Consider the following 55408-nt stretch of genomic DNA (forward strand, 5'->3'; position numbering starts at 1 on the left):
TCTTTTGGTGGCAACAAGCTGCTTAACGGTACTCACGGTACTAAGTCATTCCAAATTGGTGCAGACAATGGTGAGGCAGTAATGCTTCAACTGAAAGACATGCGCTCTGATAACGACCAGATGGGCGGAAGCAGCTACCAATCTTTAGAAGCTAAAGGTAAAGATTGGAATGTAAAAGCGGGCGCAAATGACCTAAAAATGTCTCTGAAAGATAGTTTTGGTGACCTTCAAGAAATCAACATTTCAGCAAAAGCAGGTGATGATATCGAAGAGCTAGCAACTTACATTAATGGTCAACAAGACCTAGTAAAAGCTTCAGTAGATGAAGACGGAAAAATGCAAGTCTTCGCTGGCAACAACAAAGTTGATGGCGCTATCTCATTCTCTGGTGGTCTATCTGGTGAGTTAGGCATGCAGCCAGGTAAGCAAGTAACGGTTGATACTATCGACGTAACGTCTGTTGGTGGCGCTCAAGAATCTGTAGCTGTTATCGATGCGGCACTTAAATATGTAGATAGCCACCGTTCTGAGCTTGGTGCATTCCAAAACCGTTTCGACCACGCAATTAACAACTTAGATAACATCAACGAGAACGTTAATGCATCTAAGAGCCGTATCAAAGATACCGATTTCGCGAAAGAAACGACTAATATGACTAAGTCTCAGATTCTTTCTCAAGCTTCAAGCTCGATTCTAGCTCAAGCGAAACAAGCTCCAAACTCAGCACTTAGCCTACTAGGCTAATCGGTTGAAAGGCCACGTTGACTTTAAGCGTTGTTGATCACAAGCGTCAACGTTAGGCTTCCACAAATTAGCTCGTGGTGAGAGATGAGCGCTAAACAGACCCAGCTTCGGCTGGGTTTTTTATTGCCTGTTATTTAGCGAAGGTATATTTGGAAAAGTGCAGTGCTGGTAAGCAGACGCAAAAGAGAGATTCCCTATCACGCTCGTTCCTCACTGTAGGGAATGACGGGATCGGGAAATGATACTTCCATCATCTATTGCATTGAAGCAGCCTTTCGTCATTCCAGAATCGAGCAGAGCGAGGTATCAGAAATCTGCTTTTGGTCGAGGCTTGATTCGGATTAGACGTCAGGCTCTTGTTGTGGTCGAAAGATAATAAACGAGATAGCGCTAACTGCCTTTCATATAGGTGAATAATCAGGAATAAGTAATGCGGTCAACATTCGTCATCTCAAAATCGAGCTGAGCGAGATATCAGAGATCTGTTGTCTACCTGAAGTCATACCGCATGATCTAACATGCAGGTTCAGCGCCTAGGAAGGCGTTTAACTTGGCTTAATAACAAAGTAGGGCGGTTATTGGTAATTAAGGATTGGTATTGCTGTGGCTTATTGAGGGGCTGTTTACAATGAGGTGAAGAGCGGCAGTCAGAAGCGTCGGTTAAGGAACTCGAACAAATATAGCAGGCACAAAAAACGCCACCCTTAGGTAGCGTTTTAATTAAAGCAGATAAGTAATCAGGATTACTTAGTTACTTTAAGAACTGGAGTTTCGCCAACAGTTACAGAACCAGAAAGCTTGTTCAGCTCCTTGATTTCGTCCATGTTAGAGATAACAACTGGAGTAAGCGTAGATTTTGCTTTCTCTTCTAGAAGCGCAAGGTCGAAAGTGATGATTGTGTCACCAGCTTTAACAGATTGACCTTCTTCAGCTACACGAGTGAAGCCTTCGCCTTTAAGTTCAACAGTATCGATACCGAAGTGAACGAAAAGCTCAATACCGTCGTCAGACTCGATAGAGAATGCGTGGTTTGTTTCGAAGATTTTACCGATAGTACCGTTAACTGGAGCTACCATTTTATCGCCAGCTGGTTTGATAGCAATGCCATCACCAACGATTTTTTCAGCGAAAACTACATCTGGCACGTCTTCGATGTTTACGATTTCACCAGAAAGAGGTGCGATGATTTCGATTGCACCAGCATCAGCGCTGTCATCAGATACAAGCTTTTTCAGTTTGTCAAACAGACCCATTGTGTCATGCTCCTAACGTTTAGTTTTATTCTGTAGAATATACTATACCAATCTAACAAATTAGACGACTATTTTTAGCCGTCTAACTTCATTAAGCTCTTGGTGATTACTGAGTTTTCTCAGCGATGAACTTTTCTACACAAGCTTCAATTTCTGCAGCTGTAGGTAGAGATAGTGCTTCGTCAGCCATAGCTTTAACTTCAGCGAAGTTAGAGTTACGGATTACTTTCTTAACTTTAGGGATAGAGATACCGCTCATAGAGAACTCATCTAGACCCATACCAAGAAGAAGTAGAGTTGCACGCTCATCACCTGCTAGTTCGCCACACATACCTGTCCATTTACCTTCTTTGTGAGAAGCATCGATTACTTGCTTGATAACAAGAAGAACCGCTGGAGATAGTGGGTTGTATAGGTGAGAAATCATTTCGTTACCACGGTCTACCGCAAGAGTATATTGCGTTAGGTCGTTAGTACCGATAGAGAAGAAAGATACTTCTTTCGCTAGGTGGTGTGCGATTGCAGCTGCTGCTGGAGTCTCAACCATTACGCCGATTTCGATTTCTTCATCGAAAGCTAGGCCTTCAGCGCGAAGTTCAACTTTGTACTCTTCGATTGCTTTTTTCAGTTCACGGATCTCTTCAACAGAAATGATCATTGGGAACATGATGCGTAGTTTACCGTGTGCAGATGCACGTAGGATACCACGTAGTTGGTCACGTAGAATTTCACGACGATCCAAGCTGATACGTACTGCACGCCAGCCTAGGAAAGGGTTCATTTCTTGTGGAAGGTCCATGTATGGTAGGTCTTTATCGCCACCGATATCCATAGTACGGATAATCACTGACTCGCCTTCCATTGCTTCCGCTACTTCTTTGTAAGCAACGTATTGCTCTTCTTCAGTAGGAAGTGCAGTACGGTCCATGAATAGGAATTCAGTACGGTACAGACCAACGCCTTCACCGCCGTTACGCAGAATACCGTCACAGTCTTTTACTGTACCGATGTTGCCGCAAACTTCTACACGGTGACCGTCTAGAGTTTCAGCATGTAAGTCTTTTAGTTTTGCTAGTTCAACTGCTTCTGCTTCGAAATCAGATTTGATTTTCTTAGCTTCTGCTAATTCAGCGTCAGAAGGGTTGATGATGATCTTGTTGTTCATCGCGTCTAGCACAAGCATGTCGCCGTTTTTAACTTGCTTAGTGATATCGTTAGTACCAACGATAGCTGGAAGCTCAAGTGAACGTGCCATGATTGAAGTATGAGATGTACGACCGCCGATGTCACAAGCAAAACCAAGAACGTAGTCTAGGTTGATTTGTGCCGTTTCAGATGGCGTTAAATCGTAAGCAACTAGGATAACTTCTTCATTGATATCTGCTAGAGATACAATGTTGATGCCTAGTGCATTTTTAACGAAGCGAGTACCGATATCACGGATATCAGTCGCACGTTCTTTTAGGTACTCATCATCAAGCGACTCAAGTGCAACAGCTTGCTCTTCGATCACTGTGTAGATCGCGTTGTCTGCGTGCATTTTGTCTTTCTTGATGAGTGCTAAAATCTCTTCTTCTAGCTCTTCATCTTCAAGCAGCATGATGTGGCCTTCAAAGATTGCTTCTTTTTCTTCGCCAAAAGTTTCAAGTGCTTTTTGCTTTACAACTTCAAGTTGTTGAGAAGATTTGTTACGAGCGTCAAAAAAACGCTGAACTTCTGCTTCAACTTGATCGTCTGAGATAGATTGAGTGTTTAGGACAATTTCATCTTCTTGAAGTAGTAGTGCTTTACCGAAAGCAATACCAGGAGATGCTAGGATGCCTGAAATCATAGCCTTACCTTAGTTGTTCAACTGTAAACGGGAGAATGTGTGACTTTAAGTCGTCGACTAATGTCGCGCTTATTGCTATCTATTTCGAATTGCTATCTATTTCGAACAAAGCCACTTTGCTGTGCAAAATGGCTTTGAAAGAAGGAGACCGTATTAGTGTAGTTGATCCATAAGAGCAACTAGGTGGTCTACAGCTTGCTGAGCTTGAGGGCCTTCAGCTGAAATAGTAACGTTAGTACCTTTTACTAGGCCTAAAGTTTGTAGTTTGAACAGGCTTTTCGCGCTAGCGCTTTTGCCGTTAGAAGTCACTGTGATGTCAGCGTCGAAAGATTTTGCTTCTTTAACAAACTGTGCAGCTGGACGAGTGTGAAGACCGTTTTCTGCTGTGATTTCTACTTGCTTCTCGTACATTTTATATACCCCAATTAATTTATTTTTTGTAAGTTTGTAACCAGATTTAGCTTAACTGCTTTAGCTCAAATGCGCTAGAGGCTAGTACGCCATGTTCGTGTTAGAACTTAGACTGGTTATAAATTTTTATCCAGCCATGGTCGTCTTTTGTTGAGTACTCATGACTTTCAGAATTTGTTTATTGCTTCTTTTATTTTGAAGCGAAAAATAAAACAGACCCGATATTACCAAAGGTGAGGCAGGGATCAACAAAAAAGCCCCTAAATGGGGCTTTTTTGGACGAAAAATTGATTTGACCACATATTATTGTTGGTTCTCTTTTTCCGTAAAGATACCAGCAAATAGGGCCGTACTAAGGTAACGTTCGCCCGAGCTTGGCAGTACAGTAACGATAGTTTTCCCTGCAAATTCAGGTAGTTCCGAAATTCTGTTTGCTGCTACTACTGCTGCACCAGATGAGATGCCCGCTAGGATACCTTCTTCTTTCATTAGGCGTTGAGCCATCTCAATTGCTTCTTCAGAAGTTACTGACTCTACACGGTCAATAATGTCTAAATCTAGGTTGCCAGGAATGAAACCTGCGCCAATACCTTGGATTTTGTGTGGTGCTGGTTTGATTTCTTCACCTGCAAGTGCCTGCGCAATCACTGGAGATTCTGCTGGTTCAACGGCTACAGAAGTGATGGCTTTGCCTTTTTCACCTTTAATGTAACGACTTGTTCCAGTGATAGTGCCACCTGTACCTACACCGGCTACAAACACGTCGATCTCACCATCTGTTGCTTCCCAAATTTCAGGGCCAGTTGTCTGCTCGTGAATTTGTGGGTTCGCTGGGTTGTTGAATTGTTGCAGTAGTAGATACTTGTCTGGGTCTGAAGCAACAATCTCTTCAGCTTTAGCAATCGCGCCGTTCATACCTTTTGGTGCTTCAGTTAGCACTAGGTTTGCGCCAAGAGCTTTAAGCAGCTTACGACGTTCTAGGCTCATTGATTCAGGCATTGTTAGTGTTAGCTTGTAACCGCGCGCTGCAGCAACAAATGCAAGAGCAACACCTGTATTACCACTGGTAGGCTCAACAAGCTCTATACCTGGCTTAAGCGTACCTGCTTTTTCTGCTTCCCAGATCATGTTTGAACCAATACGACACTTAACGCTGAAGCTTGGGTTACGAGCTTCGATCTTAGCTAGGACGTTACCTTTGCTTACTTTGTTTAGGCGGACTAGAGGTGTGTTACCAATCGTTAGGGTGTTGTCTTCGTAGATCTTGCTCATGCGATATTCCTTCATTTAATGACAGAACTAAACGTAGTATATCTACCAATTTACCGTCTAGTGTCTTTCGATGTTTGTTTAGCTTGAATTTAGATTAAACAAGTTGAAAAAAAGGTAAAAGGATTAAAAAGTTATATCATATAGAGATGTCGCAGGATTCACGCCTATCTTTATTGAAATCAGAACTTCAAAAAGATAGGCGTTGTTAGAGCTGGCTGTAAAACGATAGCTATAGACGAGAGCGTAGAGCTTGGTCTTTAAACTCTGCAACCCACATTGCAGTAGCGCCGCAGACGGCAACTGGCATCACAATCAGGTTTAAAACTGGAATGGTAGTAAACACGGAAACAAGTGCGCCGAAGCTGTAGCTCTTACCTTGCTTTTGTTTCAAATTATTTCTCATGTCATCGAACTTGATTTTATGGTTGTCGAACGGGTAGTCAGCGTACTGAATAGCTAACATCCATGCAGTGAAAATGAACCATAAAAACGGTGCAACAGTTTGTCCTAGCGCTGGAATTAACAAAAGTAGGAACAAACCGATCGCTTTTGGCAGGATATAGACAAGCTTGCGCCATTCTCTTGCTAAAATACGAGGAGTGTCTTTAAGTACATCCAGTAAACCATCATCATTGACTTTTTTACCACTCAGCAGTTCTTCGACTTTTTCCGCGAGTAATCCGTTGAAAGGTGCGGCAATAAAGTTAGCGAGTGTACTGAAGAAATACGAAAACGTGGCCAAAACGGTTAACACAAGTAGTGGCCATAGGATATATGACAACCACGACAAGAAACTTGGCAATGCACCAATCCAGCCTTCAATCCAAGTGTTTAAGTTGGAGAAAATATAAAATAAAGCACCGCCCACGAGTAACACGTTAGCGATAAGAGGAAGCAGTACAAACTTACGGATACTCGGCGATAAGGCAATTTTTATTCCGAAAATAAAATAGCCAAAGCCAGAGCGAGGAACAGATTCAATAGTCATATTTAAATTGGGTCACATGTGAATTTGGTTAAATAGCAAACATCTCTAGTGTACTCGACCGAAATTAAGAAAAAAAGCGTGGTGAAAATCACACCAAGTAATGAACTAATTGTATTAAGTGGTTCTAAAACAGTGGCTACTTTTGATAGAGTAGTGAGATTAGCCAAATTAACCTAACTTAGTGACAGCGTGTTTATAGCTAGTTGACTAAGAAAGCTGAGAGCGAAAAATGCAGGAATTGCGATTTGTACTCATTATTGTTGGCGCATTAGCTATCGCCGCATTATTGTTCCATGGTCTATGGACGAGTAAGAAAGAAGGGAAAGCAAAGTTTGGAGATAAGCCGCTTGGTAAGCTTGATAACGACAGCTTAGATGAAGCTGAAACGATCCCAAACCGTTCATTCGCTCCTGAGGATGATTTTGAGATAATCCGAAAAGAGCGTAAAGAACCGGATTTTGCTGTCTCACCGTCTGCAACTGAGCCGCTGATTGACTCAGACCCATTGTCAGCGCCGCAGCAAAAAGAAGCTCACGAAGACGAAATAGAATTGAATGATCTTCCTTCTTTCAGTGTTGAAGACCCGATCGAAGTTAAAGATGAGCTTGAACAGGTTGAGGAAGAGAAGGTTGTTGAACCTGAAGTTCCTAACTTTGAATTGACTGACGAGCAAAAACAAAATCACGCAGGCTTTAAAGAGCAGTACGGTTCGTTTGAAGAAGCCTCTGATGCGGTCGCTGATCCACTGCTTTCTAACGAAGGCTTAACGCCAAGCGAACCATTTATTGGGAAAGAAGTGGTTGCTGCACAAAGTGTTACTTCGGTTGAAGAAACTAAGTTAGATAAAGATGCTAACTTAGCAGAAGAAGCTCAGTTTGGTGACGAAGTTAATTTAGCTGACGAAAGTAAGTTAGATGAAAAAGCTCATTCAAATGAAGATCTTGGCCTTGAGGTCATTGTTCTTAATGTTCACTGTGCTGGGGAGATCCCATTTGTGGGTACTGAACTTTTCCGTAGCATGGAGAACAACGGCCTAGCTTATGGTGAAATGTCTATTTATCACTGCTTTGCACAAGCGAGCGATGAGCCAAAAGTTATTTTCAGCGTAGCAAATATGATGCAGCCAGGAACACTAGAACATGACGATCCTGCTGACTTTACCACCAAAGGTATTTCGTTCTTTATGACGCTGCCTTGTTATGGTCAAGCTGATCAAAACTTCAATGTGATGCTGAGTGCTGCACAGAAAATTGCCGACGATATGGGCGGAAACGTATTGGATGAGTCACGTAATTTAATGACGCCAAACCGTTTGTCTGACTACCGCAAGCAAATCCGAGACTTTATGACGGCAGCTAACGCCTAGCCGTATTGTTTAGCCTTGTAAATAATCTATATTTATAGAAAAGGGCTCCTAAGGGAGCCCTTTTTGATATTTCAATCACGACAGAGAATGATATGAAAGAATCGATTCAAGTTACCTTAGAGCAGTTAAGAGAAACTCTGCACTATCATGCCGTTCGTTATTACGTAGAAGATAGCCCTGAGATCCCTGATGTCGAGTACGATCGATTGATGCAACAACTGCTAAAGATCGAAGATGAGAACCCAGAACTTGTGACGGTAGATTCGCCGAGTCAGCGTGTCGGCGGTCAGCCTCTAGACGGCTTCACTCAAGTGACACATGAGATCCCGATGCTTTCTTTAGATAATGCTTTCTCTGATGACGATTTAGATGCGTTCAATAAGCGCATGTCTGATAGAGCGCCAACGGCGAACTTAGAGACTTTTTGTTGTGAGCCTAAACTTGATGGTTTAGCGGTGAGCCTACTCTATGTAAACGGCACCTTAGTACAGGCAGCGACGCGTGGTGATGGTGCGACTGGCGAAAATATTACCGAAAACGTGCGTACCATCAGCTCGATTCCGCTTAAGTTACAAGGTGAAGGCTGGCCAGAACGTATTGAAGTACGTGGCGAAGTGTTTATGCCAAAAGCGGGCTTCGACAAATTGAATGAGATGGCATTGAAGAAGGGTGAGAAGGTCTTTGTGAATCCACGTAATGCCGCCGCAGGTAGCTTACGTCAGCTTGATTCTCGTATTACAGCAAAACGCCCCTTGGCTTTCTACGCATACAGTGTCGGTGTTGTACAAGGCGCTGAGCTTTCAAATAGCCACTATCAACGTTTTCTGCAGCTGAAAGCTTGGGGCTTACCTATGTGTCCTGAAACTAAGCAGCTAAGCTCTCTTGAGGATGTAAAAGCCTATTACCAAGATATCATGACTCGTCGAGACACCTTGGCTTATGAAATTGATGGGGTGGTGATTAAGGTTGATGACATTGCCGCACAAGAAACTCTCGGTTTTGTTGCACGCGCACCTCGCTGGGCTATTGCTTATAAGTTTCCAGCTCAAGAAGAAGTTACTCTGCTCAATGATGTTGAGTTTCAGGTCGGTCGTACAGGCGCTATTACGCCGGTTGCTAAGCTTGAACCTATTTTTGTTGGCGGCGTGACGGTGAGTAATGCAACGCTGCACAATGCTGATGAGATAGCTCGTTTAGGTGTGAAGGTCGGAGATAGCGTGATTATCCGCCGTGCTGGTGACGTTATTCCACAAATTGTAGCTGTTGTACAAGATCGTCGTCCTGAGACGGCTAAAGACATTGTGTTCCCGGACGCCTGCCCTGTATGTAATTCTGCAGTGGAGCGCGTAGAGGGCGAAGCTGTAGCGCGTTGTACTGGCGGTTTAGTGTGTCAGGCGCAGCGTAAAGAGGCACTTAAGCACTTTGTGTCTAGAAAGGCGCTGGATGTCGATGGCCTTGGCGTAAAGGTGATAGAACAGCTTGTGGATCGCGAAATGGTCGAAACGCCAGCGGACCTGTTCAAGCTGAGCGCGGGTGTGATTACTGTTCTTGACCGTATGGGACCTAAATCGGCACAGAATGTAGTGAGTGCACTTAACAAAGCGAAAGATACGACATTGGCGCGCTTCCTTTATTCTTTAGGAATTCGAGAAGTAGGTGAAGCGACGGCTATGAACTTAGCTCAGCACTTTAAAACGCTAGAGTTGGTTCAAGCTGCAACTCATGAGCAGTTGGTTGAAGTGTCCGATATTGGTGACATCGTAGCAAGTCACCTCACGAGCTTCTTCTCACAAGAGAAAAATAGAGCAGTAGTCGACCAACTCATCGATCTTGGAGTTAACTGGCCTGCAATTGAAGCTGTTGCAGATGACCAAGAGTTACCGTTAGAGGGTAAAGTGGTTGTGTTGACGGGTTCATTGTCGCAATTAGGTCGTAGTGAAGCGAAAGCCGCTTTGCAGGCTTTAGGTGCAAAAGTAACCGGTAGCGTGTCTAAGAAAACGGATATCTTATTTGCTGGTGAAGCCGCTGGTTCTAAACTGACCAAAGCACAAGATTTAGGTATCGAAATAAGAACAGAAGAAGATCTAATAGCCCTTATTTCGTAAGTAAATACAGATAAAAAAAGCTCAAAGGCACTCCTTTCAAGGGAGTGCCTTTTTTGTTTCTGATATAAAAATGATGACTTTTTAATTGTTGAGAATTTTGTGCCTATACGAACTATGAAATTAGGACAGTGATGACGCTCAACATTAATGAAATGTTGTTATAGTTGTTTACTAAATGCGAGTGATATCAATTTTTAAGAGACCACTGCGTTTGTAAGTTTTTGTTTTTTAATGTTTTTGTTCTTTTGTCCTTCGGTTTTTTCAATTAGTAGATCTGGATCACTAAGTACATGATAAATTTGCACCAACTCATATTTTTTTAGATGAAAATTAAGTTCTCATTGATCTTTTTTGGGGTGAAGTTAGTCTTATTGGCATGGATGCACATTGTGTATAACCAGAAAGGAAATCGAGAATTCGGTGTTTCAGGATTCTCAAACAAGAAAAGGTATTTCTCTCTACGGCGGCCAACTTTAGGCGGGAAATATTCAAACAGCTATATCCATTTTTAGGAGTTTTATTCCATGGAAAACAAAATTTTCAAACGTACTTTACTTGGCGCTGCAGTTGCGATGATTTCAAGTGGTGCATTCGCATCTGAATCTTCTCAAGTTGGTGTTATCTCAGATTTTAACGTTCAGGCTTACGGTGTAGCAGCAATCTCTGTTGTTAACTACGATTCAGAAAAAACTAAAAACGGCGTAAAAACTGATACAGGTACGGGATACGATTACGAGAATGAATCTCGAATTGGTTTCCGTGCAAGTAAAGACATGTTCGAGAACGTGAACGTATTCATGCAAATTGAATCTGGTTACGTTGGTGAAAACGGTGACGGTGCGACACTAGGTAACCGTGATACGTTCTTAGGCCTGCAAGGTGACTGGGGTAAAGTACGTTTTGGTCGTATGCTGACGCCAATGTATGAAGTAATTGACTGGCCTTATGCTAACCCAGGTTTGGGCGCAGTATGGGACTGGGGCGGCGATGTTAAATACAACCGTGACCGTCATGGTGATATGGCTCGATACGATTCTGCTGACTTGAATGGTTTTACATTCAACCTAGCAACAGGTCGTGGTGACTCAAGTGTTAAAGATAACTACTTCTACGGCGCGGCTGCTCACTACCGTTTAGCTGATACGGTTACTTTCCACGCTGCAGTTGAATCTGAATCAGATCGTCAACTTAAAGCTGGTACTGATGCAAAAGCTGCTGGTACATGTTTAGTAAGTTCTGGCTGTGATGGTGTTAAGTTTGGCGATGCGACTGCAGCGGTTGCAGCGACTTCTGCTGAAATGGCTGACACATTCGGTTACCTAATCGGTTTTGAAGCGTCACTTCCTGCAGGCTTCGGTATTTCTGCAGCCTACAAAGCGGGTGAGTCAGATGTTCAAGGCGGCGCTAAGTCTGAACAGGCTTCATACTCTGTAATCGGTCAGTACTGGAACGGCCCTTGGGGCTTCAAACTAGGTTACGCAGCTAACCTAGAGTCTGAAACTGATGGTGTTAAAAATGCTGATGAAGATAGCGTAATCTCAGGTCAGCTAATGTACGTTCATAACGGCTTTGTTCCTTACATCCGTATTGCACAGCGTGATATCAAAGCTGACGATAAAGGTTCTATTGCTAACACAGATACGTTCGTTACACGTATTGGTTTAGAGTACGGCTTCTAATTGAAACCATGCTTTAAGTAAAGAGATGCGCTGACTTGTTAGTCGGCGCATATTCATTTCTGGTCCAGCCTAAGAAAGAAAAGGCATCGAAATAATATTATGGGGAAACCCTCGAGGTAGTTAATATGAAAAAAATAGTTTTAGCATCGATTCCTTTGTTCTTAATTGGATGTACAACATTAGATTCTAATAGTGATTTTACGGATTCCGTAAAAAGAATAGAGAGTAAGCAAAATTACCAAATCGTCGTTGGTGAGTCGTTGTCTCCTGATGTGCTTGAAGTTAGACAAGGTCAGCTAGTTAACTCGTCTTTAGAGCTAAATTACGTTACCCCGAACAGTACTGTAGCGGTACCTGATTCATACATAACGATGGAGCTTCAGTACTTTAAAAATTACAACGAGTATCGCTCTGTCTTAGTTCAAGGTTCTGAAGGTAAATTGCCATTAAAACCTTATGCGGCTTCAGCTGAAACATGCAGCGATATATGTACTCAAACACAGTATGTGAAATTTCCTGTATCTAATGAAATCTTCAACGAAGCACCTTTTAAAGATCTAATTTTTGATGTCCAGGTTTCAAATGCGAACAGCATTTCGTTTTCTATTCCTGCTGGCTATATCGAAGCAATCGTAAATACGGGTGATAAAAACGCAACAGCTAAGCCAGTGATAGTAGCAGCACCTGTAGCCGCAGCCGCACCTGTAGCTGCAGTTCCTGCGCTTCAGCAAGAGCCGGTAAGCCAAGCTCAAGAGATGTCAAAATATTGGTTTGAACAAATTCCGACGGAACAAAGAGACTCTGTTATTAACTGGTCTGTAGCAAATCGAGATGGTGTTGTTGATTCTTTAGGTGATAATGTCAAAGAGATTGAAATGTTCGAATATTGGTTTAACAAAGCTTCCAAAGAAGAACGTAAAGCGATAATCAAACAATTAATCGAGTTTTAAAGGAAAGGAGCCTAGGCTCCTTTTTTGTTAGTGTAGAACCTTACCATTACTATGCTTGCATATAACGATAGGCATATATTCTACAACACTACTTCCTAAGTCACATTTTATGATCGGCCCAGATGCAGTGCTTCCTACATTTTGGGCGGATACAGAGAAGCTTAAAATTAAGCTAAAAATTAACGCTAGATAACATTTCATAATGACACCTCACTAAAAATCTCTTCAAACAAGAGATATTCATTAGTATGTGAGGTATTTCTCAAAAATCAAAAAATTTCCTATGAAAAATAATGAATGCCTATTTTGCTATTTCAAACAGTAACTTGTTGATAGTTGGTGTTTGGGTTTGTTGGAAAATCTAAGCTACTCTCATCATTTGATGTAAAATAGCCATAAACAGCAGACTTTATTTTCGAACATTATATTGCTTCAGTGTTTTTGTTTCGGTAGTTAGCATTCCTAGATGTTTGAATAATAGTCTTAGGTTTCTAAATAGTTTTTATGCGATATTTACTTGAGTAATATTATGAACATAAGCGAAGTTGCAAGCCTCACGCAGTTATCACCTAAGTCTATTCGTTTGTATGAAGACAAAGGGGTGATATCTGCACCGTTGCGTTCTGAAAATGGTTATCGGTCTTATGGTGAGAAGCAGATTAAAGAGCTCGGAATCGTAGCGAAAGCGAGAAGCGCTGGTTTTTCGCTTGATGAGTGTCGTGCGCTTGTTGAATTAGCCGACAACCCATGTCGCGAAAGTGCCGATGTTAAAGCAAAAGCGTTAAGTAAATTGGAAGAAGTGAATAAAAAAATTGAAGACTTACTGATCATTCAGAAGACATTGAAAGAGTGGGTTGAACAATGCCCTGGTGACTCAAATAGCCATTGCCCAATTATCGATTCACTTGTAGAGAAAAAGCCATAAGTTGGTTACTTATGGCTTTGACGGAGGGTTTTCTTGATTATTGTTTAGTAGGGCTTATCGTGAGAACAATGCCATCGACAGCAGTAATCACGACTTCCTCTCCCGCATCAATATCATGTGTACTCATCGCAGACCATGAGCTATCCCCTAGCTTTATCCTGCAGTTACCTTTTTGTACCGGCTCTAACAGGCGAGTCTTTCTTCCAATCAGTTGTTTCTCTCGCTGATTAAGGTCTCGAGTAGAGTCAGATTGCTTGTCACTAGATAGCTGTCTTCTCCACCACAGCCAAGTGGTGATAAGCGAGAAGCTCGCAAAGGATAGCCATTGCATCTGCCAACCGATTGGTAGTGCGCCTAATAAGGCGCCGACCAGCATGGCAGATATGCCTATCCATAAAAAGTAACCAGCGGTTCCAATTAGCTCAAGCGCTAACAATGCTAGGCCAAACGCTAACCAATGCCAGTAGTTTACTTGTTCGAGCAATTCGACCATAAGTTAGTCCTTACTACCCTTGTCATTCTTATGTGCAAACATCTCTGCAATACCCGCAACAGAACCCATTAGTCCAGTCGCTTCGAGCGGTAGCATGATGATCTTACCGTTTTCTGCTTGGCCAATAGACTTCAGTGCGTCGGTGTAACCTTGTGCAATAAAGTAATTGACTGCTTGCATGTCACCTTGAGCAATCGCTGTTGATACCATTTCTGTCGCTTTAGCCTCAGCTTCGGCAGCCCGTTCACGAGCTTCAGCTTGAAGTATCGCGGCTTGCTTTTGGCCTTCTGCTTTTAAGATTTCTGATTGCTTGTGACCTTCTGCTTTCAATATCTCAGCTTGTCGTACACCCTCTGCCTCTAGGATATCTGCACGTTTGTTACGCTCGGCTTTCATCTGAGCATTCATCGCAGCGGTAAGGTCTGCTGGTGGCTGTACGTCTTTGATTTCGATACGTGTAACTTTGACACCCCAAGGGTTTGTCGCTTCATCAACGATATTCAATAATTTGGTGTTAATCATGTCTCGCTGGCTGAGCATTTCATCCAGTTCCATCGAGCCCAGTACAGTACGGATATTGGTGAGAGTTAAATTACGAATCGCGTGCTCAAGATCATTCACCTCATAAGCCGCTTTAGGCGCGTCGATCACTTGAACGAAACACACCGCATCAATAACCACATTTGCATTATCTTTGGAGATGACTTCTTGTGCCGGGATGTCGAGAACACGTTCCATCATACTGATGCGTTGTCCGATTTTATCGATAAATGGAATGATCAGGTTCAGACCTGGTTGGAGGGTTTGTGTATAACGGCCGAAGCGTTCTACGGTCCAGTTATTGCCTTGCGGAACCGTTTTTACTCCGGCGAAAATAAACAATATTGCGACGGCAGTAAAGACGCCGATAGTAATCAATGTATCAATAGCCATACAAAATCCTTTGCAAGTTTAAGTTTTTGATAGTTCAGTATTGATACTGGCTCATATTTAAATTCTGAGCAAATTTATAAATGAGAAATGGGCCATAAAATATTGATTTTATGGCCCATTTTACATTCTATTATTCGATAAACTAATTGATTGAATTGTCAATTTTCGATGAGATATACGATGCTTATCTTTAGTGCTTTTAGGGTTTAGTTAGTAGAGCAGAGAGTACAGCTGTCGGCGGTACTTACTGGCAACTGGGTTACCTTGTCCAAGCGCACTTAAGATATCCATGAATTCTTTTTTCATATCACCATTGCAAGCATTTAGATCTTTTGCAAGGAAAGACCACAACAGTTCCATCGCTTCTTCGTTGCGATTCACTTGGTGATATTGCAATGCTAATTCAGATGCTGTCTTAGCGTCATTTGGGTCTTGCTGAAGAGCGGTTTCTAGTGCTTGTATTTCAGGGCTGTCTGCTGCTTGCTTGTGAAGCTCAAGCTTTGCGACTAAGCCTTTATAGTAATTATCTTGGTACTCTAGAGGAATGGTGGCTAGCTGAGTTTCAGCTAGATCAAACTGTTGCGTTTCTAGTAAACATTCTGCGATTGCCAGTTTTACCTCGCCTTTGCTCGTCAACTCTATTGGCAATTGTTGCATTGCTGCGAGCGCTTGTGCGTGCTCGCCTGCTTGCATTTGTTCGAGAGCCTGACGCAGTGCGAGTTCGTCTTGGCTAGGAAGATGTTTTCCTAACATTGCAACAATCGCTTCGATGCTTTGTGGACCCCCCAAACCATCGACAGGCTGACCGTTAACAAACAGTGCAATAGTAGGGAGTGCTTGTACGCCAAATTGGCTAGCAATTGCCTGTTCTTGTTCACAATTCAACAGAGCTAAAGTAAAAGCGCCGTTGTATTGCTGAGTTAATGTTTGCAGTTCAGGGATCACCTGAGCACTTTCTTGGCTCATTGGTGCCCAAAAGTGGATGAGTACAGGCGTCTGCATTGAGGTTTCTAATACTTGACGAAAGTTCTGCTCATTAAGTTCAACAATATGCGGAGATTGCATTTACGTTCCTTGAGGTGTGTTTTGTGGGTACGTTGCAAATATGGGGGGAGATGCTGGTAACTTCAAGATCTAACTTGGTTATCTCAAATAAAAAGAGCCAAAATAGAAAACGCTATGCTTCAATGTTGATAGGTAATTATCTCAACAGGGAGGGCATAGCGATATCATTGAGGTGGTCAGTGAGGCATAGCGTGAGATACTCAAAACAGAATAAACAACGTAATCGCCAGACTCACACCGACCCAATTAAGGCGGTTTAAAGTCATGAAATATCCAGATTAGGCTCATTAATTGGGAGTAATTGATGAGATAGGGTAATCATGACATCTAATTGTTACGGAAAAATTACATCGTTACATTAAAGTTTGCGACTCTACATTCAAAGTTAGCAATTTATGCTGCTTTTCTCAAAATAGGGTCTAGCAAGCGACTCGGTAGAATTCTTTTCAGCACCGCGAACACCTTAGTAGGTGTCGTCACTCGGTATCTTAGCTTTGGTTTCTCTGCGGTGAGTGCGTGATGAACTGGCTCAACACAACTTTCAGGCGGAAGAACAAAAGCGTTGTTCGATGACTCCTTTTCGAGTCGGTCTTTTTGTTGTTGATAAGCTTCTTGATGAGCGCTGCCAGTAATGGTGATCCATTTATTGAAAGCTTTCAGGGCATTATTTCTAAATTGGGTTTCTATTGGACCTGGCTGCAATAACGAGATATGAATACCACTACCATGCAGTTCTAAACGTAAGGTATCTGTCCAGCCTTCTAACGCGAACTTTGAAGCGTTGTAAGCGCCACGATATTTCATGGCCGCAAACCCTAATACGGAACTGTTTTGTACGATTCGGCCTTCGCCGCGTTCGCGCATGTGCGGAAGTATCTGACAAACAAGATGATGCCAGCCAAAGAAGTTGGTTTCGAATTGCTCTCTGAGACCTTGGGTTGGTAAGTCTTCTAGCGCGCCAGCTTGACCATAAGCGCCGTTATTGAATAAACCATATAATCCGTTAGGCGCTAGCTCAATAGCAAGTTGTGCAGCTTGTTCAATGCTTTCTTGGTTAGAAAGGTCGAGCTGTATGCAGGTCAGTCCCTCATCTTGCAGACGCTGTACATCTTGCGGATGACGACACGATGCAATGACGTGGAAACCACGCTTTTGTAGTGCATGCGCACATGTATAGCCAATACCCGTTGAGCAACCGGTGATCAGAATCGACTTGTTCACGCTTAATCCTTCATTAGAGTCTTTATCGCTCTAGGGTAAAGAATTAATCTTGATGTTGTAACAAGTTTTTTAAGGCTGGTTCTATTCTTGAGTAACTAAAGATAAATCCCATTTCAGTGAGTTTCTTTGGTTTGGAACGAATGCTGTCAAAGAGCAGACAAGAAGATTCACCCATCAGAAGCGACATTGCCCATTTCGGAGTGAATAAGAAATGAGGTCGGCGTAGTTGCTTGGCGAGTGTACTGCTGAACAGTTTGTTGGTGACAGGGTGCGGGGCACACATATTAAATTCCCCTTGAGCGTGAGGAGTTGACAATAAGTGGTTGATGGCTCTCACCATATCAAGCATGTGAATCCAAGGCATGTACTGTTCGCCTGAACCAAGTGGTCCGCCTACTCCGAGTTTGTAGGGCATTAGCATCTTCTTCAACGCACCGCCATTTTCACCTAACACAATCCCCGTTCTTAGTAGTATCACACGCGTCTCATCGGATTGGGCTCTCTTGGCTATATCTTCCCAGTGCGCGCAGACTTTGTGAGGAAAACTTTCGTCTTCTACTTGTAGTGATTCATCAAATGGGTGTTGTTGATCGCCATAGTAACCGACGGCTGAGCCGCTAATAAAAGCGTGTGGTGGGTTGCTACTGGCATGAATTAATTCGACCAGCTTTTCAGTGATGTGCCAGCGGCTGTTACAGATCCTCTCTTTTTGCTCTGTACTCCAACGCTTATCGGCAATCGGTTCACCCGCGAGGTTGACCACCACATCAAAGTCATTGAGATCACTGAGCTCATCAAGAGATTGAATGTAATGAAGGTTATTCTGGTTCAGGTGATTTAGGTTTTGCTTCGCTTTTTCGGGGCTCCGTGTCAACAATGTCACATCGTCAGTATTCCAACTTTTGACCAATTCAGAACCAATAAATCCCGTACCACCAGTTAACAATATCTTCATACCAATCTCCCTATTAAACATAATTATAGACATGGCTTGTTTTTGAACGCCAATCAATACGAAAAAATCACTATAACGATCATAAGGTTTCAATCGTGTGATACCCAAATTACGCCGTATCAATTTACGAAAGAATGAAATTAAATTCATCAGGTTAGGATGTATACCGCTATCACACTTATGCACTTTACTCCGATATGTTACCAACTGCGTAATATTTGTCACATAAGGAATGATAAGGATTTGCCATGATTATTAGTAATTAATAACCAGACACAATTTCAATGACTAGGAGTTGCGATGACGGCAGTGCTTGCTTTGTTTCGAGCCATGTTAGGTAGCCTAAGGGATCTCTTGCCGATCGTGGCGGTGATTGCTTTCTTCCAGCTTGTTGTTTTGCAAGAACCACTCCCTCATCTGTTGTCTATTCTAACTGGCTTAGTGCTGGTGGTTTTTGGACTGACTTTTTTTATCTTTGGCCTTGAAATGGGTCTGTTCCCAATCGGCGAGTCGATGGCTCAAGCTTTTGCTCGTAAGGGGAGCGTGTTTTGGTTATTGACCTTCGCTTTCTGTTTAGGGTTTGGTACCACCATTGCGGAACCCGCATTAACCGCAGTGGCCGCCGAAGCAGCAGAAGTGGCCGCTGAAGTGGCCGCTGAAGTGGCCGCTGAAGGTGGTGTTATTCCTAACTCTCTAGACGAAATGGAACAGTACGCCGATGGCTTGCGTTTCACCGTAGCATTGTCGGTGGGGATCGCCATCTTACTTGGGGTGCTGCGAATCTTAAAAGGTTGGCCAATTCAGTACATGATCATCGGAGGTTATATTGGAGTGGTGGTGCTCACTGCATTTGCCCCTGAAAACATCATTGGGATTGCGTACGACTCTGGCGGAGTGACTACATCGACCATTACCGTTCCGTTAGTGACCGCATTGGGTGACAGCTGCGAGCGAAACTTAAAACACCATGTATTTTTAACTTAAAACGTTTATTGACTCGAAATTACCCGAAATAAAGCGGGATATAACGAAACGAGAGAGGTGATTTCTGTCATGATTTGATGTTATGCATAAATGCATATCTTGACATATAAAGTTACGTTATCCCTTCTAAACTAGAGAGCATAGGACGACCGCATTCGGGAAAGTCCTCTTGTTGAACATATTCAATGAGTAATTTTCTATCACCGAGCAATTTAAAGTAATCTTCTTCGCTATAAGTTCCAACTCTAAGCTCTGAATACCGTTCATCTATCATCATGTCTGCTTGATACTCGGCAATTGCAGCATTGATGGCGGATAGTTTGTTTTTTTGCCATGACGCCTCTTGAGACACGTCAATTTTATCTGATTGAATAAATTTACCGTTAATATAAGAATAAGAACTAATATTCTCCCAAAACTGAAGGGGAAGCTCGTTTGTGTCAATGTCAAACGATTCTATAATTCTTTCGCTAGCCACTTTACCTACAGCAATGACCAAGGAGTTTTTGTCGAGGTGTATTGTGATTTTCTCTGTGATTGTATCCATACTTTATTTCCATGCTGATTTAACTGTAATCTCAAAGGTTGGAGCGACTTCCCCTGGTCTGGTCAGGTTTCGCGACAGGGTGAATTTCATGCCTTTTACTGGTTTTTTATTTTCTGTTACACACGGAATTAAAATAGTTTGTAAGGTGCCATGCTCATCACCTGATGCTCCTGCTGTAAAATTAAATTGTTTATGGTGCCCCCCTGATGAGTTTGATGTTGGACTCCAGTTGGATGCAGCGCGTAACTTAATATTGCGTTCGTACTGAATTGTTGTTTTTATATCCACTAAAACAAAACTCGATCCAATTACCTCATCAGGAAGTTCCCAGTTTATCTGTTCACCCTCATTTGCCGTAAAAAAAACGTACAGGTTTAATGCCCCAAGCAGTTGTGGATTCTCAGGATTGAACATTGGAGCAAGCCCTTCACTAAGGGCTTTTTCTGTAACAGCTTTCGTTTGACTTGTTCCTTTATAATTATTAGACAGTTGGACCACACCCGCTAGTGAGGTGGTTGCCGCTCTACGTAATAGTTTCTTTATGGTAAGGAATGCAGAATCATCGGTTCCTGCATCAACTTGAGCATCGGTGGCGATACGTGCAATTCCCGATTCTAGCTCCGTAGCATGAGGGATAATTGGCGTTATATTGATGGTCACCGCCGAGGCTTGGTATAAATCCATTGAGCACTCAATTTCGATTTGAACGTATTGATTATCAACAGAAGGGATGAGTGTTGAGGGGTACGAGCTATAAACTATGAGATTACCATCAGAATCATGCAGCCCAAACTCATTGATAAAGTGCTCAGCAAAGCGTGACGCGTCAACATAGACAATGGCATTGAACCAGTGCTCTTGTGTGTTGCCCTCATTAATATCTTGTCGACCGAACTCATTCACTAATTGTGTAACATCCGGTGTCGGCGTGACACTTGAACCATTTGCATCGCCTAGAGACATTTGCTCAATCAATAACTTTTGCCCACTTTGGTAGGCCGCTTCCAGCAGCTCTTTACCCTTATCGGTAAGCACAGCCGTGTGCTCTTGTGCAGATCCTAAACTCATATTTCATTACTCTTATTTCGGATAGTCATGCGATGTCGACTCTTTAGGGTGACCGCTGAATACAGTCCGCCAATTAACGTTGGGTTAGTTGGAAAATTTTTAGAGGTAATTCGGTTGCGTCCTTTTGAAATCGCAACGCTGAATATCCCTCCTATCGACGGCTTGTTTTTTATCGTCATTTGCCAATGTTGAGAGCCTTGTTTGTTGCTCTCAACGAGCGTGACGACGTTCTCATAGTCTTTTTGATTCAACCCTCCTTTGTCTTGAATCACTTCAACCAAAAAGGTGCCTTTAGCGCCAATTGGGTTCATTTGATGCCAAACCGTCAGCGTTGGGTTGAAACCTGTTAGGTCCAACGCTCGTTTTACAGCCCAGACCGTGCCTTTGTATCGATACAGCACTAAGCCCTCTTTGACGACTTCACGCTTTCTCGCGACCGTCCAGGAATCATCCCAGGTATCGACACGAAACCACCAAGAAAGCCAGGGTAAGTAAGATTCGTGGACGTTATCAATATCGATAACCTGAAGGCCATGAATGGCTAAGCGAAGCTCGTCCATCTCTTCCGTTGTCAGGAAACTCAGCGTTCGAAGTCGAACGTCTTGCTTTAAGATTTTGGGAAGCATTATTTCGTCTCGTTTATCCAGTGGTTATAGGATATTCAAACCTGACCACATAATTTCCGTTCGGCAGATGGACGCTATATATAAAGACACAATGCAGGCTCTAAATTACTCACAACGAGATAAACTATGAGCACTAAAAATCAAACTAAAAACACCGTTGAAACCGAATTAGAATCAGAAGTTCGAACCTTCACTTTGGAATATATTGCCCGTGCAATGATGGAGTTTGATATCTGCATGTTGAACACTCCGGTTCAATTTGGTGGGATGGAACTCAACTGTGCTAAGCGTGTGCGCAAAGCGCTGGTTAAGGACCGAATTGAAGCGGTGCGTTTCACCAAAGAGCAATACGGTTTTGAATCTAACGATGCCATCACCGCGCACATTGCCTCGAGCATTTTAGTGTTTGGCGAACGCACTGAAGAGAAGCGAGATGAGCATGGCAAGCTCACGAACTTGGGTATGAAAGGCGAAGTGGTTATTCCTGTCGACATGCTGATTAACCTGCCCTATGAAGAGCACATCAACTTGGCTCACCTGATGGGAAAGAGCTAAACCTCGCACGAATCAAACAGAATATTTTTGATCACTCTTTTCGACTGCTCACCCACAAGAAAATAGGTCTTGTCTCCGTTGGCGAATTACTCAATGTCGACTGGGCGCAATATACGTATCTCATAGAGGTCTTTAATCATGGCAATAAATAAGGACAGTGGTTACGCGTTAGAGCTCATTGTTGGGGTTAAAGATGCGTTTACTCAGCAGTCGAAAAAGATTGAAAAAGAATCGAATAAGCTGGAGCGAGAGTTTAAGCAGCTGCAAAAAACCACCGCGGATGTTGATGCCTTTAAAAAGGCTGAATCGGCCATTGAACAATTGACCGAAGCTGAAAAACAATACTCAAAAATTCTAGGACAAAAGAAGGATGAACTCCCCAAACTGAAGGCTGAGCTTGCCAAAGTGACACAGCAATCTCGAATCATGGCCAATGAAGAATCCAAACTGCAAGCGACCATCAATAAGCTTCGTACCGATTTGGCGGGGTTAAGTGACGCTGGCAGCACCAATACCAAAACGTTTAAGAAAAAAACGGGGGCCGTTGCACAAGCTGTGCGCACATTGCAGGCATATCAATCAAAACTAAACAGCACAACTCAAGATGAAAACCGTATTCGCTCTTCTATCTCTGCGACAGAGCGTGAGCTTGGTGATTTAACGAAGGCTCACCAGAAGAGCACCAATGAGATTAAAGCGCATGAGCGATTAGTATCACGCTTAGGCCACTCATTAAAAGAGGCGGGTCTCGATGTCAATGACATCACCCAAGAAGAGAAACGGCTGCAAGGCCAACTCAATCGAACCAATAAAGAGATTTCAGAGCAAGGTCGAGAGCTCGGCAAGTTACAAAACTTTGAAAAGCTGGGGGCGATTGCTGGAGGGGCCATGGCATCAGCAGGCTTCGCCTGGGCGGGGAATGATAAGTCTCGAAATGAACGTCTCCTTGCTGCTCGCAGTAGCTATTCATTAGAAGAGGTGCAATCGACCTCTCAACGCCAATTTCGTACCGACTTGATTCGGATGTATGGTGCAGACCAAGAGAGCATTTTCGCTACTCAAGCCCTCGCTAAACAGCAAAATTTAGGTGACGAAGATACTCAGGCATTAACAAAAGCCACTATCCAATTACAAAAGATTTTCCCTGACTATTCCTCACCCGAAACCGTTCGCGCCCTTGCCAATATTTCAAAAGGATTCGGCATCAGCATCGAGGAGGCTGCGAATAAGGTTTACGCCACCAGCTCAATGGTCGGTGATGCTAATGGGGATTTGCTCGATACTTTCGCTGAATACTCGCCTCTACTCGGTGACAAGATTTCATTTGACCAATTTGCAGCCTCTATTGTTCGCGCCCGTCAAGCCGGTGTTTGGAATACAGATAAGGTAGGTGATTCATTTAAAGAATCCTTTATGGCTCGTTTTAGTGATAGCGATGAGTTTGCCAAATTGGTGGGGCAAGGCGATAAAGCGGGCACCATTGATGCCATCACGGATACCGATTTGCGTAACCGAATTAAAGAAGCCGCTTACCGAGTACGCAGTGACGTTGAAACAGGCAATGCGCCAGGTAACAACTATGCAGCACTATTGGCTCTAGTGAATAGTGCAAACAAAACCGATGCTGCCACCGTCAAACCCATTCTTGAAGCCATCGGTGGCACAATCCTCTCTGAAGATATTGGTACCAACGGTTTAGACGCAATGCAGCAAGGTCTGCAAGAAGGGGGAAAGGTCTTTGACGGTGTTGATTCTCTTGATGATGCCGCTCAAGGAGTATCAACTTCTATCGACAAAGCCAAGCAATCATTCAATGCGACGACTGACACAGTATCGAACAGTGCGGCTAAGTTAATCGATAAGTTTGATGACTTAGGGACAGCGGTTTCCAATGTGACAGGCTCCGCGACTGGAGCTATGAACGAGAACTCTGGATTGGGTTATGCGGGTCTTGTCGGCGGCATAGGCGCAACAGCTTTCGGGGGAATGATTGCTGCCCGCCTTGGTAAAAAAGCCTTGGGTAAAATTCTTGGCACTGCAATGGGCTCTCAAGGTGGCTTCAAACCTGCGAGCATGTTTAGTGGCTTATTTACCAAATCTGCGGCTAAGCCGGTGGCGAAGGTCGCTAAAGGGCCGAGCTTTTGGTCGAGTGCGGGGAAAAAGGTAATGGATGGCGGTAAAGGTGTTCTCAAAAAGCTGCCAGTGGTGGGTCGAGCTCTAAGTACGACCTCAACTGGATTATTTACAAAGTCAGCCACGAAACCAGTAAACAATGTCGCCAAAGGAGCAAGCCCGTGGTCCTCTGCTGGGGAAAAAGTAATAAATGGTGGTAAAGGCGCTCTCAAGAAACTCCCCGTCATTGGTACGGCTTTGAATGCGGCCTCTATTGGCATGAGCGCCATTGAAGGAGATACGGAAGGAGTTTGGCGTGGTATTGGAGCCACGGCTGGAACCACACTAGGCGGTCTCGCGGGGAGTTTGTTTGGTGGCTTTGGTGCCGTCCCTGGTGCGATTGCTGGCTCTGTGGCGGGTGATGAGATTGCAGGTTGGTTATACGATATTTTCAATGGTAAGGATGATCCTGTTAACCAACAGGCTGTCGCTCAAGTGGAGCAAACAGTTCAATCTGCGACAATGCAACCCAGAAACGCCATCAGTCAGCCACCAGCCACAATCGAAGTGAGTTTTGCACCTGTCATTCAACTGGAAGCGGTGAGCTCTGAGGCCGATGTGATGGCACAAACCTTAGTGGCAGCCCTGCGTGATATGACGCCTCAGCTCAAACAGACATTGCATGATGTGATGGATGATCTTTGGAAAGATATGGATCATGTTGACCTCGACTAAAAATAAATATACTGTGTTTTTATACAGCACATTTAAAAGGAGAGTTTATTATGCGCGTTGATATGATCGTCAAAGCTTCTGGTTTACCCAAAGGAACATTCTCTTTGATTGAGCCTGAAATTCAAAAGCGTTTGTCGGTACTCGATCCCGATGTTTGTGTCCGTATTCGCAAGGGTGAAAACAATCATCTGGACATCATGGAAAGGGATAAAACCAAAAAAGAGAAAGCCCATGCGCTTTTGGAAGAGATGTTCAATGAAGCGGACGAGTGGCTGTACAACTCAATATGACAAAGGCGCAATTAAGCGCCTTTTCTTTTTAAGTTACAAACTAATATTGAATATTTCTCATCGACTCCAGCGTTTGTTCAAACGTTTCCTCTTCCATTTCAATGCCGATAAAACGTCGATTTAAACTCAAACACGCCTTACCTGTAGAGCCACTGCCCATAAACGCATCGAGCACCACATCATGTTCACGGCTGCTGGCGGTAATGATATGTTGCAGTAAGTCTTGTGGTTTTTCGCAGGGATGCTTACCTGGATAATATTGCACCGGTGCAAACTGCCAGACATCGGTATAAGGCACCTCACTGGTGACGGAGAACGGTCGACGTAAATGTTCGTATTGCGCTTTTAGATCATCGTATTCCAATACCAAGTTTTGGTAGTTATTTTTTAAAGCGTCATACTCCTCCATTAGGTCGCCATGCGTCTTCGTTAATTCTCCCTTTTTACTTGCGAAAAGCTGTTGAAGCTTTTGGTATTGCGCTTTGTTGGGGAGTTTCCATTGGCTTTCACTAAACCAATGAGAGCACATTTGTGTCCCTGTTGCCGCATTGATTTCTTTTGCTGTCACACCAAGTTGTTTACGAGCATTGATGAAGTAATCCATCAAAGGTTTGAATACGTGTTTCTTGAGCTCATTGCATTGAGAAGCGTAACCAGAGCAACCTTTGGCATAGCCTTCAGCGTTATAGTGGCCAGCAAATAAAATACGTTCGGTGGACGGAAAGAACATGCGCAAGTCCGGTTTGTGCATTCTTCGCCATGGGCCTGACGGTTTGGCCCAAATGATGTGGTTAAACACTTCAAAGCGGCTTCTGATGAGAATTTCAGTATCACTGGCCAGCTTTGAACCACAGAACAGATAAAGACCTCCTGAGGGTTTAAGGATTCGCCAGAACTCGAGAAGCACTTCATCGAGCCAGGCTAGAAATGAAGCGACATCTGGCCACTGATTGTCCCAGGCATTACGTTTGACTTGGAAGTATGGTGGGTCGGTTAAAATCAGATCAACGGAGTTGTCTTCAAGCGTTTTAAGGTAGGTTAAACAATCGGCATGGATGAGGCTGGCACGGCCATCGTGCAATGTGTGTTGGTGCATTCTTATCTCCTGTTAGCAAGAGCCTTGAACACAAATAGCGGTTGAAAGCCGCCAGCAATAACGAATTAAAGCTGGCGGCGTTTTGTTGCTTCCTCTCCAATTCCTTTATCAAAAAGGTCTTGGGTCTCAGGTACTCAAGGCATCAAAACACCGATCAACTTTATCACGAGGAACTGTGTATTTATACAGTTAATTATTTCGAATTAATTGCGTTAAATCAGGATAGGGCTGTTGTGAAAGCTGTTCGATAACAAAGGCCACGTGATGGACAGAGTGCTCAGGCAGCATTTGGGATACAGAGATAGGGTCAACATGACCTTGTTTAGACTGTTCAATAATCAAACTCACCAGCGTTTTATGTTCAGGTTTAATCGTTAACATGCTGAAATTCCATGTAAATTCAACGTGAACACGACACTAGTATGGTGTGCCGGGAATAGCCAGTGCTTTGTGATGATAACTTGAGTTAATTAGAGCTCTGCAGGATGTAACAGCAGGTGAGCTTGATGCGTTTTTGCATTCCACTCTTTCATTTCTGCGATAAACAAACCATGTCGATGAATACTGTCAATGAGGTCATACGCTCTCTCATGTTGAATTAACATAGACAGAGGGCTAATCTGTGTCATATTGTCGAAACCCTGTTCAATATGTTCTTCTAACATATACAAAACACTCGGTTCTGCCTCAGTTCCTTCCTCAAAAAGCCTCGACTCAATGCCTTCTTCGTCATATAGGTGCACAAGCAGTGAGTACAGCTTCTCCGCACCAGCGAGCTTGGTCTTTTTAGCCTGGTCATTAAGTTGATAGAGCTTCATCTCTAGGTTCCCTTCTTTTGTTCGAGCCGCTTGAAGCATCAAGCGAATGTCTTTTTTAATCGCAGCGTAGGCCTTATCACTCATTTTGGGCTTTAGATATTTCAATAAAATCTCATTACGCTTTGCAATGGGTACGAAACGCGAGCTAGCCGATACTTGGAACAATAGATGAAGCAAAGCATGCGTTATGGTTTGGTGTAATGTTTGATAGTAATCAAACTCTTTTTTCATTTGCATAAGGACTAAATATTTGACGAATACAACGTATTGTTATGTGGTCATACTGTCCATAAATCAAGCTATTGAAATAATTAAAATGAAAGGTTGTTACTGCAGTTCACTAAACACCTGCTTGGAAAGCACTTGCTGAGTGGCAGCGCTTACTCGGTAAACCCGTGTATTGCCATACGCACTCGCAAACGCCACCGCCCTGAGCGAATCGTCTAACTCAAGCACAAACTGCACGCTAGGTAAAAAGTCCCCACTTTCCAATTCATCAAAAGCCAACAACACCTCATCAGGTGAGATCATCAACTTATCTTGTATCATTTCTCGAAACGGCTCTAGCTCTGGCGATTGTCTTATCGCGTTATTGAGTGTGGTAACCGATAAGCCTTGTTTCGCGACGGCTTCGGCTTGCTCTTTCAAGACGCGTTTACTTTGTGCGTGAGAGTAGTTGAGAATGCTTTGGGTCAGTCCATATTCTTGCGCCCGCTCCATCATCGATACTGGCAGCGTTTTCATTGATACTAATGGCGAGCTAGTAAACTGATGCTCTTTGCCTGTTGTCGCATCCTTATCCAAGGCTGTACCACTGACCTCTGCAGAGGCCTGTCGCATCGATGCGGGTAGTGCTTCATATTGCTTGCGTGATAGCACTGAAACGGTCGCGCGGCATTTATGGTGATTGGGCGGGTAAAAACTTTCCCAAAATGGGTCGTCTTTCGATTTAATAACGCCATCAAGCTTTCTGCACAGCTCTGTGGTGCCCGAATCGAGCACCGACGAATAAACCAAAAACTCGACTAAATCATTATGAGCAATTTGAGTCCAACGACCTGAATTGTATGCGGTCATCATATTATTGCGATAATGCAACTCTAACCAATAAGGATTGACCTGAGAGAGTCCTTCTTGCTCAAGAAGTTGACGGAGGTTCCCTAACGTTTCAGAGCGTGATGCGCCGCTTTCTAATGCTTCTTCATAGCGTTTTTTAACGCGATTGACCGCATCAATACTGGAGACATTTGCTACGGTAAAGGCACGGAGCTTCATCGCTGCTTCCATCTGCCGATACGCTTTAGTATCGGTCGGTATCATGGCTTTGAGTGAATCAATCGCTTCCTGAAAAGGCACCTCATCCACGGCAAGATAAATCGGCGCGTAAGTGAGTTCGAGAGGTTTATCGCTGGCATCATTGATAGCATTATGGATATGCGCTTGGCCCAGTAGCCAACTCACCATCATCGAAGCGGCATAGATGTTGGTGTATTGTGTTGTCACTTGGGTGATATCGATATCGTCTGGATTTGAATGCGCTTTGAACGCCGCTTCCAGTTCGCTTGAAAGGCTTTTGACGGTTAATGAAAGCGCCTCATCTTCAAGGCGCTGTAATTTGGTGAGGTTATCGGTCTCTTGTTTATCAAGACTTTTTAAAGCAGACATAAATGCTTTCCTGGTGCATCTGAAAGATACGTGGGCTTATCAGCGGTTGTCGGCTCATTGACGATATTGTTCACCAACTCTTTATAAGCGTCCTCATCCACTCGAATTTTAAGACTGCCTTCGCGACCATTAGCTAAGAATATCCATTTAAACAGCGTGTCGTTAAGCGTCTTATGCACCATACGAGCATCGCGTTTGGAGACGCGCATGCCCGCTCTTTCATGAACTTCACCCAATGACCGCGAGCCGTATTTTTGATTACCGTTCGTCAAGGTTTGACCGGTGATGCGCTTGGAGATTTTATTGTCGATGTATTCAATGGTTCGAAGCAGTTCATCCACCTTACCGTTTGCATCAAGGGTGACGATTTCTTTTACACCAGAGAGTGCCACCGCATCTCCGTTCATCACAGGGGCCAACGAGTTGGCTATCGCTTGTACGTCATCCCCGCCATTGGCATTTTCAGCCAGAGCAATCGCGGTTGGGATCGCGTACTTCTCGCCCAGTCGCTCGATGTTGGCCCAGCTTATCCACTTACTTTGCCAAATGGGCCACACTGACTCTAAGATGGTTTCGCCGTATGGACGCTCGGTGGTTGCATTGCGCAGCACCGGAATGACTTTCCCTGCCACAGGCGTTTTCGCTGTGTAGTCCACGGCGCTGTACACCAAGGTGCCATCTTTTAATAGGCGAAAGTCTTCAGGCCGTTTGGGCTCTGAGTGAGTGAGACAAAGCTGTGAGCCGACTTTCTCCCAGATAAGCTCTACGGGCATAAAACCAAATTCCGTCGCACTTAACATCTGCTCCATCAACATTTCTAAATCAAAGTCTGCCATCACTTCGTTGTAAAACGCAATGTCATTGGCTGAGCCTTCCATCACGTAGGGCACCGTCATGGCCGTGGCATGACGCATTTCAATGCTTGATGCGACCTCTTCATCGAGCAACATGGCGCGAATGGCCCCAAAGTAGTAGTTGCTGCTTTGGTAGCGAGCGTTGCCGAGCTCTGCAGGTAATGGGTAGTGATTAACGATAACGTCGGTGGGAAGCCGAGCGATAAGGGACGATAATGTGAGATTCTTTATCACGGGCAATCGCAGCTCCTGTGTATTGAGCACCGCTTTCAGTGCCATTATTAAGGCCAAGCAAGGCGTTGATTAATGCGAGCGCTTCGTCTTTGCGGTCATCAAAATCAAACTCGCTGATTTCACCCAACTCGTAAATTGCCCTTTGAGTCATGCCTTCAGCCAACACTTCTTTGTCATCCTCGCTATAAAGGCGAGACAAGGCATTCTTTTGACCAAGATAGGCATAGCACCAACGCGCGGCGGATTGACAAGCGGTTTGAGCGTTGCTCTCATCGTTGTAAGTTAAGGAGTGGTAGATTTGTTCATCCAGGGAGCTCGATACTCCCTGGATGGTGACCATCGCTCTTAACTCAGTAAGGGTAATAGCCATTATCACCCCTTACGCTAATGCGCCATCGGCCCAACAAATGGCATCAACGACAACCGCAGGCAAAGGTTTTGACATGGTGTACACATCCGCGCCACTTGGGTCATCGACTTTCTTCACCTTCGAGAAGAAAGGTAAGGCCTGAAGGCCTGCGTCCAAATCATCGAGCGCGGCATAGTACGGTGTGTGTCCCGCATCAAGGTCAATCATCACCATCTTGTCATCATCAACGGTTTTTACGCGGGTTTTCGTCCCGCCTACCATGGTTTCGTATGAACCATTTTCAAGGTTGATGAGGTAGCCGCCTACATTGACTTGACCCTTGCTGACTTTCACATCGAGCACGTTGGATTTATTTTGTCCTGCTAAGGTAACAATGCGAGCAAACAACGTTTTACCACTCAATACTTCCAAGTTTGCGCCATAACCTTTCGCTTGAATGGTTTCATCCATTTCTTGCAAGGCGGTGTACACGTGTTCGATGGTGGCGTCTGTGGCTTTCAGTGAGCTGTTAAAGTTGTAGCGAAGGGTTTCCCCAAAATCCACTTCAAACAATTCCATTGCGCCGTCTGCGGTTTTCATTGGGTAGGCAATCTTGCCTGTCAGCGATTGAGCGCACAGCGCTTCAGTTGAGACTTCAATCTTGCGCATCACACCAAACTGAAGCATTTCAAAAAACTTTTGAATGTTCTTTAAACCTAATGCCTTGAGGTTGTTGAGCTCCGCTGCTGACACATGCGATACCGTCGAAAAACCCTGTGGCTCGATGGATTGAGTTTCTAAGTCATTACCACCAAGCTGATACGCTTTGGTGCCGCGACGTACCACCGGAATGTTAGACAGGGTCTCTTTGAGTACATTCCAGGGGATGCGCACACTTGGGTAAAACACCGCATCCCCAAACACCTTCTTGCGAATACGCATAGGCACTGGTTTGCGCTTTTTGTAGTTGTTCAGCAGCTCTGCCCACTCTTGAGGGGCTAACAGACCGCGTAAAATATCAATAATATCCATGCTTTGTTCTCTTTATAGCCGCTTATCAAACAGCGGCATGCATTAATGGGTGGGGTTATTTGTCTAAGCCTGACTCAGAAGCGTTGTTGTCTGATTGCGCTTCATCATCGGGGGATGGCTCTGAGTCTTCTTTTGGTTCATCCGCAATCACCAAGTCAACGCTATCTTCGACGCGTGGGTATTCCCCTTTTTTCGTTAGGGCGACATAAATCGTCACTTCACCATCACCAACAGGGGTGATAAGTCCTAATTTCTCATCGACGGTGGCCACGGCTTCATCACTCGAGGTGTACTTTACGATTTGCTCATAAGGGTTATTGAGAACAAAATTCAAGCCGCCGCTTTGCACATCAACGCCAAGCTCTGAATACACAACCGGTGAATCATCCACTTTACGAAAACCGACAGGCTCGAGTTTCAACTTATCTTCTGACTCATCGTCTATATTTGCCGTAGCCTGCAGCGCGGGTTTGCCCATTTGATGATAAGCATCACCTTCACGTTTTAATGTGTGAAGCTTCGCGATGGCTTGCTCAATCAAATCGTTACGGCGTGAATGATGCAGCAGTGTGCGTGGGTGAGCACCCATTTGAACAAAGGCATTCGACGCGTCACGCAGCGCTTTAGAAAAGACTCCATCTTGTTTGGCTTTTTGTTGCTCTAGGGGACTCATAACCAGGCTCCTTCTGCAAAGAGTTGAACGCAAGAAAGCGTAAATTCATTCGCGGCGGTGAGCGCAGAGTCATCCGCAAGCACCACACGGTCGCGAAGGTACGCGCCAAGGCGAAGTACTGAAACAGACCCATCACCTTTCATTTGTTTGGTGGTGACTACCCCTAGCGTCACTTGAGTGACGGTAAGATTGCCAGCGCCATCATCTTGAACGGTGATCAACGGGGAGCCGTCCCAGCGCCCAGTGATCATGCCATCAGTGATCACCACGGCATGACCTGGCTCTAAATCGGTGATGCCATTAACCATCATTTGTTGGATGACGTTGCCACCGGTATAACTGCCGACAATGGCGGGTGCGCCCTTGATGGTGGTTTTCATTCCAAATTCCATTACCAACCCTCCGGATCAAAGTTATCTTTTTGAGCATTGCCTCCATCGGCAAGCTCTAGATTTTGAGTCAATGCATCCCACGCTGACTTTTTAGGTGGGGTCGCGCTCTTTTCAGGCATCGCAGTCAGCATACCTTTGAGCTGGCTGTAACGATTACCGTAGCCTGATGCGCAAAGTTCAATCGACGAAGCACCTTCAATCATGACTTTCACACTCTTGCGAAGCTCGTCGCTCATTTCACGCGAGCCCGCTAGCTCGGTCAGTGTTTCCTTACGATCGCCTGCCAACGTTTCTTGCATCGCAGTAACCGCACCGTTTGATTTGTCGTCATCGGTCTTAGTCGGCTCTCCATCTTTGTTTTGCTCACCTTCTTTTTTAACTGGCGGCGTATTAGGTTTAATCCCCATACCGTCAAGCTGCTCTTTGACGACATCGCCAAGCAGCGTTTTGAGTTCGTCTTTCTTCATGGTTATTCCTGTTTCATTGTCATCAGAGCCAGGTTGAGTACCGACATCTGCACTGAGATAGATAGCGTCATCACAAAAGTCGCTATCGCTTAGATCCACCACATCACGGGTTTTCGTGTCCGCCGCCGGAGGAAGCTGCCCCAAGAAGGCAAGGTGGTGCATGTACCACTCACCCTCTTTATCCGGTACTGGATGGATGCCAGCACTGAAACCTTCAAACTTGCCCGAGTCTTCCAGTGTTTCCATCTCGGGGGTGTAAATCACCTCACCCACAAGGACGGTTTTTCCACTTTTATCGCCACTGCCAGCTTCCGTTCTGAGGTTGGACGCTCGCCCCAACGCGGCAATCTGATCGCTGCCTTTGGTTGGGTGACCTGGGGTCACAGGCGGGCGGGCGTCCGATTTATAATGGCGAACCACCGATTCGAGCTGCGCTTTCGTGACGGGTTGACCATTTTTTTGAATGCCATCTGCCACAATTTCCAACTTACGAATTCGCATATCGACTCCTTACAAGGTCACGGTGATACCAAATTGCCCTGGTGCATCCGGCGGGTATTTCGCACCGGTTTGCATGTCGAGCATAAATACGCGTCCAGAGGTATTGCTGATCTCAATAAAATGCACAGCAATGTTGGCGGTGTACGGCGAGCCTTCATCGTTATAACCAGGCACCGGAGGGTTTTTCACAAACCCATGAATACGGGTAATTCCCGCATCAATGATCTTGGTCCCTGTTTCGGAATCCAGCATGCGTACTTGTCCGGTGAGGCGCAGCTTGATCCACCCATCGTTATTGGTGAGTTGAGCCACGTCGCCAAGCGCCACCGATTGAAACTCCACTGTTGCCGTTGGGGCTTCGTACTTGCCGGTTGGCACTTCGACATCACCCAAACCACCTAAGCCGCCCACCGTGGCCATCTTGCGCTGTAGGTCGCTGCTTGCGCTTTTTACGCGTCCGACGTATTGGGTTTCATTAATGAACGCCATCTGGTCACGCCAGACCACACTTTTCTCTGCCATGACTTACCTCATGCAATCAGTTTGTTAAAGGCGCTTTCTAGCCCTTCAACGTAAATTTCAGCTTCAAATTCCACACTCTGCATAGGCACAGGCGGTGTCATTCGATAGCGGTACTTAATTTTGCCTTGCATCAGATTGGTGAGCGGGTTGTCACCGGCATCAATTGACACATTGCTGTACACCAACGCGGTGCCTTCTTTCGAACGAAGATAATCGTTCACCGTATCTTTCACGCGGCCACAGGTCGTATTGGCAATATCCGTTGGGCTGGTGAACATCGGAAAGTCTAAAAACTGACGTGTAGCGTCCTCAATGCTTTCCTCTATGATGTCTGCCGTTCGGCGCACCGATAGAAACGACAGGTAATCGCTCTTGGCTGGGAACGCGGTGGAGTAGTTACCAAAGTTCTTCCAACCGCCATGATTCATCAGCGTGGTAATGCCGTTCACATTTAAGTAGTTCACATCACACGATGGATCGCTTGGGATGTAGTCAAGATCAATGGAGGGGCCTATCACGTCGGCCATGACATAGTTGGATGGGGAGCACCAGTAACCGGTTTCCGGCACAATGTTCTGCTCGGTTTGGTTGCGGTCTACCTGAGCAATGAGGCCACACAAACTTGGCGCGTACCAATCGACCACCGTTGCTCCGTCTTCATCTAACACTTTGGGACGTGGCCAGCCGACATACGCTCGTTGTGAGGTGTACTTTTGCTTCCAAGCGTACGCCTCAGTGGGTGTTGAAATATGCTCCGGCATATCTCCTACCCAAATGCCGCGGATAGTGCTGACCGCGCCCACGGCGAGCCCCATTGCGCCATCTTTGTGTAAGATGCCTGGAGCCATGTTGATTTTGGATGAAAAGCCGTAGCTCTGTTTCGCTTTACGCAGTAACGGTAGCGCTTCCATGAATTTAGCCAACAGCGCATCGGTGACACGGGAAACGGTCAGTACATAAGTGAGCTCAATGCCAGCAACATCCCCCACATTAATGGTCATATCGTTGTCATTGGTGTAGCTGACGTTGCTCTTGGGTGCGAGCTTCACGGCGACCACCGTTTGACCTTCTGAAAGTGGTGTGATCGTGCCATCACTACTATCAACCAAGGCAATGGCTTCATCATCAATCGACCAAACAGCAGTTTGCTCATACGTATTGGTTAACGCGTTCGGCTGAGAGTCTGCGCCTAAGAACGCTGTCGCAACAGAATCACCCAGCGTCGCTGGACTCATGGTCTTGCCTGCGTTTGGATTGGTTTGTGCGACCGTCACGCCATAGACATGGGCCTCATCTACGTCATTCTCACCATCATTAAAGGTGACCAAGGCGGTGATGTTAGCAATACCGGCTTTCACAGGCGTTACCACGCCCGTATTAGCATCCACTGTCGCAATGAGATCATTGTCCGAGCTGTACGCAATGCGACAAGTGTGAGGGTTTAAAATCGTGACAGGTAAGCTTGCGCCATCATCAATATAAATAGAGACACTGGATGTGCTCATCGTGACGCCAGAGACCGCTGGCGTTTCAACGTCAGGGAAGTCGCTGTCCTTACCTAAAGGGATTGATAGAATGGAGTTGCTTGGTACATAGTGGTGAACGCGACGAATGGCATTGGCGAGCGAGCCTTCACCGAAGGCCTTCTTCGCGTCATCGTAATTGGTGGTGTGGTAGAGCTTTAATGGCTCTGCCAACTCAGAGGTGCCAAACACACCAATCACACTGGACGACACTTCGATGACCGAAATGGGACCTGTGAGCGATTCGATGGTTCGGATGCCGTGAAGTAATTCGGCCATGGATACTGTCTCCTGTTCATCAGTGGAGTCAGTATCTGAGATTATTGGAGGATAATTTCCGTTCGGCAGGCTTAAGCGTTAGTAAAATCGAACACGTCACTTTGCCCCGTGGCGAGGATTTGGCAAGAAAGCTTAATGCCAATAATGCCCTGTGGCAAATCGGTTTGAGTGACCACAATACTGTCGAGTTTGACTCGAGGCTCATACTTAGCCACCGATTCAGCAATGGACACTTTCAATCCTTGCACTTCCCATTGAGGCTTATCAATGTACTCCAATGCATCCGCTGCGTAATCCGGCATATAAATCCGTTCGCCTTTGCCGGTGTACACAATCATAAAAAGTGACTGCTTGATATCGGCCACCAAATCGGTGTTTCGTCCGCTTCCTGCAAATTTGAGTGAGTAGGTCATGCGTACCCCGTTTGAATTCGTTTGAAATCCGGTTTGAATGAGTTTGAATAAAATTATTTGAACATTCACACCCGATAGAAATTAAGCGCCCTCAGAATCGCTCTGAGGGCGTTTTGTCATTTATTGGTTTGCGGTGGACGTTGGTCTGCCTTCTGCGTCATTGTGTTTATGGCTAATCACGGCGACTGTGACACCATTGATGGTCACCGAGCCTTTCATGGTGGCACCGCTGTTCATCACGGCTGCACCCCCCGTTGTACTACCATATCCTGCGGCCCCGACGAGTCCGGTAAATGTTGCTGTCATATCCCCCGTCAGCGCTTTGGTAATATGGGTTTGACCATTGAGTAAAATGGTCGGTGCATTGACGGTGTATTTAGGGCTATCAATGGTTACACCGGACTCGTTTACGATGAGAGCAGGTTCGTTACCTTTAATTTTTAATACGCCCGTTGCGCTACTTTGGTCATATTCCAAAAGTGTGCCGTCTTTAAACCGGACACCAAACTTATCAACATTCGCGATATAGGGCTTTGCTGATTTGTTCGCCATCGAGCCAAGCACAAAACCAGACATCATTGAACCGCTAGGAATGAACAGACACAGCACTTGCTCACCAGGCTCAAGGTTGCACGAAATGCTCACGTTCTTACTACGAAAGCCCAGCACAGGCAACCAATCTGACTCAGGGTAACGTAGACCAGGGAAAGTCACCTTTACGCGCCTTAGCTCGGCATCCACCTTACTCACCTTGCCAATGCACACCAGCTTGCGCAGCATAGAGAGTACATCGCTGAGTTTGGTTTTAATGTCTGCGAGTTTGTTGAACATAGAGACTCCTAACGCATCATTCGTCGCAAAGCACCACCACCAAAGCGTGAGAGCGCTTTCGCGGCGCTACTGATTGATTTGGGCGTTTGTGATGTTGCGCCGCCCACAAAGCCAGACTCGAACCCACTGATGGCCATCTCCACTGCATCGGGTCCGTCATCATGGCCACGAGGGAACTCTAAGAACATTTGACGAAGCAACGTCTGAGTCTCTAAGAATTGGATAAGTCCGTTCTCCACTTGGGAAGAAAGTGACTTGATACGCACTTGCTTATTGCCCCCTTTGAACTCTCGAACCGGAAGGCGCACGCCTTTCTTCTTGGCGTAACGCATCACTTCTTTTTTGTAAATCTTCTGGAACGCAACGGTTTCGAACATCACAAAGGACGGCCTGTGTTGCCGGAAGACATCCACAATGCGCTGGGCAAACTTAAGGTCAGACTCTTTCCAGCCTTTGGCAAACAACACATGATCCACCATGGTAATTTTGTGTCGAGCCACCACGGCAATAAAGGACCAGTCACCTTTTTTAAGGCCCGTAGCAGGGTCAATCGCCATACCAATGGTGCAATCTCGAAGATCTAATTCATAAGGTTTGAAGTAGACAAACCACTCTTCCTTAAAGTCGGCCTCTTCATCGGCGATAGGACGGTTCATCCATTCCGTCCACCAAGCACTGCCTGACGCGATACGTTTATTGTCTAACTCTTGCAAACTCCAACGGGCTGGAAATAAGGAATGCCCTGACGGGGTAATGGCACTGAAGCGCAGCCCCAACCAGTTAGGCAAACGGCCATCTTCAATTTGTTTAAGGAGACGTGACGGTAAATCGTCTGGGTGCATGATGGTGTTGGCGATGATGGTCAGCGCCCCTTTGCCCAGATTCATAATAACTCGTTTAAACCAGCGCTCCGCCTGACGACGCAGTGCCGGCGATTCCACCTCTTTGTCATCGAGCAAGTCATCACAGATAATGTGAGTCGGACGTTGGTACTTGTTTTTAATACCACGCAGCCGCTGCCCACGACCGACCGCCACGATGGAAGAGCCATTGGCCAGTTTGATTTTGCGTTTCGTCCAGGTGTTACCTCGCTGCTCTCCATAATCATCCAGAATCAGTTCGTTATCTTCTAAGTCATCTTTGATGGCGTCCATCATCTCTTTGGCGCTATCGGCAGACGCACCACAAATCACAATGAATGAACCAGGATGATTAAGCGCCAGCCATAAAGGCATGGCCTGAGTATTACGGGTGGTTTTACCGTGATCGCGTGGTTCGATATCGAGAATGCCCTCATACTGACCACGCTTGCCGTTTTCAAGCGCAAGGGGCTGTTTGATAAAACCGTGGTCGCGCGGGTCAATGAGCGCTTTGAACAGCGCTTCGTCTTGATGATTCAAATTTCGATTGGCGGCCAAGCGAGTCAGTGCGAGCTGGTATTCACTGAACTCAAGTGTGAACGCATCCGGCATATAGGTCTGACAGAAATATGCAAAGTCACGTTTAGATTTGGCACGGCGCTTTCGACGCGCCTTTTCTTCTTTTTCTTTTCGGGCTAAATCACGCCGCGCTTGGGATTGGGTCTTCTTCGTGGCGCATTTGTCCTCAGCGGCGATATGCGCACTGTCTCGAATATTCTCTAAATCCGCATCGGACAATCCACCAAAGAGGCCGCTCATCGACGGCCTCGTTTCGTTTTTTGGTCGACACGAATTTTCTGAATGATGCTGACCAACTCAAGCAAGAGCTCGGGGCGCGTCTCTTTGAGTATATCGGTAAGCTGACTTTCAAACTCGGCCTTTGCCGCATCGACCCCTTTACGAAACTCAACTTTCAATCGGTCAAGGTTCACCTGTGCATCCGATAGTCGCGCTAACAAGTTGGCCAGCTTGTTCGGATCTTTAAATGACTCAGGACCAAACTCCAATTCACGCAATACTTTGAACATGTAGCGCTGCATGATTTGTAAGTTCAGCTCTGAGATATCGGTGTTGGGGCTGTCTTTGAATTCCTTTAGAAAGACCTCTGCCTGCTCTTGAACCAGACGCTGCTCTTCAATCAACTCCTGATTACTACGAAGCACACGATGCACTGACGAACGTGAAATATCAAAGCCGTCTTCTTTGAGCGCCTCCGCGATATCGTCCAGCTTCATTTTGTCCACGGTGTACATCTCAATGACGCGCTCAAGCAGCCCGTGCAATTCCACCTTTGAGCGTGGGGCCATGGGGTTTCCTTCTTATTGTTCTCGTGAGCGTGCAGCTTATCCCCCGAAGGGTTGATTAACTTCCGTTCGGCAGATGGCCGCTAAATAAAAGGCAGAATTTAAGCCTGGTTCAAACACCGTTCAATGGAGCGTATCAGCGATGAAAGGTTTTCTTGATGCATTGCATAACACCACCAAAGCGATTGAGGGTCTGCCAGAGACGTTGGCTCCCTTTGGTTTGCAGTGTGTGCGCAACAACATGAAAAACGGCACGTTTAAACCCAACGCTCCGCTGACCAAAAACACCAAGAACGCAGGGGCTAAACCCCTGTTTGATACAGGTGAAACTTACGCCTCATTGACGTACAAGGCTGGCAAAGAGGAATACCGCATAGGCACCAACAAAGCCCATGCGCCACTGATTAACAATGGCGGCGTGATCAAAGCGAAGAAAGCCAAACAGCTCGCCATACCGGTCAACAAGCAGGTAAAGAAACGCTCCGAGGTGTATGGGGTGCGTAAAACCTTGGAAGGATTAGAGCGTCAAGGCTGGAAGATTTTCTACCGTCCTCATTCCATCATGGGACGAGCACCCTTGGGGGGTAAGGCTTTTGGTCAAAAGGTGAAGACCAAAGCCAACCGAAACAACAAAGGCGCAGATAAAGGCGTGTTTTATGTGCTGTATATCCGAACGCCACAGGTCAAAGTCTCCAGTCGTGAGTTCATGTACTTAAGCCCAGAGCAGCAGCAAGCACAACAAGAGATGGCATTAGAGCAGTTAAAGGCAGCAATCCAATGAAAGTGATACGAACATTAGAAAAAACGCTGGAAACCTCACTTGGCATGCAGGCGGTGGTTGAGCCCTCCAATGCGGTAGCCAGAAAAGAAGTACGCGTGATGTTCAATGGTATCCGCGCGTTGAATCGACTGGCACTGACGACACAAGGCTCGTTCGCGGCTTATGAAATGCTCCTTGATGTGGTGATTTCAGCCAGAGTCAGCGGCGGGAACACGCAATGCTTCTTATCTAGCCAACAGATACAACTCAACCTGAGCATGACTGATTATCTCACCCATGATCTGATTGTTTTAAAAGACATTGGCGAAGACTTGCCTGTTGGCTTTGGTGAATTCGGTGAGAGCCTGACGGTCGTGGGCGATGCGGAGATGTCCGACGCTCGCAAACTATCATCCGGTTGGAGTGAGCCAAAACAAAACGATGACTTTGACCCCAAAGATGATCTCTTTACCTGGCGCGAAGATTGGCAAGCCACATTAGCGCTCACGGTACACAAACACTTTACCAACCCTAATGTGACTGAAATTACCGCCAAGAGCATTCTCACAGGTGAGAGTCACACCATCAGTGATGAGGAACCATAGATGACAGAGCAAACAACGAACTACTCCCAATGGGGCGGCTTTGGTGACTTAGTTTTTAAGGGGCGCTTCACGCCAAACAAAATCAGCGACTCGCGCACTTTTAAGATCAACAAACAAGATCTCATTAACGGTTATCCCGCGCACCAGAATATGGGGGAAGATGAGCACACCGCTTCACTGGAGCTGACTTTCAATAATTACTTTGTCGACATCACGAAGATGACCAAGCAGCTCGAATTAATGGGCGAAAACGGTGTGCCTCGCGCTTTGGTCGTGGGCTCAGAGGTGTATGGGCAGTTCTGCATTCGTAAAATCAATCGTACTCACATTGAAACCTTGCCCTCTGGCGTTATCACCAGTGTCAATTACCAAATCGACATCGTGGAAGTGCGTTCGTGAACACCTTAATTGCACGCCAGAGCGAGCGCTGGGAGCAGATTTGTTATCGCGCCTATAGCGTCACCAATCAAACCTTAGTCGATGCGCTATTTGATGCCAACCTTGAGCTGACCCGAGCCATGACCAGCTTTACCTTTAGCGGAGGGGAAATCGTCAACATCCCTGCGGTGAAAGTGGTGAACACAGTCACAGTGGAGACGCCACCATGGGCATAACCGCAACAGGGCTTATCCGTCCATTCGCCATTTTGCACTGGGCGGGAAAGGATGTGACCGCTGAGCTCAGTCGCTATGTCAAGTCCATGACCTATACCGATGTGATGGAAAGCAAACAAACCGGTACAGATACCTTGTCTCTCACTTTGTTTAACAAAGACCGCCGTTTTTGTCAGGCCTGGTATCCCACCAAAGGGGACACCTTAACGCCAGGCATTGGCTGGTTAGATGAAAGCGGTCAGCGTCACGAGTGGTTGTGGGGAGAGTTCAGTATTGATGAAGTGTCCTTCAAGATTGGGCCTGATGATGTGATGGTCGGTGCAAACGCCAAACCGCCCACCATCAAGCGAGGTTTTATCGACAATCAGCAGTGCTTGGTACAAGAGAATGTCACGTTTGAGCGCGTTGCACAGTCTTGGGCAAAAGAGAGCGGCCTATCGTTTATCAAAGCGCCTGATACGCCTGACTTTCAATTTGCTCGCATTGAGCAGCGAGATGAAACCACCCCCGCATTCTTAACTCGATTGTCAGAGCAAACCAGTGTGCCGATGGCCATCAAAGGCAAGAACCTTGTGATGGGCAACTTTAAAGACGACGTGATTCAAATTGACACCTTAAACCGAGACATTCTCACCGCTCTCAATTTACCCGATAGCGCTCGTTCAAAGTACGTAGCGGTCGAAGTCAATGGTTATGACCAGCAAGCCCAGCAGCTTTTTAGCTATCGTGCAGGGGATGCCACCGCGACGGGCGATCGAGTGAAGATGCTGCACAACATCGACAACGTGAAATCCATGGCAGACGCCAGAGCTTACGCCGAGTCCTATTTACAAAACGGCGCAGACGGGAAACAAAGCGCGAAAGGACGCATGTCAGTGACCAATATCATGTTAACCACCGCGCATTTGATTGAATTTTTAAACTTTGGCAACGTGCCAAACCGCTGGAAACCCACCACCGTGACGACCTCCATTAGTGGACGTTCGTGGACCGCCAGCGCGCAACTAGCAAGAGCGAACTGATATGACCAATCGATTCCCTAATATCCCAGAGCCGCAACTGGTCGAGGTGAACTATAACGCCGACCTTGTCAGCCTCAAGCAGCGTTACCAACTAGGCACAGGGCACTATCCTGGCATCAACGACCCAGAAACGTTTCATCTTGAGCAAATCGCGTATGAGAAGAACGAGCTCAAAGCGCTCATTAACTATGAAAGCAAACAGAACTTGCTGCCGTTTGCAGAAAAAGAGCGTTTAGACAACCTTGGACTGCTCACTGAAACCGAACGGTTGCCCGCCTCAAAGGCCCGTACGGTAATGGCCTTTACCTTTACCCCTCATACTGGCTTTGTCATTGCGAAGGGCTATCAAGTGATTGCCGTGGATAACCAAACCGTGTTTGAAACATTGGAAGAGGTGGTGGTCAGTGCGGGCACGCAAAGCATCAATGCCAACGTCGAGAGCATCGACGCTGGCCTTCAGGGGAATGGCTTCTTAGCCGGACAAATTAATCAAGCCGTTACGCCACTGGATGCGCTTGAGAGTGTGACCAATACCGAGACTACACAAGGCGGCTCTGAAATTGAGGATGATGATGATTTTGCCTATCGAATCTATATTTCACCGTCAAAATTCAGTGTGGCTGGGCCTTATGAGGCGTATGAGTATTTTGCTCGTTCAAGCAGCTCGTCGATTAAAAACGTGTCGGTATGGACACCCTCACCGAATGAAATTGAGATAAGCGCGATTTTGCAAGATGGCTCTCTCCCCAACCAAGCCATCAAGGATTTGATTAAGTCAGAGTGCTCAGGAGATAAGCGAGTGCCGATGGGGGATTTGGTGCGCGTAGTGGACGCAACGGATGTCACGGCAACGGCGAGCTTTCACCTGCAGATATTCAGTGACTACGCCTCATTAGCGGAGTCCATTCAAATGACGGCAAAAACGAATATTGAATCTGTCGTTAATACGTGGAAGACGCAGCACGGACGCGACATTGTGCCTGCGGCCTTAACGTCGCTGGCTCAACGTATTGAAGGGGTGTATCTCGCGAAAGGGGCGCTGACTGATAGTAATGGCCAAGTGATTGCTGACACGAAACCAGTGACTCAAAAACAAAGGCCGCTTATCACCCTCACGGCCGTTACCTTTGAGGTCATCACTGAAAGCAGCCAACAAACCTTTGAATAACAATAATAAGAGAGAGAAAAGCCAATGAGTGAAACGGGAATGAAAGCCATCTTGATGTCTCTCACGGATTTAGCGGGCTTAAAGAAAGTGGGTACGTCCGTGATGGCCACGGTTGTGAGCTTTGGCGTCAATGATATTGCGCAACTCGTTGCTATCACGGTGGGCATTGTGTCGGGTTGTATGGCCATTCGCCATTATGCGGTGGCGACCCAACTCAATAAAGCCAAGCTGGCTCGCTTACAAACCGGTGATGACAGCGTGATGGAGTCGGAGGAAACCTCATGAGCCTGAAAGCGAAAGCAACGAAAGCCTTAGTGTGCTCCATCACCGCCGTATTGGCCATCGTGTTTAACATCGACGACGCCTTGAGTGTCAGTGAGCCTGGTCTGCGTCATATTGCGAATGAAGAAGGTTGCCGCGCTCAAGCCTACCAATGCAGCGCCAATACTTGGACTCTCGGTCTTGGGCATACTCAAGGGGTGAAGCAAGGTGACATGGCAACGAATGAGCAAATCGCCCACGCCTTTGTCAAGGACGTGGCCAGTGCTGAGAGCGTGGTGAAAAAACATCTCACACAAACGCCGAGCCAAGCGGAATACGACATGATGGTGAGTTTTGTGTTCAACCTCGGCGCGGGCAACTTTGCTCGTTCGACCTTGCTCAAGACCTTTAATCAAGGAGACCATCGCGGAGCCTGCTTGCAATATCCGCGTTGGGTCTATGTTAATAAGAAAGACTGCCGCATAGAAGGCAGTGGCTGCGAAGGTATCCCCAAGCGGCGAGATAAAGAGATGGCGATTTGTTTGAACGGATGGCAATAACATGGGCGTTCTAGGCCAGCTCAAACGCACGGTTTTTTGGTTAGGCGGCGCCATACTCATCGTGAGCTTACTGGTGAACTACAAGCTCTTCCACTACACCAGTGAGCTAAAGGCCAGTAACCAAATGCTAGGTGAAACCATTACCAGCCAGGAAACCACTAATCATTTATTGGCTGAGCGCATCACGATGTTAACCACCCAAAGGCGTGAGGCGCAGCAAGTCGCGGATGAGACGTCGACTCGAGAACGCTATGCTCGACACCGGCTAAAAACACGCGTCGAACAATTGGAAAAGGAGCTTGAATATGAAATATGCAGCGCTGAGCCTATCGCTTACCCTGTTGGCTGGGTGTCAGGATACTAAGATTGTCACTCAGTATGAATACCAAGATATTATCCAATCGCCACCGGTGGGTGACTTGGTGGAGTGTGAGCAGCCGTTTGACCAAAAGCCGCTGACTTATGGCGAAGCAGCCAGCCGTGATGCTGCCTGGCTTACGTACTTTCGATTGTGCGCCTGTAAGATAGAGCGCAATCGAACATTCTACGGTTACACCAATAAAAATGACGCTTGCTCCAAACTCGATGCAAGCGCCATTCAAACTCTTCAATCATTGCCCACTACCCAAACAGACTGAGCTGCTCCTCTGGTTTGCCATTGGCGATTTCACCTTTGTCCTTTACGAACACAAACCAGGTTTGCAGTTTAGAGGCAAAGAAATAGCCATCTCGCACGTGGTTACGCTGGGTGCGAGTGCAGCTATTAAATACCTCATAGGCTGGAAGCATACGGATCGGTTTCGATGGCATGATAATTACTCCTTCTCCATAGGTACTCGGCCAGCTCTTTAGGGGTGTACCAGTTACGGATACCTAGATCACTTTTGATGATAGCTTTATCAATGGGATTGAGCGCGGCTTGAAACTCGCTTGCCGCGATGCGGTTATCGGGATACATCTCCAGTAAGAGCGCCTCGAGCTCTTCTTGGGTCCGAGGGTTTAACACCTCATAGCGAGGCTCGGCCCGAAACTTTACTCGCCTCGACATGATGCCTCCCAGCGTTCCAGTCCCACAATCACGGCACGTATCGTGTCACTAGTGAGCCAACGAGCGCGTTCGACTTTTACCGTGCGTTTCACAAAGCTGTCCAGTGCGGGGTCATCCAACCCTTGCCAGCCCATAGATTTAGCCAATGCCGCTAACTTTGCCCATTGTAAGTTGGATGGCTGGCGAGACGAGCTGCCTCCCAGGCGCTTTTTAAACTTGGCAGAGTCTTCCAAATAGCCTTGACGTTTTAACTCTGCGACCAGCTCACGCAACGTATCATCACTCAAGTCTTTGCAGCTTGTCTGGCCCGTTTGAATGCCTAAGTAGTTACGATACTCATCGTCATCATAAAACCCCATACGGTCATTCAACAGCGCTTTCACACCTTTATGCACCAAACCATAGTAAGCATGACGATTTATCTTTATTTTCATAGCGCCTCCTCAATGGGTAAGGTGAAAGGTTTGCCGAGCCAATTCTTGTTGGCGACACGAAGCAGCAAAGCCGCAAAGAACTCGGATTTTTCTTTAGTGGAGAAGCCTGCGTCTTGGCGCAGCGTATCGAACAAATCCGCACTGTCGGCATCGAGGATGAACTTACGTTCGACTCGACCTAGTGCCTTGCTGCGCATACGACTGTCGCGGGTTCTATCGGCTTGAGATTTTGGGTTATCGACTTTAGGTCGCCCGATACGAGCGGAAGACATGACCATAAACGTTACTCACTCACAATAAGTTATTGTTCATAGTTTATGCATCTGGAAGCGTTTGTAAGAAAAACTTAAAGACAGGTGCAAGAAAGCCACACGAGGCGATGATTTAGATAAGGTTTTCTATCCTTTTATCATCTAATAATAAAACTCACACACATCTTGTTAATACTAGATTTTCCTACTTAAAGTCATTCAGAATGTGGGCGGCTAACATGATTAAATATTGGGATTCCCCTCTCTACATAGGTTATCATCGTCCGAAATGATATTTTTATATTAAAGAAGCGATAAATGGTACGTAAATCAAAGCCTCAATTTCAACTTGAAGAGCACGTAAATGATTGGGTTAAGTCTCAATTTCACGCACTAAAACTAAAGAATCAAGTCGATTTCTATACGGAATCGGCAATCCCCGATTACTTAAAAGAAGCTCTAAAGGGTCGAGCGAAAACGGTGAATAAGACCAACTTCGGTAAACCTGATTTTAGTCTGACGAAATACAAAATCCCTGTGGTGATGGAAAATAAGCTAGGCAGTAAAAAGTTACTTAGCCAGACCAAAGAAGGTATTAAGTTTGATGATAAATCGGTTGCAAACTTTGCCGTAAATGGGGCTTTGTATTACGCCACAGGCATGATCGCCTCAGGTCAATATCATGAAGCAATTGCGATAGGTATTGCTGGCGACTCTGAAAAAAATTTAGAAGTCAAAGTGTACTATGTCTATGGCTCAGGCGAAAAAGCGCACAAATTATTGAATAGTGTCACAACCCTTGATTTTTTAGAGAATGAGCAGACTTTTAATGCCTTATATGATGATGCGATTCTTACGGATGAAGAAAAGCATGACATTTTAATTAATTCCCAAGCAGCGTTACAAAAGTATGCCAAAGCCCTCAATAAGCTTATGCACAATCACAATGTCACTGCTCCTCAACGCGTTCTGTATGTGTCAGGAATGTTGTTGTCTATGCAAGATGTGGTTGATACGACTAATGCTAAAGTTAAAGATGGCCTTGTTCCTGATGATCTGAAAGGTTTACAGTCGCCCCGATTTTTAGATGGGGTTTGTATTGTTAATCAAATTGAAAGCTTTTTGGATGAAAGGGAAATTCCTAGTGATAAAAAGCGTTTGATGCTAGCGAGTTATTCGGAAATTTCAAAAGATGCGCAACGTGACGAAACCACTGATTTAGATAAAGAAGTGTCTAAGTTGCTCAGGGAAGAATCCAGTGCCAATAAGCAAATATTTACCTTTATTTATCACAATATCTTCTTGTCGATTGATGCCATGGCTGGGCATCTCGATATTATGGGAGAGATGTATTCAGAGTTCCTGAAATACGCGCTAGGGGATGGTAAGGAGATTGGGATTGTCTTAACACCCCCCTACATTACCAAAATGATGGCAACTATCTTGAACGTTAATCAAAACAGTAAAGTCATGGACTTAGCGACAGGGTCGGCTGGTTTTTTGATTTCAGCAATGGAGATAATGATTCAAGATGCTGAAACCACTCATGGAAAGCAAACCACAGCCGCAAATACTCAAATCGAACATATCAAAAAAGAGCAGCTTTTAGGGATTGAGTTGAACGCTGAAATGTTTACGTTGGCAGCTACGAATATGATCTTGCGTGGAGATGGCAGTGCGAAGATTGAAAAAGGAAATACCTTTAATCGTCCAGCGGAACTTTATACGGATTTTAATGCCAACAAGCTCTTACTAAACCCCCCATTCAGCTTTAAAGAAAATGGAATGCCTTTTATTGCTTTTGGTCTCGATAAAATGGAGAAAGGTGGATTAGGGGCGATCATTATTCAAGATTCAGCGGGGTCAGGTAAGGCCATTAGTACGAACAAAGAGTTGCTAAAAAAACACTCTCTTCTTGCCAGTATTAAAATGCCTGTCGATTTATTCCAACCAATGGCTGGAGTACAAACGAGCATTTATATTTTTGAAGCTCACTTGCCTCATGACTTTGACAAGACTGTGAAATTTATCGACTTTAGAAGTGATGGCTACAAACGTACAAGTAGAGCACTACAAGAACTGGATGAGCCAAGTAAACGATATGCAGATCTCATAAAACTCTATAAGGCAGGTAAGAATGCCAAGCTTGAAGCTGCATGGAATGTTGATGATATCTATGTGGAAAGTTTTATTACTCAAAGCGGTTCAGATTGGAACTTTGATCAGCATAAAAAAATAGAGACCAAACCAACCTTTGACGACTTCCGAAAGACCGTCGCTGGTTATCTAGCTTGGGAAGTTGAGCAACTTATCAAGTCCGATGATTCTTTGGGAAAGTAGATAGCCGCTCTATGCAGAAGAAACTCACCAAGCTAGAGAAAGACTTGGGGATAGAGTGGCAAGAATTTAAGTTAGAAGAACTGTTTGGGAAGTCTACAAGAGGCCGTCGGTTAAAATCATCAGATCGCATTAGAGGAAAACTTCCTTTTGTTACGGCGGGAGAAGCGAATATGGGCATCTCTGCCTATATTGGTAATGATGTGACAATTTTCCCCAAAAACACCATCACCATTGACATGTTTGGTTCTGCTAAATATCGCAATTACTCATACGGAGCTGATGATCATGTAGCCGTAGTTAGTACAAGTGATCTTCCTGAGTCAGCTGTTTTATTTATAACATCTGCAATTCATAAATCGGCTAATGCTGGTCAATTTGATTATTCGAGAAACTTTTATGCTTCTGATGCGGATGAACTAACAATTCAGTTACCAGTCAACGATGAGAAGATGCTCGCAATTGATTACATGGAACAATTCATCGGTACGCTCAAGGCAGAGCGTGTAGCCACGCTCAAGGCAGAGCGTGTAGCCACGCTCAAGGCTTATCTTAAAGTGACAGGGTTAGAGGATTATCACCTCACCTCTGAAGAACAGGAACTGTTAGATAACCTTGAGAATCTAGAGTCGAAATATGGCATCGATTGGAAAGAGTACCGATTAGATGAGTTGTTTGGAAAAGCTTCTAGAGGACGTCGACTAAAGTCAGCTGATCGTATTAATGGTGATTTACCGTTTGTAACGGCTGGTGAGGTAAGTATGGGTATTTCAGCATATATTGGTAATGACGTTAAACGCTTTTCAAGTAATACGATTACTATAGATATGTTTGGATCTTCTAAGTATAGAAGTTATGAGTATGGCGCGGATGACCATGTTGCTGTTATACATTCCGACAGCTTCCCAGAGTTAGTGGTTTTGTTTGCCACTACCGCGATACATAAGTCTTCACATGCGGGACAGTTTGATTACTCAAGGAACTTCTATGCTTCAGATGCAGATGAGCTTCTGATACAGCTACCTACGATCAATTCTGATAAGTTGGCTATGGATTTCATGAGCCTTTATATTTCAATAGTGAAGAAACTAGTGATAAAAGATGTCGTTTTATTTTCTGATAGAGAAATTGAGCTAACGGATAGTCTGTCAGCTTCAAAATAGATAATTTTACGTAACCTCACTTACTCTGCACCAAACCGCAGTATAATCACAAATTGCCTAATAAGCGCGAGTTTACAACTCGCGCTTCCCCTACGTAACTCAGGTTTTCTCTGCTTCAATTTATTAATAGGTTGCTAATTTGACGAAGTTAGTAACCAATAATTATCTAGAATGGGCTTACGAAAGCAAGCTAATGGGCGGGATTCACCAAATTCAGGCAAAGCGAAGCCAAAGCGGGATCGCGTAGAGCGCCGCTTGCCTGTATTTAATTGGTTGGTTATTGGGCTTATTTACTCGTTGCGAGTAACTGTTTATCTGCCTTGCGGACGATGGTTCTGAGCATGGAGATACGAGTCATATTTCCACATTTCACACTCGGCTTACCTAGACGGTCTAATGCTTTCTGGGCTAATATTTTTGCCTCTTGAGGATCACGAGCAAGTATGCATTCCAGTGAGCCTTTAGCATCATCGACACTAGTCCCAATTAAAGTAATCACTTTATCCATGATGACATCCTTACAGCTTGCTGAAGTTTAAGTGAACCTGTTGATATTCGCCTTCATCATCGCGTTCGTAGAAGTTGAAGTACGACTTACTACCAATGATGAGCAGTGACTCTTTTGCTGCTTCCTGCGCCTTACGCAATGTTTCGTCTTGGAAGTCTTTGCCAATAAAGCTAATTGTGTTTGCAATAGAGGCATCGTTCACAAAGAAGTCTTGAACCGCGATTAACACATCATGCGGCAGTTTGTCTTTTTGGCTATTGTAGTAGTCACGCGCCAACTGACGAGCTGCATCATGCTCAGGGCCAAGGGTTTTGAGTTTGGCGGTTTTGTAAGTGATCTTATACTTACCATCAAAACTAAACATCGCCACGTTATCGCCATTCCCACGGGTATGCAGTTTAGTACCGTAGCTCTCTAGCATTTCAATTCGAAACTCTTCAAAGGCTTTTACCAGGTTCTCTTTGAAGGCTTGCAGGTGTTTTTGATGCGTTTTTACCTGCTTAACCAAACTGGTGACAAACGCATCTTTACGCAGCTCATGAGCGGGAATGTTGCACTGTGCGATAAGGTTGCCTTCCGCGTTATACACAAAGCCTTCCGGTGCTGCTGGGCGGGTTGGCTTTACTTCTGGTTGTTGAGTCGTTTTATTCATTGTGGTGCTCCTTTTTTTACAAAATGGTCAGCTTTAATAAGCTCGTTCTGTTGTTTTAAAAATTGGTCGACGGCCTGGTAAGCCGTGTCTTTTGCTCCGTAAGCGGTGATGGCTGTGTGTGATCCTATTTGGGTCAATGCTTCTGCTCGATAATCGACGATAGAGAACTCTCCGATCCCGTTTTGGTTGTTTGGCTCAAAGCGAACAATCACTTCGAGCTTAATGTCTTGATTGGATTGTTGTTCCATTACGCCTCCCAATAAATAATGCTGTGGTTAAGCTTGACGGCTTGCATGTGTCGCTCGATGCCTTGACAGTTCATGTTGATATCGAATTTCGCCATGTCGGCATCAACAATTAATAAAGGTCTATCACTCATCACAAATTCACCTTTTCCTTTTGGTTTACGGCTGGCGACTCGACCGCCACGCAACCAAAAAAATTCATCCGTTTCTCTGCGACTCATATTGCCTCCCAAGGACGTAGAACTTGGTTTAATAACTGGTAAGCAGGAGAGAGTAAAAATTGAAACTCTGCATCCAGCTGGGGGTTGTTGCCTTTACCTCTTTTGGGCCTGCAATGCTTACAATGACCATTGTGTAAGTGCCATTTCAGAGTCTTCCCTCGGCAAGTAAGACATGGGGAGTAAGGTGAGGTCCCTGTCAGTTGATAGAGGTATGCATTCCCTTCTTGCCCACCAACCGTAACTGCGCCATGTGCTTTTAAACGCATCAACAGGTTCTTAATGGTGGTGAGCGCAAGGCGGTCACGTCCAACTTGTTGTTGCCAAAGAACCTTACACGTGCAGGGCTGGTGCTTAGTCAACAAGGCCATTACGGTCTCGGTGGTGTTGGGGAACAGTGTCATGGTTACACTCCTATGCTTTCTTTTAAGTAGTGGTGAGCAGCGGCCAAGTGCTTCGGTGTCAGCGGCTCATGGTTTCGGGATGCTGACGAACTGGCTAACATAATCATGTCTGCGAGTGTTCTGAGTTGCCCTGTGGTTTTCGGCACAATGGCGTAGGCCGCTTTAAACAACTCTTGGTCTTGAATACCCCAAGCCTGCATGTAGCTTTTGATGTCACCATTTGACGTTACCTTTATGCAGGTTGGACGTATCATTCGGCTCCAAATCGGGTTCATGTTGACTTGAGAGCGAGCCGCGCTCATACGAGTACGCACGACATCATTGCCAAGAAGGAACACGCCGCACTTGCGCTCAGCTAAGATGCGTAAGCCATTCAATACATCATCTGAAAGGTATTGCGCTTCATCGATAATAATGAGTCCGTTTGAGCCATCTAGTTCTTGCGCTATTGCTTTTTGCATGAGGTAGACTGTCATGTTGGACGCCTTAATATTCATGCGCTCACAAAGCTCAGAGAGGATGGCCCGCGCCGATTTACACAAGTTTGAAGCAGTGACAATCCAGACGTTGTTGTGTTTGCGTTGATATTCTTCGGCGGTGACGGTTTTACCAATGCCTGAGCCTTCGTAAACCATCGACCAGCGGCGCATCGTGCGAGCCAAGTCCATCAGTTTCCAAATCGTTTCCGAGGTTGGCAGCATCAAAAAGTCAGGCTCTTGAAGTGACGTCTCTGCTAACTCTTCAACTTGGGTACACCGTGTATTCAACCAGGTTTCAAGTTTATGGAGCTGAGTTTCGGTGTCGCCCGTATAAGGTTTGTTATTAAGCAACTTACTTAGAATGCCTTCACCAATATCAGACTCTTTGGCAATCTTACGATTACTGAGATTTTCACTGACTTTCACGGCAAGGACTTGTTGAATAATGTGGTTCATTTTGCTTTCCCGTACTGCTGCATTAATGCGTCTAAATCCATAGTGGGTTCAAAATCCGCACCCACCGCTTTCTTCTCAAGTAAGCCTTCAAACTCACTCGGGTTCATTTGATGCTGCTCTGGCGCTCTTGCTAACTCGGGTGTCATTTCAGTAAGGCTCGGCACCATACCGCCCAATGGCTCGGGCTTCTCATTGCTGCGCGTTAACTGGGCAAGGTCGTCGTTAGTTAATCCGACCATTTGCTCCTTTAACCACGCGGCTCGATTAATATCTTCACTTTGGTGTAGACTCTGACGGCGTGCCGCGCCTAAATCGTCATAAGCCGCATCAGCAAACAATGGAACCTCACCGATGAACTCCCCACGCTCACTGTAGGCATACACACAGCCTGTTAAGTCATAAGGGTTGAAGCGAAGATGAACACTTTGACCGATGTATTCGAACAACAGTGGGCTGCGGTAACGATTCGATAAATGCTTGCTGTAACGCCCTGCGTTTAATTCAACGAGGCCGCCACCATGAACCTTCACACTTTTTCGTGTCCGGTGCAGACACAGGCGCAACTGTGTTGCGGTGGGTTTACGTACTTGTATTTGGGTGTAACTTTGCTCAAACACTTGCTTATAGCTGTGAATGCCGCGTGCCATTTCACTACGACGGCCTTCCAGGCTATTCCAATCGGTCACCCACTCGGCAAATAGCTCAACCACTAACTCAACAGGTACTTTGGCTTCACCGTAGTTCGCGGGTTTGCTGGTGGCTGATTCACCTGCGTAGGCCCCTGCAAAAGCTGGATGGCGCTCAAACTGACCGATACCACCTTTAGAGTGGAACAAACGCTCAACAGGTTTAGCTCGCGCGTTACCTTTACGGCCTACGTTGTCATCTTCAACGCGAGTCCAGTTTACTTTTGAGCCTAGAGCCGTAATCGCGCCTTCAATCTCAGCGTTATCAAACTTCTTATGCTCTAACTTGCCTTTGCCCGTTGCTTTAGGGCGTGAGGTTCGCCCTGTCATTGCTTCACTTAACGCCACGGAGCCTCGGTCAAGGTCGAACATTTCAGGGATACCAAACTTTGAAACCATGTTGAAAAGAGCAATGCCTAACATCTCAGTGTTCTCTGTAATATCGATGGCGTAGCCCACAATCATGGAGCTATAGACATCTTGGAACACCCAAACGGTAGGACGAAGCACCGTGCCATCTTCCAGGTGACAGCGAAGACGAAACTCATGACCATCACCCGATACGCGCTGCATAGCATGCATACCGACCCGTGTGCGACGCTGCGCAGGGACTAATGTTTGCTTGGCTGCAAATAAACCACCTCGGCAATACACTTGAAGCTCATAAGGAATATCGGTATTCACGCGCTCTCGGATTGTGGAGAGGCAGGGCACACTCCAATCTTTACGCTTAGCGGCTATACCCATGCGGTTATAACATTCGGTTATGGTGGGCTGTTCAGGTCGCAAATAATCGGCCTGAAACATGGACCAAGCTTCCTGTGATAAGGGGGCGGTACGTTTACCGTGAGAGCCAATTCTATCAAGAAGTGCCGGCAACCAATCTTCCACAGGGATCTTGTTGGTTTGCAATCCTGGGATGTTGTAAAACCAGCTCACAATTTTGGAATAGGTTCTTCCAGACTCTTCCGCCACGCGCTTCATTGATTTACGCATGCTAATACCAGATTCAACATACGCTTTAACTCGCATACACAATTCATAGCGCTGCTTGGTTGAAGCTTTCTTGCTTTCGGTAGCTTCTTCGTACTCAAGTCATAGTTCATCGGAATCAGGAGTTACAACTTGACGAACATGGCGGCTGTCTTCAGCTTGTAGAGTTTGCTGCTTAGCTACGTCACGCAAGAGGTGCAAACGAGTTTCTTCTGGTAAGCAATCGAGATGGTACTCAAAGGCTTTAGAGCCTTGGCGTTTACGCTTTCGAACAACACCTAGTTGGTTTAGCTTGTATCTCACACCTTGAGGTGTGCCTGCCATGCCTGGTCTATTCAATAATTGCGATACATCAACCCACATCTCACACCGCCTTGTTTTGTCTGTATCGACTAGGCCAAATCTCTTTAGGGTGTTTGTTTAAGGCGTCAGCAATAATTCGTTCACCTTTAGGCCATGGACGAGATAAGGTGTTAGACAACGTTGTAGCAGCAAGACCTGCCTTTATAGACAAGCCTTTTAGCGTTAGTCCTTTCTTATGTAATGCTGCAACTATATCGATTCTGTGCATGTCTTTTCTTTCAATAGACATAATGATCCCCTAACTAAAAACTGATATGCTAATTAGTCGCTAAACTAACTATCGCTAATTAGTTTGCAAACTTAATCAAGTTGGTTAAGTTTTGATCACATTATTGAACAAATCAATCGCAAAGTTGAACTTTCTTTTCGTATTTTGTTCGTACTTTGGTTTGGCTAGTTATTATTCCAAATAAATCAATAAGTTGAGTTAAAAGAAAGACTATGCGTAATAATGAAAAATTACTTTCTTTAGATGACAGTACATTAGAAAGTGTACATAACCGTATTGAAAGGCTGATGAATGGTAGGGTTGGTCGAGAATGCGCACAGGATTGGGATGTGCCGCATAGCACTTTAGTGACGCTATTACATCGAAGAAGCGATCCGAAACTATCTATGCTATTAAAAATAGCTAACGCAGAAGACGTGACCATTGATTGGCTTGCTACTGGTAAAGACTCATCAGCACAATTTGTAGAAGTTCCCGTTAGAAAAGACAACGTTGTTGAGGTAGTTCAATATAACTTTCAAGCTAGTGCTGGGGCTGGCTGTCTAGTTGTTTCAGAAAACCCTGTAGCCAGATTTGAGTTTTCAAAGGAATGGCTTATCCGCCAAGGACTGAACGGGAAGGAATTAACTATTGTTCCTGTACGTGGGGACTCCATGGAGCCAACATTGATGGATGAAGACCTAATGCTGGTAGAAGTGGTAAAAGATCCTAAACAGGCCCGTGATGGCGTGTGTGTGTTTAGAATCGATGATGAAGTGTTGGTAAAGCGTGTTCAGTATGATTTTGCTAGCGGTGGCTACCATGTAACAAGTGACAATACTGCATATAAGCCATTTTTTATTGGAGAAGAGTTTGAAGGCCGGTTCCAATTACTTGGTCGTATGGTAAGAGTGTTACAGAGAGCAAAGAAAGCATAACGAAAAGATCATTTTACGCACAATATCATCTGTTTTAACTCTTAACCATGAGCT

Annotated in this window: 62 protein-coding genes and 1 pseudogene; 22 read left to right on the forward strand and 41 right to left on the reverse strand. The window is 45.4% G+C overall.

What is annotated here, in order from left to right; genetic code table 11:
* Positions 1–744 (forward strand): flagellin (locus ACED28_RS00005; RefSeq protein ID WP_371709005.1); only part of this gene is annotated, 744 nt, incomplete at its 5' end.
* 743 nt (positions 745–1487) lie between these two features.
* Here the strand turns inward: ACED28_RS00005 and crr are convergent.
* From crr to cysZ, 5 genes are all read right to left on the reverse strand, one after another.
* A complete protein-coding gene (gene crr / locus ACED28_RS00010) occupies positions 1488–1997 on the reverse strand; it encodes a PTS glucose transporter subunit IIA (RefSeq protein WP_009847364.1) in 510 nt (169 codons plus the stop codon).
* A 106-nt stretch (positions 1998–2103) separates the two neighbouring features.
* A complete protein-coding gene (gene ptsI, locus ACED28_RS00015) occupies positions 2104–3828 on the reverse strand; it encodes a phosphoenolpyruvate-protein phosphotransferase PtsI (RefSeq protein ID WP_009847363.1) in 1725 nt (574 codons plus the stop codon).
* A gap of 153 nt (positions 3829–3981) precedes the next feature.
* Positions 3982–4239: an HPr family phosphocarrier protein gene (locus ACED28_RS00020; protein ID WP_004734263.1), complete on the reverse strand. Its 258-nt coding sequence runs from the start codon at positions 4237–4239 to the stop codon at positions 3982–3984.
* A 303-nt stretch (positions 4240–4542) separates the two neighbouring features.
* On the reverse strand, positions 4543–5511 hold the full coding sequence (cysK, locus tag ACED28_RS00025) for a cysteine synthase A (protein WP_012604562.1): 969 nt from the start codon (positions 5509–5511) through the stop codon (positions 4543–4545).
* A 229-nt stretch (positions 5512–5740) separates the two neighbouring features.
* Complete coding sequence (gene cysZ / locus ACED28_RS00030; RefSeq protein ID WP_012604561.1) at positions 5741–6499, reverse strand: sulfate transporter CysZ; 759 nt, start codon at positions 6497–6499, stop codon at positions 5741–5743.
* Between the two features lie 229 nt (positions 6500–6728).
* Here cysZ and zipA point away from each other — a divergent pair, with 229 nt between their 5' ends.
* The 5 genes from zipA (at position 6729) to cueR (ending at position 13524) form a co-directional block, all read left to right on the forward strand.
* Complete coding sequence (zipA, locus tag ACED28_RS00035; RefSeq protein WP_371709006.1) at positions 6729–7865, forward strand: cell division protein ZipA; 1137 nt, start codon at positions 6729–6731, stop codon at positions 7863–7865.
* A 92-nt stretch (positions 7866–7957) separates the two neighbouring features.
* Complete coding sequence (gene ligA / locus ACED28_RS00040) at positions 7958–9970, forward strand: NAD-dependent DNA ligase LigA (protein ID WP_371709007.1); 2013 nt, start codon at positions 7958–7960, stop codon at positions 9968–9970.
* Positions 9971–10494: 524 nt separating this feature from the next.
* Entirely contained in the window at positions 10495–11649 is a 1155-nt protein-coding gene (locus ACED28_RS00045) for a porin (RefSeq protein ID WP_371709008.1), read from the forward strand.
* Positions 11650–11774: 125 nt separating this feature from the next.
* Positions 11775–12599, forward strand: coding sequence for a DUF2057 domain-containing protein (locus ACED28_RS00050; protein WP_371709009.1), 825 nt, complete (start codon positions 11775–11777; stop codon positions 12597–12599).
* A gap of 529 nt (positions 12600–13128) precedes the next feature.
* Positions 13129–13524 (forward strand): Cu(I)-responsive transcriptional regulator, encoded by a 396-nt coding sequence (cueR, locus tag ACED28_RS00055; RefSeq protein ID WP_009847356.1) that lies wholly within the window; start codon positions 13129–13131, stop codon positions 13522–13524.
* Between the two features lie 37 nt (positions 13525–13561).
* Here cueR and ACED28_RS00060 read toward each other — a convergent pair whose 3' ends face one another.
* The 5 genes from ACED28_RS00060 to ACED28_RS00080 all read right to left on the reverse strand — a co-directional run bounded on the left by ACED28_RS00060 (position 13562) and on the right by ACED28_RS00080 (position 18191).
* Positions 13562–14017: an NfeD family protein gene (locus tag ACED28_RS00060; protein WP_009847355.1), complete on the reverse strand. Its 456-nt coding sequence runs from the start codon at positions 14015–14017 to the stop codon at positions 13562–13564.
* A 3-nt stretch (positions 14018–14020) separates the two neighbouring features.
* The gene (locus tag ACED28_RS00065; protein ID WP_009847354.1) at positions 14021–14950 is read right to left on the reverse strand and encodes an SPFH domain-containing protein; all 930 of its coding nucleotides are present in this window, start codon (positions 14948–14950) and stop codon (positions 14021–14023) included.
* A 210-nt stretch (positions 14951–15160) separates the two neighbouring features.
* Positions 15161–16015 (reverse strand): co-chaperone YbbN, encoded by an 855-nt coding sequence (locus ACED28_RS00070; RefSeq protein ID WP_371709010.1) that lies wholly within the window; start codon positions 16013–16015, stop codon positions 15161–15163.
* A 393-nt stretch (positions 16016–16408) separates the two neighbouring features.
* A complete protein-coding gene (locus ACED28_RS00075; RefSeq protein WP_371709011.1) occupies positions 16409–17236 on the reverse strand; it encodes an SDR family oxidoreductase in 828 nt (275 codons plus the stop codon).
* A gap of 43 nt (positions 17237–17279) precedes the next feature.
* Positions 17280–18191, reverse strand: a complete 912-nt coding sequence (locus ACED28_RS00080; RefSeq protein WP_371709012.1) for a TIGR01777 family oxidoreductase — start codon at positions 18189–18191, stop codon at positions 17280–17282.
* Between the two features lie 300 nt (positions 18192–18491).
* Between ACED28_RS00080 and ACED28_RS00085 the strand changes: the two are divergent.
* A pseudogene (locus ACED28_RS00085) lies at positions 18492–19130 on the forward strand (DUF1538 family protein); the annotation flags it as partial.
* 157 nt (positions 19131–19287) lie between these two features.
* On the opposite strand, the gene ACED28_RS00090 reads toward ACED28_RS00085, so the two are convergent.
* From ACED28_RS00090 to ACED28_RS00100, 3 genes are read right to left on the reverse strand one after another with little or no spacing between them, the layout of a single operon-like run.
* Entirely contained in the window at positions 19288–19722 is a 435-nt protein-coding gene (locus ACED28_RS00090) for a hypothetical protein (protein WP_048615448.1), read from the reverse strand.
* A 3-nt stretch (positions 19723–19725) separates the two neighbouring features.
* A complete protein-coding gene (locus ACED28_RS00095) occupies positions 19726–20790 on the reverse strand; it encodes a phage tail protein (protein ID WP_048615447.1) in 1065 nt (354 codons plus the stop codon).
* The gene (locus ACED28_RS00100; RefSeq protein ID WP_082151264.1) at positions 20787–21416 is read right to left on the reverse strand and encodes a phage tail protein I; all 630 of its coding nucleotides are present in this window, start codon (positions 21414–21416) and stop codon (positions 20787–20789) included. The genes ACED28_RS00095 and ACED28_RS00100 overlap by 4 nt, the downstream gene beginning before the upstream one ends.
* Positions 21417–21542: 126 nt before the next feature.
* Here ACED28_RS00100 and ACED28_RS00105 point away from each other — a divergent pair, with 126 nt between their 5' ends.
* From ACED28_RS00105 to ACED28_RS00115, 3 genes are all read left to right on the forward strand, one after another.
* Positions 21543–21971 carry a hypothetical protein gene (locus ACED28_RS00105; RefSeq protein WP_371709013.1) on the forward strand — a complete coding sequence of 143 codons (429 nt, stop codon included), beginning with the start codon at positions 21543–21545 and terminating at the stop codon, positions 21969–21971.
* Between the two features lie 138 nt (positions 21972–22109).
* A complete protein-coding gene (locus tag ACED28_RS00110; RefSeq protein ID WP_371709014.1) occupies positions 22110–24818 on the forward strand; it encodes a phage tail tape measure protein in 2709 nt (902 codons plus the stop codon).
* Positions 24819–24868: 50 nt separating this feature from the next.
* Positions 24869–25108: a DinI-like family protein gene (locus ACED28_RS00115; protein ID WP_048615445.1), complete on the forward strand. Its 240-nt coding sequence runs from the start codon at positions 24869–24871 to the stop codon at positions 25106–25108.
* Between the two features lie 40 nt (positions 25109–25148).
* On the opposite strand, the gene ACED28_RS00120 is transcribed toward ACED28_RS00115, so the two are convergent.
* The 16 genes from ACED28_RS00120 to ACED28_RS00195 all read right to left on the reverse strand — a co-directional run bounded on the left by ACED28_RS00120 (position 25149) and on the right by ACED28_RS00195 (position 38984).
* The gene (locus tag ACED28_RS00120) at positions 25149–26204 is read right to left on the reverse strand and encodes a site-specific DNA-methyltransferase (RefSeq protein WP_048615444.1); all 1056 of its coding nucleotides are present in this window, start codon (positions 26202–26204) and stop codon (positions 25149–25151) included.
* Between the two features lie 189 nt (positions 26205–26393).
* On the reverse strand, positions 26394–26585 hold the full coding sequence (locus ACED28_RS00125; protein ID WP_048615443.1) for a hypothetical protein: 192 nt from the start codon (positions 26583–26585) through the stop codon (positions 26394–26396).
* A gap of 89 nt (positions 26586–26674) precedes the next feature.
* Complete coding sequence (locus tag ACED28_RS00130) at positions 26675–27259, reverse strand: DUF2913 family protein (RefSeq protein WP_371709015.1); 585 nt, start codon at positions 27257–27259, stop codon at positions 26675–26677.
* A 90-nt stretch (positions 27260–27349) separates the two neighbouring features.
* Positions 27350–28687: a phage minor head protein gene (locus tag ACED28_RS00135; protein ID WP_371709016.1), complete on the reverse strand. Its 1338-nt coding sequence runs from the start codon at positions 28685–28687 to the stop codon at positions 27350–27352.
* Complete coding sequence (locus tag ACED28_RS00140; protein ID WP_371709108.1) at positions 28675–29637, reverse strand: DUF935 family protein; 963 nt, start codon at positions 29635–29637, stop codon at positions 28675–28677. Before ACED28_RS00140 ends, ACED28_RS00135 begins: the two co-directional genes overlap by 13 nt.
* A 76-nt stretch (positions 29638–29713) precedes the next feature.
* Entirely contained in the window at positions 29714–30145 is a 432-nt protein-coding gene (locus ACED28_RS00145; protein WP_048615440.1) for a hypothetical protein, read from the reverse strand.
* A 9-nt stretch (positions 30146–30154) separates the two neighbouring features.
* The gene (locus ACED28_RS00150; protein WP_048615439.1) at positions 30155–31156 is read right to left on the reverse strand and encodes a major capsid protein; all 1002 of its coding nucleotides are present in this window, start codon (positions 31154–31156) and stop codon (positions 30155–30157) included.
* Positions 31157–31211: 55 nt separating this feature from the next.
* The gene (locus tag ACED28_RS00155; protein WP_132715513.1) at positions 31212–31829 is read right to left on the reverse strand and encodes an Ig-like domain-containing protein; all 618 of its coding nucleotides are present in this window, start codon (positions 31827–31829) and stop codon (positions 31212–31214) included.
* The gene (locus tag ACED28_RS00160; protein WP_132715512.1) at positions 31826–32209 is read right to left on the reverse strand and encodes a hypothetical protein; all 384 of its coding nucleotides are present in this window, start codon (positions 32207–32209) and stop codon (positions 31826–31828) included. The genes ACED28_RS00155 and ACED28_RS00160 overlap by 4 nt, the downstream gene beginning before the upstream one ends.
* Positions 32210–32220: 11 nt before the next feature.
* Positions 32221–33189 (reverse strand): hypothetical protein, encoded by a 969-nt coding sequence (locus ACED28_RS00165; RefSeq protein ID WP_371709017.1) that lies wholly within the window; start codon positions 33187–33189, stop codon positions 32221–32223.
* Between the two features lie 9 nt (positions 33190–33198).
* Positions 33199–33711 (reverse strand): phage major tail tube protein, encoded by a 513-nt coding sequence (locus tag ACED28_RS00170; protein ID WP_132715510.1) that lies wholly within the window; start codon positions 33709–33711, stop codon positions 33199–33201.
* Positions 33712–33719: 8 nt separating this feature from the next.
* Positions 33720–35513: an Ig-like domain-containing protein gene (locus tag ACED28_RS00175; RefSeq protein ID WP_371709018.1), complete on the reverse strand. Its 1794-nt coding sequence runs from the start codon at positions 35511–35513 to the stop codon at positions 33720–33722.
* A 71-nt stretch (positions 35514–35584) separates the two neighbouring features.
* Positions 35585–35926: a GPW/gp25 family protein gene (locus ACED28_RS00180; protein WP_048615433.1), complete on the reverse strand. Its 342-nt coding sequence runs from the start codon at positions 35924–35926 to the stop codon at positions 35585–35587.
* Positions 35927–36046: 120 nt separating this feature from the next.
* Complete coding sequence (locus tag ACED28_RS00185; RefSeq protein ID WP_371709019.1) at positions 36047–36757, reverse strand: phage baseplate assembly protein V; 711 nt, start codon at positions 36755–36757, stop codon at positions 36047–36049.
* Between the two features lie 8 nt (positions 36758–36765).
* Complete coding sequence (gene terL / locus ACED28_RS00190; RefSeq protein WP_371709021.1) at positions 36766–38436, reverse strand: phage terminase large subunit; 1671 nt, start codon at positions 38434–38436, stop codon at positions 36766–36768.
* Positions 38433–38984 (reverse strand): phage protein Gp27 family protein, encoded by a 552-nt coding sequence (locus tag ACED28_RS00195; RefSeq protein WP_048666296.1) that lies wholly within the window; start codon positions 38982–38984, stop codon positions 38433–38435. Before ACED28_RS00195 ends, terL begins: the two co-directional genes overlap by 4 nt.
* A gap of 139 nt (positions 38985–39123) precedes the next feature.
* Here ACED28_RS00195 and ACED28_RS00200 point away from each other — a divergent pair, with 139 nt between their 5' ends.
* The 9 genes from ACED28_RS00200 to ACED28_RS00240 are packed head-to-tail and all read left to right on the forward strand — an operon-like array spanning position 39124 to position 44335.
* Complete coding sequence (locus ACED28_RS00200; protein WP_371709022.1) at positions 39124–39762, forward strand: hypothetical protein; 639 nt, start codon at positions 39124–39126, stop codon at positions 39760–39762.
* Positions 39759–40346: a hypothetical protein gene (locus ACED28_RS00205; protein WP_371709023.1), complete on the forward strand. Its 588-nt coding sequence runs from the start codon at positions 39759–39761 to the stop codon at positions 40344–40346. The genes ACED28_RS00200 and ACED28_RS00205 overlap by 4 nt, the downstream gene beginning before the upstream one ends.
* The gene (locus ACED28_RS00210) at positions 40347–40745 is read left to right on the forward strand and encodes a phage tail protein (RefSeq protein ID WP_048615427.1); all 399 of its coding nucleotides are present in this window, start codon (positions 40347–40349) and stop codon (positions 40743–40745) included. It begins immediately after the preceding gene.
* Positions 40742–40960 (forward strand): tail protein X, encoded by a 219-nt coding sequence (locus ACED28_RS00215; RefSeq protein WP_132982794.1) that lies wholly within the window; start codon positions 40742–40744, stop codon positions 40958–40960. Before ACED28_RS00210 ends, ACED28_RS00215 begins: the two co-directional genes overlap by 4 nt.
* Positions 40951–41982, forward strand: a complete 1032-nt coding sequence (locus ACED28_RS00220; protein ID WP_371709024.1) for a phage late control D family protein — start codon at positions 40951–40953, stop codon at positions 41980–41982. Before ACED28_RS00215 ends, ACED28_RS00220 begins: the two co-directional genes overlap by 10 nt.
* Position 41983: 1 nt before the next feature.
* Entirely contained in the window at positions 41984–43150 is a 1167-nt protein-coding gene (locus ACED28_RS00225; protein ID WP_371709025.1) for a baseplate J/gp47 family protein, read from the forward strand.
* A gap of 24 nt (positions 43151–43174) precedes the next feature.
* On the forward strand, positions 43175–43435 hold the full coding sequence (locus ACED28_RS00230; RefSeq protein ID WP_371709026.1) for a hypothetical protein: 261 nt from the start codon (positions 43175–43177) through the stop codon (positions 43433–43435).
* Entirely contained in the window at positions 43432–43971 is a 540-nt protein-coding gene (locus ACED28_RS00235) for a lysozyme (protein ID WP_371709027.1), read from the forward strand. The genes ACED28_RS00230 and ACED28_RS00235 overlap by 4 nt, the downstream gene beginning before the upstream one ends.
* 1 nt (position 43972) lies before the next feature.
* The gene (locus tag ACED28_RS00240) at positions 43973–44335 is read left to right on the forward strand and encodes a hypothetical protein (protein WP_371709028.1); all 363 of its coding nucleotides are present in this window, start codon (positions 43973–43975) and stop codon (positions 44333–44335) included.
* A gap of 257 nt (positions 44336–44592) precedes the next feature.
* On the opposite strand, the gene ACED28_RS00245 is transcribed toward ACED28_RS00240, so the two are convergent.
* The 3 genes from ACED28_RS00245 to ACED28_RS00255 form a co-directional block, all read right to left on the reverse strand.
* On the reverse strand, positions 44593–44781 hold the full coding sequence (locus tag ACED28_RS00245; RefSeq protein WP_132715498.1) for a hypothetical protein: 189 nt from the start codon (positions 44779–44781) through the stop codon (positions 44593–44595).
* A 222-nt stretch (positions 44782–45003) separates the two neighbouring features.
* Positions 45004–45453 (reverse strand): regulatory protein GemA, encoded by a 450-nt coding sequence (locus ACED28_RS00250; protein ID WP_371709029.1) that lies wholly within the window; start codon positions 45451–45453, stop codon positions 45004–45006.
* The gene (locus ACED28_RS00255; protein WP_064626329.1) at positions 45450–45731 is read right to left on the reverse strand and encodes a hypothetical protein; all 282 of its coding nucleotides are present in this window, start codon (positions 45729–45731) and stop codon (positions 45450–45452) included. Before ACED28_RS00255 ends, ACED28_RS00250 begins: the two co-directional genes overlap by 4 nt.
* A 291-nt stretch (positions 45732–46022) precedes the next feature.
* Here ACED28_RS00255 and ACED28_RS00260 point away from each other — a divergent pair, with 291 nt between their 5' ends.
* Together ACED28_RS00260 and ACED28_RS00265 are read left to right on the forward strand one after the other, a co-directional pair.
* Positions 46023–48044, forward strand: a complete 2022-nt coding sequence (locus tag ACED28_RS00260; protein ID WP_371709030.1) for a class I SAM-dependent DNA methyltransferase — start codon at positions 46023–46025, stop codon at positions 48042–48044.
* Between the two features lie 11 nt (positions 48045–48055).
* On the forward strand, positions 48056–49204 hold the full coding sequence (locus tag ACED28_RS00265; RefSeq protein WP_371709032.1) for a restriction endonuclease subunit S: 1149 nt from the start codon (positions 48056–48058) through the stop codon (positions 49202–49204).
* A 286-nt stretch (positions 49205–49490) separates the two neighbouring features.
* Here ACED28_RS00265 and ACED28_RS00270 read toward each other — a convergent pair whose 3' ends face one another.
* The 9 genes from ACED28_RS00270 to ACED28_RS00310 all read right to left on the reverse strand — a co-directional run bounded on the left by ACED28_RS00270 (position 49491) and on the right by ACED28_RS00310 (position 54437).
* Positions 49491–49712 carry a hypothetical protein gene (locus ACED28_RS00270; protein ID WP_371709033.1) on the reverse strand — a complete coding sequence of 74 codons (222 nt, stop codon included), beginning with the start codon at positions 49710–49712 and terminating at the stop codon, positions 49491–49493.
* Positions 49713–49722: 10 nt separating this feature from the next.
* Entirely contained in the window at positions 49723–50364 is a 642-nt protein-coding gene (locus ACED28_RS00275; protein WP_132715487.1) for a DUF3164 family protein, read from the reverse strand.
* A complete protein-coding gene (locus ACED28_RS00280) occupies positions 50361–50612 on the reverse strand; it encodes a hypothetical protein (RefSeq protein ID WP_371709034.1) in 252 nt (83 codons plus the stop codon). Before ACED28_RS00280 ends, ACED28_RS00275 begins: the two co-directional genes overlap by 4 nt.
* Complete coding sequence (locus ACED28_RS00285) at positions 50612–50830, reverse strand: hypothetical protein (RefSeq protein WP_371709035.1); 219 nt, start codon at positions 50828–50830, stop codon at positions 50612–50614. The genes ACED28_RS00280 and ACED28_RS00285 overlap by 1 nt, the downstream gene beginning before the upstream one ends.
* Positions 50827–51231 carry a BlaI/MecI/CopY family transcriptional regulator gene (locus tag ACED28_RS00290; protein WP_371709036.1) on the reverse strand — a complete coding sequence of 135 codons (405 nt, stop codon included), beginning with the start codon at positions 51229–51231 and terminating at the stop codon, positions 50827–50829. Before ACED28_RS00290 ends, ACED28_RS00285 begins: the two co-directional genes overlap by 4 nt.
* 2 nt (positions 51232–51233) lie before the next feature.
* Positions 51234–52166: an AAA family ATPase gene (locus ACED28_RS00295; protein WP_136984519.1), complete on the reverse strand. Its 933-nt coding sequence runs from the start codon at positions 52164–52166 to the stop codon at positions 51234–51236.
* On the reverse strand, positions 52163–53884 hold the full coding sequence (locus ACED28_RS00300; protein ID WP_371709037.1) for a transposase domain-containing protein: 1722 nt from the start codon (positions 53882–53884) through the stop codon (positions 52163–52165). The genes ACED28_RS00295 and ACED28_RS00300 overlap by 4 nt, the downstream gene beginning before the upstream one ends.
* A 63-nt stretch (positions 53885–53947) precedes the next feature.
* Positions 53948–54208, reverse strand: coding sequence for a DNA-binding protein (locus ACED28_RS00305; RefSeq protein ID WP_371709038.1), 261 nt, complete (start codon positions 54206–54208; stop codon positions 53948–53950).
* A 1-nt stretch (position 54209) separates the two neighbouring features.
* Positions 54210–54437, reverse strand: coding sequence for a helix-turn-helix transcriptional regulator (locus tag ACED28_RS00310; RefSeq protein ID WP_048615410.1), 228 nt, complete (start codon positions 54435–54437; stop codon positions 54210–54212).
* Between the two features lie 212 nt (positions 54438–54649).
* On the opposite strand from ACED28_RS00310, the gene ACED28_RS00315 reads away from it, so the two are divergent.
* On the forward strand, positions 54650–55354 hold the full coding sequence (locus ACED28_RS00315; RefSeq protein WP_048615409.1) for a S24 family peptidase: 705 nt from the start codon (positions 54650–54652) through the stop codon (positions 55352–55354).
* The last annotated feature ends 54 nt before the right edge of the window (positions 55355–55408 follow it).

The organism is Vibrio sp. 1F253 (assembly GCF_041439295.1).
GTDB classification, from domain to species: Bacteria; Pseudomonadota; Gammaproteobacteria; order Enterobacterales; family Vibrionaceae; genus Vibrio; species Vibrio tasmaniensis_A.

What these genes read in the sequence shown, in the direction of transcription:
- crr (WP_009847364.1), bottom strand. Translation starts at nt 1,997, where the DNA reads ATGGGTCTGTTTGACAAACTGAAAAAGCTTGTATCTGATGACAGCGCT.
- ptsI (WP_009847363.1), bottom strand. Translation starts at nt 3,828, where the DNA reads ATGATTTCAGGCATCCTAGCATCTCCTGGTATTGCTTTCGGTAAAGCA.
- ACED28_RS00020 (WP_004734263.1), bottom strand. Translation starts at nt 4,239, where the DNA reads ATGTACGAGAAGCAAGTAGAAATCACAGCAGAAAACGGTCTTCACACT.
- cysK (WP_012604562.1), bottom strand. Translation starts at nt 5,511, where the DNA reads ATGAGCAAGATCTACGAAGACAACACCCTAACGATTGGTAACACACCT.
- cysZ (WP_012604561.1), bottom strand. Translation starts at nt 6,499, where the DNA reads ATGACTATTGAATCTGTTCCTCGCTCTGGCTTTGGCTATTTTATTTTC.
- zipA (WP_371709006.1), top strand. Translation starts at nt 6,729, where the DNA reads ATGCAGGAATTGCGATTTGTACTCATTATTGTTGGCGCATTAGCTATC.
- ligA (WP_371709007.1), top strand. Translation starts at nt 7,958, where the DNA reads ATGAAAGAATCGATTCAAGTTACCTTAGAGCAGTTAAGAGAAACTCTG.
- ACED28_RS00045 (WP_371709008.1), top strand. Translation starts at nt 10,495, where the DNA reads ATGGAAAACAAAATTTTCAAACGTACTTTACTTGGCGCTGCAGTTGCG.
- ACED28_RS00050 (WP_371709009.1), top strand. Translation starts at nt 11,775, where the DNA reads ATGAAAAAAATAGTTTTAGCATCGATTCCTTTGTTCTTAATTGGATGT.
- cueR (WP_009847356.1), top strand. Translation starts at nt 13,129, where the DNA reads ATGAACATAAGCGAAGTTGCAAGCCTCACGCAGTTATCACCTAAGTCT.
- ACED28_RS00060 (WP_009847355.1), bottom strand. Translation starts at nt 14,017, where the DNA reads ATGGTCGAATTGCTCGAACAAGTAAACTACTGGCATTGGTTAGCGTTT.
- ACED28_RS00065 (WP_009847354.1), bottom strand. Translation starts at nt 14,950, where the DNA reads ATGGCTATTGATACATTGATTACTATCGGCGTCTTTACTGCCGTCGCA.
- ACED28_RS00070 (WP_371709010.1), bottom strand. Translation starts at nt 16,015, where the DNA reads ATGCAATCTCCGCATATTGTTGAACTTAATGAGCAGAACTTTCGTCAA.
- ACED28_RS00080 (WP_371709012.1), bottom strand. Translation starts at nt 18,191, where the DNA reads ATGAAGATATTGTTAACTGGTGGTACGGGATTTATTGGTTCTGAATTG.
- ACED28_RS00090 (WP_048615448.1), bottom strand. Translation starts at nt 19,722, where the DNA reads ATGGATACAATCACAGAGAAAATCACAATACACCTCGACAAAAACTCC.
- ACED28_RS00095 (WP_048615447.1), bottom strand. Translation starts at nt 20,790, where the DNA reads ATGAGTTTAGGATCTGCACAAGAGCACACGGCTGTGCTTACCGATAAG.
- ACED28_RS00100 (WP_082151264.1), bottom strand. Translation starts at nt 21,416, where the DNA reads ATGCTTCCCAAAATCTTAAAGCAAGACGTTCGACTTCGAACGCTGAGT.
- ACED28_RS00105 (WP_371709013.1), top strand. Translation starts at nt 21,543, where the DNA reads ATGAGCACTAAAAATCAAACTAAAAACACCGTTGAAACCGAATTAGAA.
- ACED28_RS00110 (WP_371709014.1), top strand. Translation starts at nt 22,110, where the DNA reads ATGGCAATAAATAAGGACAGTGGTTACGCGTTAGAGCTCATTGTTGGG.
- ACED28_RS00115 (WP_048615445.1), top strand. Translation starts at nt 24,869, where the DNA reads ATGCGCGTTGATATGATCGTCAAAGCTTCTGGTTTACCCAAAGGAACA.
- ACED28_RS00120 (WP_048615444.1), bottom strand. Translation starts at nt 26,204, where the DNA reads ATGCACCAACACACATTGCACGATGGCCGTGCCAGCCTCATCCATGCC.
- ACED28_RS00125 (WP_048615443.1), bottom strand. Translation starts at nt 26,585, where the DNA reads ATGTTAACGATTAAACCTGAACATAAAACGCTGGTGAGTTTGATTATT.
- ACED28_RS00130 (WP_371709015.1), bottom strand. Translation starts at nt 27,259, where the DNA reads ATGCAAATGAAAAAAGAGTTTGATTACTATCAAACATTACACCAAACC.
- ACED28_RS00135 (WP_371709016.1), bottom strand. Translation starts at nt 28,687, where the DNA reads ATGTCTGCTTTAAAAAGTCTTGATAAACAAGAGACCGATAACCTCACC.
- ACED28_RS00140 (WP_371709108.1), bottom strand. Translation starts at nt 29,637, where the DNA reads ATGTTGCTCGATGAAGAGGTCGCATCAAGCATTGAAATGCGTCATGCC.
- ACED28_RS00145 (WP_048615440.1), bottom strand. Translation starts at nt 30,145, where the DNA reads ATGGCTATTACCCTTACTGAGTTAAGAGCGATGGTCACCATCCAGGGA.
- ACED28_RS00150 (WP_048615439.1), bottom strand. Translation starts at nt 31,156, where the DNA reads ATGGATATTATTGATATTTTACGCGGTCTGTTAGCCCCTCAAGAGTGG.
- ACED28_RS00155 (WP_132715513.1), bottom strand. Translation starts at nt 31,829, where the DNA reads ATGAGTCCCCTAGAGCAACAAAAAGCCAAACAAGATGGAGTCTTTTCT.
- ACED28_RS00160 (WP_132715512.1), bottom strand. Translation starts at nt 32,209, where the DNA reads ATGAAAACCACCATCAAGGGCGCACCCGCCATTGTCGGCAGTTATACC.
- ACED28_RS00165 (WP_371709017.1), bottom strand. Translation starts at nt 33,189, where the DNA reads ATGCGAATTCGTAAGTTGGAAATTGTGGCAGATGGCATTCAAAAAAAT.
- ACED28_RS00170 (WP_132715510.1), bottom strand. Translation starts at nt 33,711, where the DNA reads ATGGCAGAGAAAAGTGTGGTCTGGCGTGACCAGATGGCGTTCATTAAT.
- ACED28_RS00175 (WP_371709018.1), bottom strand. Translation starts at nt 35,513, where the DNA reads ATGGCCGAATTACTTCACGGCATCCGAACCATCGAATCGCTCACAGGT.
- ACED28_RS00180 (WP_048615433.1), bottom strand. Translation starts at nt 35,926, where the DNA reads ATGACCTACTCACTCAAATTTGCAGGAAGCGGACGAAACACCGATTTG.
- ACED28_RS00185 (WP_371709019.1), bottom strand. Translation starts at nt 36,757, where the DNA reads ATGTTCAACAAACTCGCAGACATTAAAACCAAACTCAGCGATGTACTC.
- terL (WP_371709021.1), bottom strand. Translation starts at nt 38,436, where the DNA reads ATGAGCGGCCTCTTTGGTGGATTGTCCGATGCGGATTTAGAGAATATT.
- ACED28_RS00195 (WP_048666296.1), bottom strand. Translation starts at nt 38,984, where the DNA reads ATGGCCCCACGCTCAAAGGTGGAATTGCACGGGCTGCTTGAGCGCGTC.
- ACED28_RS00200 (WP_371709022.1), top strand. Translation starts at nt 39,124, where the DNA reads ATGAAAGGTTTTCTTGATGCATTGCATAACACCACCAAAGCGATTGAG.
- ACED28_RS00205 (WP_371709023.1), top strand. Translation starts at nt 39,759, where the DNA reads ATGAAAGTGATACGAACATTAGAAAAAACGCTGGAAACCTCACTTGGC.
- ACED28_RS00210 (WP_048615427.1), top strand. Translation starts at nt 40,347, where the DNA reads ATGACAGAGCAAACAACGAACTACTCCCAATGGGGCGGCTTTGGTGAC.
- ACED28_RS00220 (WP_371709024.1), top strand. Translation starts at nt 40,951, where the DNA reads ATGGGCATAACCGCAACAGGGCTTATCCGTCCATTCGCCATTTTGCAC.
- ACED28_RS00225 (WP_371709025.1), top strand. Translation starts at nt 41,984, where the DNA reads ATGACCAATCGATTCCCTAATATCCCAGAGCCGCAACTGGTCGAGGTG.
- ACED28_RS00230 (WP_371709026.1), top strand. Translation starts at nt 43,175, where the DNA reads ATGAGTGAAACGGGAATGAAAGCCATCTTGATGTCTCTCACGGATTTA.
- ACED28_RS00235 (WP_371709027.1), top strand. Translation starts at nt 43,432, where the DNA reads ATGAGCCTGAAAGCGAAAGCAACGAAAGCCTTAGTGTGCTCCATCACC.
- ACED28_RS00240 (WP_371709028.1), top strand. Translation starts at nt 43,973, where the DNA reads ATGGGCGTTCTAGGCCAGCTCAAACGCACGGTTTTTTGGTTAGGCGGC.
- ACED28_RS00245 (WP_132715498.1), bottom strand. Translation starts at nt 44,781, where the DNA reads ATGCCATCGAAACCGATCCGTATGCTTCCAGCCTATGAGGTATTTAAT.
- ACED28_RS00250 (WP_371709029.1), bottom strand. Translation starts at nt 45,453, where the DNA reads ATGAAAATAAAGATAAATCGTCATGCTTACTATGGTTTGGTGCATAAA.
- ACED28_RS00255 (WP_064626329.1), bottom strand. Translation starts at nt 45,731, where the DNA reads ATGGTCATGTCTTCCGCTCGTATCGGGCGACCTAAAGTCGATAACCCA.
- ACED28_RS00260 (WP_371709030.1), top strand. Translation starts at nt 46,023, where the DNA reads ATGGTACGTAAATCAAAGCCTCAATTTCAACTTGAAGAGCACGTAAAT.
- ACED28_RS00265 (WP_371709032.1), top strand. Translation starts at nt 48,056, where the DNA reads ATGCAGAAGAAACTCACCAAGCTAGAGAAAGACTTGGGGATAGAGTGG.
- ACED28_RS00270 (WP_371709033.1), bottom strand. Translation starts at nt 49,712, where the DNA reads ATGGATAAAGTGATTACTTTAATTGGGACTAGTGTCGATGATGCTAAA.
- ACED28_RS00275 (WP_132715487.1), bottom strand. Translation starts at nt 50,364, where the DNA reads ATGAATAAAACGACTCAACAACCAGAAGTAAAGCCAACCCGCCCAGCA.
- ACED28_RS00280 (WP_371709034.1), bottom strand. Translation starts at nt 50,612, where the DNA reads ATGGAACAACAATCCAATCAAGACATTAAGCTCGAAGTGATTGTTCGC.
- ACED28_RS00285 (WP_371709035.1), bottom strand. Translation starts at nt 50,830, where the DNA reads ATGAGTCGCAGAGAAACGGATGAATTTTTTTGGTTGCGTGGCGGTCGA.
- ACED28_RS00290 (WP_371709036.1), bottom strand. Translation starts at nt 51,231, where the DNA reads ATGACACTGTTCCCCAACACCACCGAGACCGTAATGGCCTTGTTGACT.
- ACED28_RS00295 (WP_136984519.1), bottom strand. Translation starts at nt 52,166, where the DNA reads ATGAACCACATTATTCAACAAGTCCTTGCCGTGAAAGTCAGTGAAAAT.
- ACED28_RS00300 (WP_371709037.1), bottom strand. Translation starts at nt 53,884, where the DNA reads ATGCGAGTTAAAGCGTATGTTGAATCTGGTATTAGCATGCGTAAATCA.
- ACED28_RS00305 (WP_371709038.1), bottom strand. Translation starts at nt 54,208, where the DNA reads ATGTGGGTTGATGTATCGCAATTATTGAATAGACCAGGCATGGCAGGC.
- ACED28_RS00310 (WP_048615410.1), bottom strand. Translation starts at nt 54,437, where the DNA reads ATGTCTATTGAAAGAAAAGACATGCACAGAATCGATATAGTTGCAGCA.
- ACED28_RS00315 (WP_048615409.1), top strand. Translation starts at nt 54,650, where the DNA reads ATGCGTAATAATGAAAAATTACTTTCTTTAGATGACAGTACATTAGAA.